Here is a 56,775-nt window from a genome sequence, read left to right as displayed (position 1 = left end):
AGATGGGCATCATCCTGAACATCGTCGTCGGCGTCATCGGTGGCCTCATCGGCGGATACCTGCTGAAGGTCTTCGGCGTCGACGTCGAAGGTGGCGGACTGATCTTCAGCTTCATCACCTGCATCCTCGGCGCAGTCATCCTGCTGTTCCTGGTCAAGCTCGTGACAGGTCGCAGCCGCGTCTGATCGACTCGCAGCTCCCGACTGCCGGGGCACCTCACGTACGCTGTGAGGGCCTCGGCAGTCGTGCTTTCACGCCTCGATTGCTTCCGGCATCACGACCTGCCGACACCTGTCCGACGAAAAGTTAGAGGAGACCGTGGCACGCCGTCCCGCCCCGATTGATCAACCGCCCCGCACCGGAGCGGCTCACATCGTCGACCTGGTCCGTGAAACGGTTCCACCGCTCCACCCCGCAGGCCTGCCGTTCGTCGGTGGTCCGCTCGCCGTCGCCGTTCTCGGCCGCCGATCCAAGTGGGTTCGCAACGCCGGCCTCGTCGCCGCCGGAGCCTGCGCCACCTTCTTCCGCCACCCGTCGCGGGTGCCACCGAACCGCCCCGGCGTCGTCGTCGCTCCCGCCGACGGCCTGGTCACCCTCGTCGACACCGCCGTCCCACCCGCCGAGCTCGATCTGGGCTCGCAGCCGGTTCCGCGCGTGAGCATCTTCCTCTCGGTTCTCGACGTGCACGTCCAGCGCGTTCCCGTCGCCGGTCGAGTGGTGGAGGTCGTGCATCGCCGAGGCCAGTTCAAGTCCGCAGACCTTGCCGAGGCCAGCGAGGTCAACGAGCGCAACAGCATGCACATCAGGACCGACTCCGGTCAGGACGTCGCCGTCGTGCAGATCGCCGGTCTCATTGCTCGACGCATCATCAACAACGCCAAGGTGGGCGACGCCCTGTCGATCGGCGACACGTACGGCCTGATCCGATTCGGTTCCCGCGTCGACACCTACTTCCCCGCGGGCACCACACTGCTGGTCGAACGCGGTCAACGCGCCGTCGGCGCCGAGACGGTCCTCGCCGAGCTTCCACAGTAGAAACCGACATGATCACCAGACGCGCCAAGCCGCCTGCTGCCATTCGTCTGCTCCCATCCGTCGTCACGATTCTCGCGCTGTGCTCGGGCCTGTCCGCGGTCAAGTTCGCCCTCGACGGGCAGCTCGGCACTGCGCTCGCCATGATCGGTGCCGCTGCGATACTCGACGCGTTGGACGGCCGCATCGCTCGACTGCTCGACGCCACCAGCAAGATCGGTGCCGAACTGGACTCGCTGTCCGACGCCATCTCGTTCGGTGTGGCCCCGGCTCTGGTGCTGTACGTGACACTGCTCGAGGGCAGCAGCGGCGGCTGGATCGTCGCACTGGTCTACGCCGTGAGCATCGTGCTCCGTCTCGCGCGCTTCAACACTCTGCTCGACGAGGACGACACTCCTGCCTACGCCCGCGAGTACTTCACCGGAGTTCCTGCTCCCGCCGGAGCTCTCATCGCCATGGCACCGATCGCGGCCTTCGAGCAATTCGGCGACGGTTGGTGGGCCTCGTTCTACGTCGTCGCCGGGTGGTCGATCCTCACCGCCGGTCTGATCGTCAGCCGCATCCCCACGTTGGCGCTCAAGACGGTCTCGGTGCCGCCGCGGCTCGCCGCGATCCTACTGGTGCTCGTCGCGCTGCTCGCCGCCGCGCTCATCACCTTCCCGCTGATCCTGCTGATGGGCTTGGTGCTGGCCTACCTGGTGCACATCCCGTTCGCGGTGCGCTCGCAACGCTGGACTGCCGCGCGCCCGTACACCTGGGACGCCAAGCCGGCCGAGCGCCGCGCAGAGCGTCGGGCCATCCGACGCGCACCGGGCAACAATCGCCGGTCGCAGGCTCGTCTGGGACTGCGTCGACCTCGCAGCTAGTGTCTCGCCGCTACTGCAGGGAGTGGAGCCTGCGGAATGACCCCAGTAGGTTGGGTGTGTGACCGAATCTCGCTCGACGACGCCTGAGCTCGTTCTCACCGCCCGCCTCAACACCTCGGCCGCCGATGCCCGACGCGGCGTCGTGCGCCTGCATCCGGAAGTTCTCGCGGCGCTGGGCCTGCGAGAGTGGGATGCCGTGTCGCTCATCGGTTCTCGTCGCACGGCCGCCGTCGTCGCGGCGGCACCCGACGGATCACCCCAGGGCACCGCACTTCTGGACGACGTCACGCTCTCCAACACCGGCCTTCGCGAAAATGCTTCTGTCGCAGTCGGACCCGTCACCGTCTACGGAGCCAGAACCGTCGCGGTGACAGGCTCCGCGCTCGCCACCGGTTCCATCTCCGACGCCACCCTGCGCCAAGCGTTGCTGGGCAAGGTGCTGACGGTGGGCGACACGGTCTCGCTCCTCCCCCGCGATCTCGGACCCGGCACCTCGACCACATCGGCGACGCAGGCGCTGTCGAGAACGTTCGGGGTTGCGTGGACGACCGAGCTGTTGACGGTCTCGGCCGTCGACCCGTCGGGTGGGCCGGTGAGTGTGCAGCCCAATTCGGCGGTCGGGTGGGGCTCGGGCACCGTCACCGCTGCACAGCCGCAGGCCGCGTCGCGTCCCGCGCCGAAGTCCGCAGCACCACCGGTGAGCGCGGCGGATCTGGTGGGAGTGAGCGTCCAACAGTCGAAACTCACCGAGTGGCTACGGCTGGCGTTGGACGAGTCGGAGTTGTTGGCGACGCTGGGCGCATCGCCGCATCTGGGAGTGTTGATCACCGGACCGGGCGGGGTCGGTAAGGCGACGTTGGCGCGCGCGGTCATCGGAGAACGCGCATGCGTCGTGCTGGACGGACCGTCGATCGGCGCGCTCGAGGCCTCGGCTCGGGTCGATCGGGTCACCGCGGCGGTCGACAAACTCGCCGGCTCCGGGGTTCTGCTGATCACCGACGTCGACGCGTTGCTGCCGTCCGTTCCCGAGCCGGCGTCCACGTTCGTCCTGGACGTACTGCGCCGGGCCGTCGACACTCCCGGTCTTGCCCTGATCGCGACGACGGCTCATCCGGAGGCAACAGATCCCCGGCTGCGCGGTCAGGACCTGTGCGATCGGGAGCTCACCATCACCCTGCCCGACGCGTCGGGCCGCAAGGGATTGTTGGAGCATCTGCTACGCAAGGTTCCGCAGGGCGACGTCGATCTGACCGAGATAGCTTCACGGACACCGGGTTTCGTGGTCGCCGATCTGGCCGCACTGACGCGGGAGGCGGCACTGCGGGCGGCGGCTCGCGCATCGAACGATTCGGCCGCGGCCTCGTTGACGCAGGACGATCTGGTGGGCGCTCTTCAGGTGATCCGTCCACTCTCGCGATCGGGTAGCGAAGAACTGGCCATCGGCAGTCTCACGCTCGACGACGTCGGCGACATGGTGGAGACCAAGCAGGCACTCACCGAGGCGGTGCTGTGGCCGCTGCGTCACCCGGATTCGTTCGCGCGCTTGGGAATCGAGCCGCCGCGAGGAGTTCTGCTGTATGGCCCTCCCGGCTGCGGCAAGACGTTCCTCGTGCGGGCGCTGGCCAGTTCCGGGCAGCTCAGCGTGCACTCGGTCAAGGGCGCGGAGCTGATGGACAAGTGGGTGGGATCCTCGGAAAAGGCTGTGCGAGAACTGTTTCAGCGTGCACGCGATTCCGCTCCCTCGCTGATCTTCCTGGACGAGGTGGACGCGCTCGTACCCCGACGCGGCCAGAGCTCGGATTCCGGCGTCGGCGACCGGGTGGTCGCGGCGCTGCTGACCGAGCTCGACGGCGTCGAACCGTTGCGCGACGTCGTCGTGCTCGGGGCGACCAACCGACCCGATCTGATCGATCCCGCCCTGTTGCGCCCCGGCCGCCTCGAGCGCCTGGTGTTCGTGCCGCCGCCGGATTCCGATGCCCGCGTTGACATCCTGAAGGCGTCGGGCAAATCGATCCCGCTCGCCGAGGACGTGGATCTGGAGTCGCTGGCGCGCGATCTCGACGGCTACTCCGCGGCCGACTGCGCGGCCTTGCTGCGTGAGGCCGCGTTGACGGCGATGCGTCGGTCGATGGATGCGGCCGACGTCACCGCCGCCGATGTCGCCGCTGCTCGGGCGACGGTGAAGCCGTCACTCGATCCCGAGCAGGTGGCGCATCTGCGGGCCTACGGGTCGTGAACGGAAACTCGTAGCAGGCTACGAAGTTCTGCTCACCTGCGGCGAAGCCGCTCTCACTTCCAGCGGCCGAGGATCTCCTCTGCCCGCTTGGCCAACTCCATCTGGAAGATCGGTCCGAAGCTGATGCGACCGACACCGAGGGATGCGAAGTGCGACAGATCGCCTTCGGCCGGGTTGGCGATGGCGTTGATGGGCAGCGGGAGTTCCTCGGCGAGACGCTTGTAGTCGGCGTCGTTGTGGAATCCGACGGGGTAGAGCGAATCGGCTCCGGCCGCGGCAGCCAGCTTCAGACGCGCGATGGCGCGGTCGACGCGGTCGCTCTCGTCGCCGATCGCCTTGACGAACAGGTCGGTGCGGGCGTTGATGACCACGTGTACGTCGGTGGCGTCGGACGCCGCGCGCAGTGCTCCGACGAAGTCGGCGTGCTCCTGCGCTTCGCGCAGGCGTCCGCCTTCGCTGTGCACGGTGTCCTCGATGTTGAGTCCGACGGCTCCGACGGAGATGAGGCCGTCGATCAGTCGCTTGGGGTCCTCGCCGTAGCCGGCTTCGATGTCGACCGACAGCGGCACGTCGACGGCGGCGGAGATCTGCGAGATGCGGGCGAGCAGTTCGTCGAAGGTCATGCCTTCGTTGTCGGGCTTGCCGATGGAGTCGGCGACGGGGTGGCTTCCGACGGTCAGCGCGGTGAAGCCTGCGGACACGGCCAGATTGGCGGACCAGGCGTCCCACACGGTCGGCAGTACGACCGGGTTTCCGGGCTTGTGCAGCTCGAGCAGGGTGGTGGCTTTCTGGGACAGGTTCGTCATCGGGACTCCTCAACGGTGGCCGGTGGAGAACGTTCGTTCTCTCGGTTCCCAACGTACCCGCTTCAGTCGATCAAATCGAGCGCTCTCATCCGGTCGAACACCATCAGTGATCCCGGAGCGACGTCCGGCATCGCTGCGTACTCGTCACGGGTGAAGTACCTGATCTCTGCGATCTCGCTGGTCGGCGTCGGCTCGTCGGCCAGATCGGCGAGGAAACACGTGAGCTCGAGTGGGGTGCCCGCCGGGTGCCCCCATGCCTGACACTCGAACACCCCGAGCAGCCGGGCACCCGTCACCGACGCGTCGAGCTCTTCTCTGATCTCCCGATGGAGGGCTTGCTCGGGTGTCTCGCCGGGGTCGATCTTTCCGCCCGCCATGTAGAACGCGGATTTGCCGGCCGATCGCGTCTGGATCATTCGGCGATTCCGGACGTACGCCAGCCCGGCGGTCCGAATGATCCTCGATCCGCTCACGACAACGCGCTCCCCTCGACCGGAGTCACCGCGACCGTTATGTACCGCTTGGCACGCGTCCGACCACGCAAAGTAAAGTGGACATCGACAACTCACGGCTGCCGTTCGGCAACCGGTTCGTACTTCTCAAAGCCTCACATCGAATTTCACACGGACTTCGCACACCCTACTCATCGCCGCCCTACGACCACCGCTCGGTTTGACCGCCGATGCGACCGAGACGACGGAGTGACTTTTGCTCGCCATTCTTCTTGCGCACGCCGCCGCCGCGCTGCTCGCGCCGCTGCTGGTCCGGTGGTGGGGTCGCAATGCCTTTTTCCCCCTCGCGCTCGTACCCCTGCTCAGCCTGATCTGGGTGTTCGGCAACTGGGGAACCGAACAGAAGCTCGACATCGAATGGGTCCCGGGCCTGTCGATGAACATCGACATGCGATTCGATTCGCTCGCCGCCATCATGTCGCTGCTGGTCCTCGGAATCGGTGCCCTGATTCTGCTCTACTGTGCGCGCTACTTCGAGGACGACGAACCTCGGCTCGGGCTGTTCGCCGCCGAGATGGTCGCGTTCTCCGGTGCGATGTTCGGCCTCATCACCAGCGACAACATGCTGGTGCTCTACATCTTCTGGGAAATCACGACGGTCCTGTCGTTCCTGCTCGTCGGTCACTACGCCGAGCGTGCCTCGAGCAGACGCGCAGCCACTCAGGCGCTGCTCGTCACCACCGCGGGTGGCCTGGCGATGCTGGTGGGCATCATCATCCTCGGCCAGGTCTCCGGTACCTACAACCTCTCCGAGCTGGTCGCGAACGCGCCGGGCGGATGGTTGCCCGGTGTCGCGATCGTGCTGGTCCTGATCGGTGCACTGAGCAAGTCGGCCATCGTGCCACTGCACTTCTGGCTGCCAGGAGCCATGGCCGCACCGACCCCGGTGAGCGGCTACCTCCATGCCGCCGCGATGGTCAAAGCAGGCATCTACCTCGTGGCACGCCTGGCCCCCGGGTTCGCCGATTCCGGCCCGTGGCGCGCCACCGTGATCAGCCTCGGACTGCTGTCGATGATCCTGGCCGGTTGGCGAGCGCTGCGGGCATTCGACCTCAAGCTGATCCTCGCGTTCGGAACCGTCAGTCAGCTCGGCTTTCTCATGGTGTTGGTCGGCATCGGTTCGGAGAAGGCGATGCTCGCCGGCCTGACGATGGTGATCGCACACGCGATGTTCAAAGCGGCGCTGTTCATGGTCGTGGGCATCGTCGATCACACCACCGGTACCCGCGACATCCGCAAGCTCGCCCACCTGGGCAAGAAGGCTCCCTGGCTCGCCGCGATAGCGGCGCTGGCCGCGGCCAGCATGGCCGGACTCCCGCCGATGCTCGGGTTCGTCGGCAAGGAGACTGCGTTGTCGGCCGTGATCAGCACGCCGACGCTCGATCCCGTCGTCGCGGCCGTCGTCGTCGCGGGCCTGGTGATCGGCTCGATTCTCACGGTCACCTACAGCATCCGATTCGTCTGGGGCGCATTCGCACGCAAGCAGCTCAAGCGTCCGAGTCCGTCGGTCAGGGCGATGCATGCACCGTCCGCACTGTTCCTGGCTGCACCTGCTTTCCTGGCGGTTCTCGGCGTGATCGCCGGATTCGGATCCTCGATCGTCGACCGCATCGTCAGTCCCTACGCCCGCACCCTCCCGTCGTACGGCCAGGAGCCCTACCACCTGGCCCTCTGGCACGGATTCAACCTTCCGCTCGCGCTGACGGTCGTCGTCGTCACCGGCGGTGTCGGGCTGTTCATCGCCCACCGGGTCGTCAACCGGCTCAAGTTCGAGCATCCCCCGCTCGGCAATGCAGACCGCATCTACGACAACGTGCTCAAGTACATGGATGCCCTGTCCATCCGCCTGACCGGCACCACCCAGCGCGGTTCGCTCCCCCTCACCCAAGGCACGATCCTGCTGACTCTGGTGCTGCTGCCGATGATCGTGTTGCTCGTCGGCCAGGACTCCGGCCTGGACTACACCCTGTGGAACACCCCGTTGCAGCTGGTCATCGGCGTGATCATGATCGCCGGTGGCCTCGGGGCCACGGTGATGCGCAACCGCCTGGCCAGCGTCATCCTCGTCGGTCTCACCGGCTACGGCTGCGGCGTCATCTTCGCCATTCACGGCGCACCGGATCTGGCGCTGACCCAGTTCCTCGTCGAGACTCTCACCCTCGTGGTCTTCGTGTTGGTGCTGCGCAAGCTGCCGGCCGAGGTCGACGATCGGGGCTCGGCCGGTTCGCGCGGCCCCCGCGCCGTGCTGGCCGTCGCCGTCGGAGCGACCGTCAGTGTGCTGGGCGCATTCGCGATGAACGCCCGAAACACCGCCCCGGTGTCGCTGCTCCTGCCGGACGCCGCCTACGACCTGGGCGACGGCAAGAACGTCATCAACGTCATCCTCGTAGACATCCGCGCCTGGGACACCCTCGGCGAGATCTGCGTTCTGCTCGTCGCGGCGACGGGCGTGGCCAGCCTGGTCTTCCGCAACCGCCGGTTCGGCAGCGCTCCGCGGGTGTCCGACGCCCCCGCATCGTCCTCGGATGCGAATTTCGCCGCGGAGACGACGTGGTTGCTCGGCGGCGATCTGATCGATCCGCGACATCGCTCGTTGATTCTCGAGGTCACGACGCGATTGATCTTCCCGACGATCATGGTGCTCTCGATCTACTTCTTCTTCTCCGGCCACAACGCCCCCGGCGGCGGTTTCGCCGGTGGCCTCACCGCCGGACTCGCGCTGGTGCTGCGGTACCTGGCGGGTGGGCGCTACGAGCTCGGCGAGGCAGTGCCGATCGACGCCGGAAAGATCCTCGGTCTCGGGTTGATCTTCGCGGCCGGTACCGCGGTGGCGTCGATGTTCCTCGGAGCGCCTGCGTTGTCCTCGGCGACGTTGGAGGTGACGTTGCCGATTCTCGGCGACATCAAATTGGTCACCGCATTGTTCTTCGACCTCGGTGTGTATCTCATCGTGGTCGGGTTGGTACTCGACGTGCTCCGTAGCCTCGGTGCCCGTCTCGACGCGCAGGTGGAAATGCAGAGCCAAGGCCGAGTGAGCGCCCCATGACCGCAGATCTCGGAATGCTGATCATCACCGGTGTTCTCGTCGCATCGGGTGTGTATCTACTGCTCGAACGCAGCATCACCAAGATGCTGCTCGGGCTGCTGTTGTTCGGCAACGGCGTCAATCTGCTGTTGCTGACCGTCGGCGGGCCCGCGGGGGCACCACCCATCGTGGGTCGCGACAACGCCGTCAATCAGGAGATGGCCGATCCTCTGGCCCAGGCTGTGATCCTGACGGCGATCGTCATCACGATGGGTATCGCCGCGTTCGTCCTGGCGCTGGCGTATCGGTCGTTCACTCTCAACACCAAGGACGACGTGGAGAACGACCCCGAGGACACCAAGGTCTCCCGGCGTCGCTCGATGGCCGAGGCCCCCGACCGCGACCGCTCGGACGACCCGGTGACGGGCGAGCCGAGCTTCGGCGGCGACGCGTTCGACTCGAAGGGCAACCCGATTCCGATCGAACAACTCGTCAATCGCGAGGACCTCGAATGCTACGAGGACCTGCACGACGGTGATTTCGACAACGACGACGACGATCCGCAGGTGCGCGGGCTCGACGGAATCGACACAGCCGAGAAGGACGACAGCAGGCCACAGAAGAAGGGAGACGACCAGTGACGATCTCCCCAGGAGTGATCGACGTTCTGACTCCGCTGCCGGTACTGATTCCGATGTTGGCGGCGGCGCTGACTCTGGTGCTGGGTCGACGTCCTCGCGCTCAGCGTTTCATCACCCTCGTCGCGCTGACCGCTGTGGTCGCCATCTCGTCGGTGATGCTCTACCTCGCCGATCGCGACGGCACCAGCGCACTGCAGGTCGGCGGCTGGGACTCCCCGCTCGGCATCTCCCTCGTGGTGGACCGCCTGTCGGCGATGATGCTCGTCGTCTCGTCGATAGTCCTGCTGGCCGTCATGGTCTACTCGATCGGTCAGGGCATCCGTGACGGCAGCGAGAACCAGCCCGTCTCGATCTTCCTGCCGACCTACCTCGCGTTGACCGCAGGTGTCTGCAACGCGTTCCTCGCAGGGGACCTGTTCAATCTGTTCGTCGGCTTCGAGGTGTTGCTCGCGGCGTCGTTCGTGTTGCTGACCCTCGGCGCGAGTGCGGACCGGGTACGCGCGGGCGTGTCGTACGTGATGGTGTCGATGGTGTCCTCGCTGATCTTCCTGATCGGCATCGCGCTGGTGTACGGCGCAACCGGAACGCTGAACCTGGCCCACATCGCGGTACGGATGGACGACATCAACCCAGGAACGAGGACCGCGATCTTCGCCGTCCTGCTGGTCGCGTTCGGCATCAAGGCCGCGGTGTTCCCACTCTCGACGTGGCTGCCCGACTCCTACCCCACCGCCCCGGCACCGGTCACCGCCGTGTTCGCCGGCCTGCTGACGAAAGTCGGTGTGTACGCGATCATTCGCGCCCACACCCTGCTGTTCCCCGACGGCTCGCTCGACAACGTACTGATGGTCTGTGGCCTGCTGACGATGCTCGTCGGCATCCTCGGTTCCATAGCACAGAGCGACATCAAACGACTGCTCTCGTTCACCCTCGTCAGTCATATCGGCTACATGATCTTCGGCGTCGCGCTGTCGACGCAATCGGGACTGTCCGGCTCGATCTACTACGTCGCCCACCACATTCTGGTGCAGACGACACTGTTCCTCGTCGTCGGTCTCATCGAGCGTCAGGCCGGCTCGTCGTCTCTTCGACGCCTCGGTGGTCTGGCTGCGGCCAGCCCGGTGCTGGCGATCGTGTTCCTGGTGCCGGCCCTCAATCTCGGTGGCATTCCGCCGTTCTCGGGCTTCATCGGCAAGGTCGCACTGCTGCAGGCCGGTAGCGAGCAGGGCAGCGTGTTGGCCTGGTTGCTCGTCGCGGGCGGAACGGTCACCAGCTTGCTGACGCTGTACGTCGTCGCCCGTGTCTGGACCAAGGCTTTCTGGCGTGCTCGCGCCGACGCCCCCGAGGGCGACCTGGCGGACAACAGCCCGTCCGCGCTGCTCGACGACTCCTCGGACATCGCGTTCGGTGATCGCGAGGACGTGGGCCGGATGCCGGCCTTCATGCTGATCCCGACGATCGGGCTCGTTGCCGTCGGCTTGGCCATGACGGTGTTCGCGGGCCCCATCATCGACATCAGTGATCGCGCCGCGGCCGACCTTCGTGATCGATCGGTGTACATCGATGCGGTGCGCGGAGCGGAATTCGTCGGAGATCAGGCCGCCGAGCAGGCTCGCGGAGACGAGGAAGGCACTCGATGAAGATGAACCGCTCCCTTCTGCTACGCGTGTGGACTCTCGCGTGGTTGACCGCCATCTGGGTTCTGTTGTGGGGCAACGTCTCTGCCGCGAACATCCTCGGTGGCATCGCGGTGGGACTGCTCATCATGGTGCTGCTGCCGTTGCCACGCGTTCCCGTCGAGGGCCGCATCCACGTGTTCTCACTCGTCAAGCTGGCCGTCGTATTTCTCTACTACGCAATGGAATCGAGCTTCAGCGTGGCCTGGCTGGCCATCCGGCCCAAGGCTCCACCGGTCACCGGGGTGCTGCGCTGCCGTATCGCGATCAAGTCCGATCTGGTGCTCACCCTGTTCGTCGACGCGATGAATCTCGTGCCCGGCACCATGGTGCTCGAAATCGACCGGACCAGACGCCTGCTCTACGTGCACGTGTTGGACATGGGCACCCAGAAGGCCGTCGACGGTTTCTACGCCTACGTACGAAACATGGAGAAGCTCTTCATCGCCGCGTTCGAGCGAGACTCCGACTGGAAGCCGAGCCCGTTGCACTTCCAGGAGTACCAGCAGTACCACGGAGTGCTCGGCGACGATCCGATCCCGGTCGATTCGGACGCGCCTCGGGACGATAAGAAGACCGACGACAAGAGGAAGGGGGACTGGTCGTGACCGTCGTACTGGCGATTGCCGGAGCCCTCCTGATCGGTGCCGCGATTCTCACCGCGTACCGATTGCTCGACGGACCGAGCACGCTCGACCGTCTCGTCGCGATGGACACGATCCTCGCCGTCTCGATGTGCGGTCTCGGCGTGTGGGCCGTGTACAGCCGCGACACCACCCTCGTACCGGCCATCGTCGCGCTGTCACTGGTCAGCTTCGTCGGGTCGGTCAGCATCGCACGATTCAGGGTGAGGGACGAATGAACAACACTGTGAGGGACGAATGAGCACCGTAGCCCAGGTCATTTCTTCCGTCTTCATCCTGTTCGGAGCCCTGCTCGCCTTCACCGCGGCGGTGGGCATCGTGCGCTTTCCCGACACCCTCTCGCGGATGCACGCGGCCACCAAGCCACAGGTGGTCGGGCTGATCATGGTTCTGATCGGGGCCATCATCAGCCTGCGCGGCAACGTAGACATCTGGATGCTGGTGCTGGTGGGCATCTTCACCCTGGTCACCGCTCCGGTCATCGCGCACACGGTCGGCCGCGTCGCCTACCGCGAACAGCGCGGCCGCGACGGACTGCTGATCGTCAACGAGATGGAACCGAACGAATCGGACCAGTAGGCGAGCGGATCAGGATCGGAGGTCGGTGACCAACGATTCGACGACGGCTCGCAGGTCGCCGCCCGATTGCGCGGCCACCGCCCGCTGACGTTGGTACGACGCCCCCCGCCGGGGAATGTCGGCCACTGCTGCCAGTTCGTCGACGCAGTTCAGTCGGACGGCCGTCGGCGTCAGCTTCTCTAGCAGATCGTGCAGATCGTCGGTGACCAGCCGTTCGTTGCTGTCGGAGTCGAGGATGATCTCGGCATCGAGGCCGTACCGCGCGGCCCGCCACTTGTTCTCCTGGACGTGCCACGGCGGTATCGACGGCAGGGTCTTCCCCGCTTCGAGACGTTCGTCGAGATGGACGATGAGGCAGTGTGTCAACGCGACGAGAGCCGCGAGCTCCCGCTTCGTCGACGCCCCGTCGCACACCCGAACCTCGATCGTGCCCCACTTGGGAGCAGGACGGATGTCCCAGTGCATGCCGCCGAGTTGCTCGATGACGCCGGTCTTGAGCTGATCGCGGACGAATCCCTCGAACTGCGACCAGTCCTCGAACTGGAACGGCAGACCGGCCGTCGGCAGCTGCTGGAACATCAACGCCCGATTGCTGGCGTAGCCGGTGTCGTTGCCCGCCCAGATCGGCGAGGACGCCGACAGCGCCAGCAGGTGCGGGTACTGCAGCAGCAGCGAGTTGAGAATGGGAAAGACCTTGTCGGGAGACGACACACCCACGTGCACGTGCACACCCCAGATCAGCATCTGCCGACCCCACCACTGGGTACGAGCGATCAACTCGTCGTAGCTCGGAGAACTGGTGAGCTGCTGGGTGGACCACTCGGCGAACGGATGAGTGCCCGCCGAGAACAGATCGATTCCCAATGGGTCCGCGGCGCGCCGCACCAATTCCAGCGAGCCGCCGAGGTCCTCCATGGCCTCCCCGACGTTCTCGCACACTCCGGTGACGAGTTCGACGGTGTTGCGCAGCAGTTCCTTGGTCACCCGCGGGGTGTCCCCGGCGAGATCGCGGACGCCGTCCATGACCGCCTCGGCGGAGTTGACCAGGTCCCGCGTGTTCTTGTCGACCAGCGCGATCTCCCACTCGACGCCGAGCGTCGGGCGCGGTGAACTCGCGAAGTCGATCCGGGGAGCGTTCAAACTACTGCAGTACCGCGCATGCCGCCCGCGAGCCGGCGTCGCCGGTCATCAGAGTCGTCATGTCCGGCACAGCGGCACCGTCGGGCAGGGTGTATCGCGGCGGGATGTTGGCGAAGTTGTCGGCACCCTCGTGCACGATCACCGAGGTTCCGGCACCGTCCGCACGCAGATCGTCGAGTGTGATCGCGTCGGTGGTGGTGACGAGCATTCCGGTGCCGTCCTCGCCGACCTGGATGGACGTCAGATCACCGCTGGCCGGGTGCTCCGTGCGGCCGTCGACCTGCAGGTGACCACCAGCGGACAGGAACGCGCCCGGATCTCCACCGGTCGGTGCCACGGAGTTCGGCTCGCAGGCGGCGACGGCATGGACGTGGAAGCCGTGGAAGCCGGGGGTCATGCCCTCGACCTCGGCGGTGACGGTGAGCTTGTCGCCCTCGGCCGCGAACGAGACCGTGCCCACCTCGGCACCGCCGGCGTCGCGCAGTGTGCCCTCGATGGTGTCGCCGGAGCCCGACTCGGCCGGGCCGTCACCCGCCACGGCTTCTGCCGACGGATCGGCCTCGCCGGTCCAGACCGGAGGGACGGTTCCGGGGACATCGGACGGAACCTCGCCGTTGCTGCAGGCGGAGAGCCCGAGCGCCGCGATCGCGAGGACCGGGGCCACGTAACGCAACGATCGGGTCGCAGCAGTGCGTCGCTTGAACATGTCCATCGGAAATCGCTCCTCTTTCAGGCAGTTTCGCCGGGCTCGGAAATGATAACGTGCCGACCGATTCAGCCGAATCGGGCACGGAAGTCGATGCTGTGCAACTGGCCGCTGCAGGACTACTGAGTCACGATGACGACGACGCCTGCCGTGGATTCGAGTGAGGTCGGCTTGGGTTCGGCCGGGACTCCGAGCTGCGTGGCGATCGTCTGCGCGGCCTGTTCCTCGCCTGCGGCGGTGCCGTAGTACACCGCGGTCTGAGCGAACTGGGCTTCGCTGAAGTTGCCGGTCTCGGCGACGGTCCATCCCTCGGCGGTCAACGTACTTGCGGTGCCTGCCGCGAGACCGGAGATGTTGGAGTTGTTCAGAACCCGCACCTCGACGTCGGCGGGGGTGCCCGAGGTGGTGGTGGTCGGCGCGCTGCTGGTCGTCGCGTCACCTGCCGGTACCTGAGCCGCCGGAGCCTGTGCGGTGGGTGCTACCGCAGCCGGTGCACTCGTCGTCTCGGCGGCGGGCTCGGCGGCCGAGTTGTCGGAATCGGAACCCGTCAGCGACAACGCGCCGATCGCCGCGAACAGAATCGCGAGCGAGATCAACACCATGGCCAGGGCACGGAGTGGTGGCCCGGTCTGTTCCGGGTTCGGGCTGCTCACGTAGTCGACCCTAGCCGACCGCCGACGGCGACCCAGCACACGGAACTCGAGGACCTGCTCAGACGTCGAACCCGAGTCGACGTGCCGCACGAGCCTTCTGCCGACTCGCACGCAACCGGCGCAGGCGCTTGACCAGCATCGGATCAGCGGCAAGTGCCTCGGGACGATCGACCAACGCGTTCAGGATCTGGTAGTAGCGGGTTGCCGACATGGAGAAGAGTTCCTTGATGGCCTCTTCCTTCGCCCCGGCGTACTTCCACCACTGCCGCTCGAAGGACAGGATGTCGTGCTCTCGTCGACTCAGTCCGTCCGCACCGACCTCGTTCGGATCCTGTGAGCCGTCCGAACTTCCCGGTTGCTGAGACTGGTTCGAGTCACGCGCTGCTGCGCCGTCCATCCCACTCCTCGACTTCTCGACTTCCTCGGGTCTGCAGGATCACCCACCCGGAGAAATCTGCTTCCCCCAGCACTGCCGGCACCCAAAGGAGCACCGACCGAATTACACGGTTGTACTTCGGGGATCATTCAACCACGTTCGACGGCTCGAGCACGGCTCCCGCGAGGTACCGGCGCGTGGCGTGTTCCATGTGCTCGACCACATGCAGCAGGCACTCGGGTCGTTCCGCAGGCTCCACTCCCGCCCACTATCCTTGTCGACCATGGCAATTCTTCCCATCCGGATCGTCGGCGATCCGGTGCTGCACACCGCAACCGCACCCGTCACCGAGTCACCCGCCGAGCTGGCCGAGCTGATCGCCGACATGTACGAGACGTTGGCCGCCGCGAACGGCGTCGGTCTCGCCGCGAATCAGGTGGGCGTCGGCAAGCGTCTGTTCATCTACGACTGCCCCGATCAAGGCGAGGACGGCAAGATCTTCCGCCGCCGCGGCGAGGTCGTCAACCCGGTGCTCGAGACGTCGGAGATTCCGGAGACGATGCCCGATCCCGATGACGACGACGAGGGCTGTCTGTCCGTCCCCGGCGAGCAGCACCCCACCGGGCGCGCCGAGTGGGCCAGGGTGACCGGTACGGACGCCAAGGGCGATCCCGTCGACATCGAGGGCCGCGGCTTCTTCGCTCGTATGCTCCAGCACGAGGTGGGTCATCTCGACGGTTTCCTCTACACCGACGTGCTCATCGGACGGCATGCGCGGGCGGCCAAGAAGGCCATCAAGCGCGCCGGGTGGGGCGTGCCCGGACTGAGCTGGACACCCGGCACGGTGGACGACCCGTTCGGCCACGACGACGAGGACGACGACTGACCGTCCCGGTGGGTACGCGGGTGATGCTTCGCTATCGGTTGCCACCCGGCCACACCCACCCGATGACGGACGTGATCGGTGAACTGGTGTCCAGCGACGCCGGCGCGGTCTCGGTGCGCGGCCGGGACGGCACACTGGTTCAAGTTGCCGCCGACCGAGTCGTGGCATTGAAACCCCTGGCGCCCAAGCCGATTCGAACCTCGGAGATCCGTTCGCTCGAAGCCGCCGCTGCCGACGGCTGGCCGGGCGTCGAGCGGGAATGGATCGACGGCTGGCAACTGCGTTTCGGTCACGGGTTCACCGGCCGCGCCAATTCGGCCGTGCCGCTCGAGCCCGGAGCGTCGACGACACCAGAGACGCTGGCGCGCATCACAGCCCGATACGCCGCTCGCGGATTACCGCCGACGCTCGCCCTTCCCGATCGCCTCGGCACTCCCCCGGCGGGTTGGTCGACGTACAACGAAAGCGCCGTCATGGCGGCAGACATCTCCGATCTCGTTCTACGCGAGGGTGACTCGGCGATCACCGTCACCTCGGAACCGTCACGACAGTGGTTGGATCGCTTGTACTACCAGGGCCGCGCGGCTCCCGCGGGCGCAGCGGAGGTGGTCTCGGCGGTTCGGGGCGGAACCCTTGGTTTCGGGATGATCGGCCCGCGCTCGTCGTCGGCAGCCGCGGTCGGTCGCGCCGCGGTGACCACCGCCCCGGACGGTCGCTGCTGGGTGGGACTGACCTCGCTCTGGGTCTCCCCCGAGCATCGGCGCAACGGGCTCGGCACCCTGATGTGCGGAGAACTGGTGCGCTGGGGACGCGAGCGCGGCGCGACGCACGCGTACCTGCAGGTGGCGGACGAGAACACCCGAGCCGTTGCCCTGTACCGAGACCTCGGCTTCGCCGACCATCATCGCTATCGCTATGCCCGGCCCGAGAACGCGATGGGTCCGAACCCTGTCGGGGGCGTTCGATAGGGTTCCTCTCCGTGCGCTTGGCTACCTGGAATGTGAACTCCGTCCGCTCTCGTCAGGATCGAATCGTCGATTGGCTGCAGCGATCCGATGTCGATGTCCTGGCGATGCAGGAAACCAAGTGCAAGGACGCACAGTTTCCCTACGAGCGGTTCACCGACATCGGGTACGAGGTGGCCCACGTCGGGTTGAGTCAGTGGAACGGCGTCGCGATCGCATCCCGCGTCGGCCTGGACGATGTCCAGGTCGGCTTCGACGATCAGCCCGGGTTCAGCAAGGATCCCGAGATCGACCCCGCTCAGGAGGCGCGCGCCATCGGGGCCACGTGCGACGGGGTGCGCGTGTGGAGCCTGTACGTGCCGAACGGCCGCGAACTCGCCGATCCGCACTACACCTACAAGCTCGAGTGGCTCGCCGCGCTGAAGGCCGACGCGCAGGCGTGGGTGGCGGCCGATCCGCAGGCACAGATCGCACTCGTGGGTGACTGGAACATCGCGCCAACCGACGACGACGTCTGGGATCCGGCTCTGTTCGAGGGCAAGACCCATACCTCACAGGCCGAGCGCGACGCCTTCACCGCGTTCGGCGACGCCGGCTTCACCGAGGTGACGCGGCAGTTCACCCCCGAGCCCAGGACGTACACGTACTGGGACTACACGCAGTTGCGGTTCCCCAAGAAGCAGGGTCTGCGCATCGACATGGCGTTGACCTCCCCGGCTCTGGCGGCTCGAGTGACCGGTGCGTCGATCGACCGCGAGGAACGCAAGGGCAAGGGGGCCAGCGATCACGCTCCGGTGATCGTGGAGATCGGCTGAGGCCGAGCCCGGTGGACTATTCGGCGATCAGATCCAGGAATTCCTCGTGCTGCGCCAGATAGCGCCGGACGTAGGTGCAGATCGGGACGATGCGCCACTGTCGATCGCGGGCCGTGTTGAGCGAGGCTCGCACCAGCACTCCCGCCCACCCGCGGTCGCCGTATTCCTCTTTGACGACGGTGTGCATGAGTGCGACGACCGGGCCGACGCCGTCGTCGTCACCCTCACCGAAGCGGTACCCGAGAATGCCGACGAGTTCGTCGTCGACGAAGAGATCGAACCTGTAGTGATCGACGTCGTCCTCGATGCGAACGACGGGTCGATCGACCGAGGGAACCGCGTCGACTCGTCGAGGAAGTATGTGACTCATGTCACTTATGAGACCAGTGTTGTCCATGTGGCGCGAGGCGAGTGCCTCGATCGTCGCCGAGTCGTGCCCTGAATGTGACCGGTCCTACCGTGACCGGTCGACAACTCGGGAAAGAAACGTCAGAGCGCGACGAGCATGTCGTTGTACTCCGGGTTGGCCGCGGCGAAGCGCTGCACGTACGTGCAGACGGGCTTGACCTTCCAGCCGTAGGACCGAGCACTGTCGAGCGCGCGGCGCACCAGAATGCCGGCCAGTCCTTGATGACCGAAGTCCTCGGTGACGACCGTGTGCATGAACGACACGACGTGAGTGCGCGTCGCGCGCGAGCCGTTTCCCTCGACCTCGTAGAAGCCGACGATCCCGACGAGATCGCCGTTGAGTCGAAGCTCGAACCGGTTCTGGTCTTTGTTGATCGAGACATCAGCGCTAGGAGAACTTGCCAGCATGGGACGCCTCCTTCGCTGTGTGTGGAGTGATGAACGAGTGAAACCGATGTGACGTGCACCACTATTAAACATGCGCACGGTGGGTCTGTCACCTTTTCTACCAACAAACCTTCGGATGCGTAGGTTCGTCCGCCGAACACGACAACAATGCTGGTACGGATCATAAGTGACCCTGTTCGACGTTGTGATACAACAACATTCAAGGCCAACCCATATTTTCGCCATCTGCTCGGCAATCCGTGTCGACGGCAGCGACCCCCCGTCTCTCCGCCCGCCGGTACTGTCTTCTCTCGTGAAGTTCCTACCGCTCACGCCCAACGGCGAGACTCCCGTCCGCGCGCTGACCATCGCCGGAACCGACTCCGGCGGCGGAGCCGGAATCCAGGCGGACAGTCGAACGATGGCCTTGCTGGGTGTCCACGCCTGCGTCGCCGTCGCTGCGGTCACGGTCCAGAACACCGTCGGCGTGACGGGCTTCCACGAGATTCCGCCGGACGTCGTCGCTGCACAGGTTCGCTCCGTCGTCTCCGACATCGGGGTCGGCGCAGCGAAGACCGGAATGCTGGCCTCCACCGCGATCATCGAAGCTGTCACGGCCGTGTGCACCGAGGTGGGTATCGGCCGAGATCAGCCCGTTCCCCTGGTCGTCGATCCGGTGTGCGCGTCGATGCACGGTGACCCACTGCTGCACGCGGAAGCCCTCGACGCCATCCGCCACACCCTCTTCCCCATCGCCTCGCTGGTCACCCCCAACCTCGACGAGGTTCGGCTCATCACCGGCATCGACGTGGTCGACGACTCGAGCGCGCACCGCGCCGCGGAGGCCCTGCACGGGTTGGGCGCGCAGTGGGCCCTGGTCAAGGGCGGTCACCTGCGGACGTCGACGCACAGCACCGACCTGCTGTTCGACGGCGACACCTTCCTCGAGTTCACCAGCGAGCGCATCGACACCGGCAACGATCACGGCGGCGGCGATACCCTCGCCGCATCGATCGCGTCGGCGCTGGCACACGGCTATTCCATGCCCGACGCGGTCGCGTTCGGCAAGGAGTGGGTCACCCGCTGTCTGGCCGCGTCCTACGATCTGGGCGCGGGCCACGGACCGGTGTCACCGCTGTGGCGACTGCACGAGTCGGAGGATGCGTAGGTCGTCGGGTGCGCCCTTGATCTTCGGAGCGAAGAAGCTGCGGCGATAGGGCTTGGAGACCACATGCAAGGCGTCGAGCACCTCCGGCGGGACCGCCTCGAGGGCCGACGCGGAGATCATCACGTTGCCGTTGCCGCCGGTCTGCATCACCCGGGCGGCGACGGTGACGTCGACGCCCAGCCAGTCCGATCCCACCTGACGCGGGCTGCCGGTGTGGATGCCGACGCGCATCGTCGGGGTGTAGCCGTCGACGTCGACGCCCTTCAGTGCCTCTCGGGCCGCGAAGACCGCGTCGACTGCTTTGCCCGCGTCGGCGAACACCGCCATGATGCCGTCGCCCAGCCTCTTGACGACGTGGCCGCCGCGGAATGCGACCTCGGGTTCGACGGCCTTGGAGACCTTGCGCAGCAACGTCAGGGTCGCGGTGTCGCCGGCCCGGAGCGACCAGGACGAGAACCCGACGAGGTCGGTGAACACGATGGTGACATCGTGCTCACCGCGGCCTCGGCCTGCGCGTTCGAGGATCGCCTGCCACAGCTGCAGCGCCCCGAGACCCACTTCGCGAGACGCGCCGGGTTCGTCGTCGAGTCCGTTCGCAGCCAGGAACCTGTCGGCGACGCGGGCGACGGCCAGGGCTCGGCCCGGACCGTCGATCGACAGGGGATCGCCGAACGTGGGGTCACCCGGTAGTGCGCGGCGCACACGCCGAACCGCCCCGACCACCGCGGGCGCTCGGTTGGTGGTGCGGACCCACTCCACGACCGAGGAGACGACTGCGTTCACAGCATCGAGCGTAACCCACGGTTACACATACTTTCCCTCACCCTTCGGCGCGCGCGGCCTCGCGCTCGGCACCCACCGGAACCCCGTTGGGGCCCTCCACCGACTGCGCGTAGACGCCGATGCCGTAGGCCACGGCCGCACCGTTCTTCGCCAGTGCGGCGCGGTCGACGTTCGCCAGGGTGTCCTGGTCGGTGTGGTAGTTCTCGTCGAACGTCTGATCCGCGGTGCCGCCCCACTTCTCGGCCTGCGCTGCGGTCTTGTTCTCGTCCGCTCCGCTGAACACGCCGCCGGCGGGGATGCCGACCTCGATGAACGGCCCGTAGTCCGAGCGACCGTCGAAATCGGTCCCGTCGACGGCTACACCCTCCTCGGCCAGTCGCTCGACGAAAGTGCGCTCGATGGCGTCGGATCCGGCCGGTCCGGCGGGCTCACCCACCTGGTCGGAGTCGTCTCCGTCGTAGGCGAGGTATCCGGCGTTGTGCGAGCCGATCATGTCGAAGTTCAAGTACAGCGCGATGTTTCGCTTGTCCTCGTCGGACAGGCCCTCGACGTACTTGGTGGAACCGACGAGTCCGTTCTCCTCGGCACCCCAGAACGCGAAACGCACCGCGTTGGTGATCTCGGGGGCGCTGCCCATCTGCAGTGCGGTCTCGAGGACTGCCGCCGTTCCGGTTCCGTTGTCGTTGATGCCGGGGCCCTCCGGGACGCTGTCGAGATGGGCACCGGTGACCACGACGTTCTCGGTCGAACCGGTGGTGGTCTGCGCAATGATGTTGCGACTGGTGGTCGTTTCGGTTTCGGTGACGAGTGTCAGCGTCACCTCGGGTGCGGCGAGAACGGCCGCGCCGTCCTCCTGGCTGACTCCGCCGGTCGGGATCCGCGCGGTGTCGGCGTCGCCGAGCGTGCCCGAATCGAGCGGTCCCGGTTCGTTGTTGACGATGATAGCGGCGGCCGCTCCCAGTTCTGCTGCAACGGTTTGCTTCACGCCGAACGGGCACACTCCGCGCGGCACCACCGCGACGGCTCCGGCCAGGTCGAGGCCGGTGTAATCGGCTGCCTCGCAACCGTCCGCACCGGCGGGAGCGCCGACGACGCGTGCGGTGATCCCCTCGGCGGTGGTGGTCGGCGAGTAACTGAGTGCGAACACCCGAATCTCGGTGCCCGCGAGCGACAGGGTTTGGGTCTGCGCCTCGAAGGTCTCGAATTCGAATTCCGGGGTGGTGACCTCGAATCCTGCCGATTCGAGTTGCGAGACAACATAATCGACACTGGCGTCGTAGCCGGCGGTGCCTGCGGCTCTGTTTCCGTCGTGGTCGGCGGCGATTGATTCCAACTGTTCGAGGTGCCCCACCAAGGCCTCCTCGGTGACCGCGGCAGACAGGCCGGGCCCGTCGGGTGTCGCGAAAACTCTGGCCGGTTCCTCGTCCGAGGTGGACGAGCAACCGGCCAGAATCAAGACAGTGACAGCGCTACCTGCAAGTAGGGAAATCCGCATAGCGGACACCCTACCGGCGAGTGGCGTCAGGCGTCCCGACGATTGACGACGAACACCGCTGCCCCGAAGATCACCGCGGTGAACGCGACGAAGTAGATCAGTCCGCCGATCGGGCCCCAGTGGAAGTCGATTCCGCCGTCGGAGCCGAGGAAGTGATTGGCATTGAGGAACGGTAGGAACGGCTGGATCTTCGCCCCGACGTTCGGAATGAGGCCGACGAGATTCTCGATCAGCAGCGGCCACAGCAGCAGGATCGCGATCGCACCGGCCGACTGTCGAACGAGAGCGCCGACGCCGATCGCGAGAACGACCTGCAGGAACGCCAGAATGGCGGTGCCGTACAGAACGCGCCACGTACCGTCCACGTCGAATCCGAGCAACACGCCCGCCTGTTCGCCGGCCAGAGCCTTGGCGATGACGAGCCCGAGCACCGCAAGAGCGAACGACAGGACAGCGCCGTATACGCCCACCAACAGCGCCTTAGCGCCCAGAACCGATCCCCTGTTGGTCACCGCCTGGAACGTGGTGCGGATGATTCCGAACCGGTATTCGCTGGTCACGGTCAACGCCGCCAGGATCATCAGCACCATGGCACCGAACGTGCCGACTCCGACTCCGACGACATCGGCGGCGGTCGTGGGCGGAATACCCTCGGGCGCGTCGAGGCTCAGGGCCGACTTCGCAGCCCAACCCAGAATGGCCGCGAACCCGAGACCGAGCACCACGATGATCGCGCTGCACCACCAGGGCGACTTGGTCGAGGTGAACTTGATTCTCTCTGCTGCCAAGACGCCCATCAGAGTGCACCGCCCATCGCTTGCTGAGTGTTGGGAGTGTCGGCTCCCGCGCCGTGATACTGCACTGTGTCTCCGGTGAGTTTCATGAATGCTTCCTCGAGCGAGCCTCGCTGGGAGGCCAACTCGTGCAATGTGATTCCGGCTCGGCCGGCAATGTCGCCGATCGCGTCGGTGGTCGAGTTCAGCACCACGAGCGAGGGCTGAAGTTCGTCGGTCCTGTCCGGCTCGCGCACGGTCAGACCGGCCGTGGTCAGCGCCTGCCGCAGACCGTCGAGCTGCGGGCTGCGGACGCGCACCGACGCCTCGGAGGCGTGGTCGATGAATTCCTGCACCGACGAATCGGAGATCAGCTTGCCACGTCCGATGACGATGAGATGTTCGGCCGTCTGCGCCATCTCCGAGAGCAGGTGGCTCGAGACCAGGACCGTGCGGCCCTCGGCTGCCAAGCGCTGCATGAACTTTCGGATCCAGACGATGCCCTCGGGATCGAGTCCGTTGACCGGCTCGTCGAACAGCAACACCTTGGGGTCACCGAGCAACGCGCCGGCGAGTCCGAGCCGCTGCGACATGCCGAGCGAGAACCCGCCCGCATTCTTCTTCGCGACCTCCGACAGTCCCACCAGACGCAGCACCTCGTCGACACGCGACTTGGGGATGCCGTTGGAGGCCGCCATCCACTCGAGATGTGCACGCGCCGAACGGTTCGGGTGCACCCACTTGGCGTCGAGCAGAGCGCCGACGGTACGCAGTGGCTGCTTGAGCTGGCTGTAGTTCTTGCCCTCGATGGTCGCCGTTCCCTTGGTGGGGCGGTCGAGGCCGAGGATCATCCGCATGGTCGTCGACTTGCCTGCGCCGTTGGGGCCCAGGAAGCCGGTCACGATGCCGGGTCTGATGGTGAAGGTGAGGTTGTCGACCGCCGTCACCGCGCCGTATTGCTTGGTCAGTCCTGTCACTTCGATCATGTGTACAACTGTCCCCCATCGACAGCGTCCGCACATCGACCCACAGTCGCCGATTGCATCATCCTTTCGGATGACACACACCCTGAGACAGTCGGTCACACGGGCGCGGGGTCACAGGGGCCGCGGAGTCACGGGGGCCACACACCCACAGCCGCAAACGCGCGCGCATTCGTCACGTGCGCGCGCAATCGCCCACCTATCCGCCACTAATTCGCGCGCCTTCCGCAAAAGCGCGCGCGTTTGCCGGAAAAGCAGCACCACGAACAAGAGCTACGCCGACGACACAGCAGCCGCTTCGACGAGCCGGAGCCACACACCCGCCGCCGGCAAATGCGCGCGCATTCGTCAGGCGCGCGCGCAATCGCCCACCTATCCGCCACAATTCCGCGCGCCTTCCGCAAACGCGCGCGCGTTTGCCGGAAAAGCAGGACCACAAACAAGAGCTACGCCGATGACACAGCGGTCACATGGGCGAGCTGGCCTGCGCCCAGAATCGTTTCGGAATGCGGCCGGCATGTCGGGCCTGGTATCCCGCCGCCACCGCGTTCCGCATCGCCGACGCCATCAGCGCCGGGTCCTTCGCCCGGGTCACCGCGGTCGCGAGCAGGACCGCGTCGCAGCCGAGTTCCATCGCGAGGGTGGCGTCGCTGGCGGTGCCGATGCCCGCGTCGAGGATCACCGGAACCGATGCGGCGTCGACGATCATCTCGATGTTGTGGGGGTTTGCGATGCCGAGGCCGGTGCCGATGGGTGAGCCGAGCGGCATGACGGCAACGCAGCCGATGTCCTCTAGCCGCTTGGCCAGTACCGGGTCGTCGGTGGTGTACGGGAGAACTTGGAAGCCGTCGTCCACGAGTTGTTCTGCAGCCGTGACCAATTCGATGGCGTCGGGCAGCAGGGTTCGCTCGTCGGCGATCACTTCGAGTTTCACCCAGTCGGTCTCGAGCGCCTCACGGCCCAGTTGCGCGGTGAGCACTGCTTCGGCCGCGCCGCGGCAGCCTGCGGTGTTGGGCAGCGGGGCGATGTTCAACCTGCGCAGCAGATCCAGCACTCCCGTCCCACCGGCGGCGTCGACGCGGCGCATCGCAACGGTGGTCAGTTCGGTTCCCGATGCGACGAGGGCGTCCTCGAGTACGGCGAGATTCGCTGCTCCTCCGGTGCCGGTGATGAGCCGGGAGGTGAAGGTGCGGCCTGCGATGGTCAATCCCGTCATGACCTAACCGCCTTGCACGGCGGTGAGAATGTCGATGTTCCAACCCTTTTCGACGCTGGTGCTGTCCCAGCGGCTCTTGGGCAGCACGGCACCGTCGACGGCGACGGCGATGCCTTTCTCGGGCATGCCCAGGAATTCGAGCAGCCGACGCATGGTCATGTCCTCGGTGAGCAGGTGGTCTTCACCGTTGACGGTGATACCGATCGCGACCTGTGTCATGGTGTCCTCTCGATCTGCGGAAATCTCTGGGGGTCGGCTGCTTTCGCCTCGGGTAGCGTCTCGCCGGACACCAGTGCGGCGACGGCGTCGGCGGTGATGGGGGCGAGCAGGATGCCGTTGCGTCCGTGTCCGGTGGCGGCGATCAACCGGGGAGACAGCCTGCCGATCAGCGGTAACCCGTCCGGGCTCATCGGCCGCAGGCCGGCAGCGGTTTCGTACAGTTCGTACTCGCCGATGCTCGGCATGAGTCGTTCGGCGTCGGCGATGAGGTCTCGCACCCCGGCGACGGTGACCTGGGTGTCTTGGCCGGATTCGTATTGGGTTGCGCCGACGACCAATCCGTCGCCGCGCGGTACCAGGTAGATCGCGCGGCCGTGCACGGTTCCGCGGACGGTGCGCGATGGCGGCGGTGCGGCGCTCGGCCGTCGTCGCAGTCGCAGGATCTCGCCTTTGACCGGCCGGACGGGGAGCGTGGGCCACAGTGCGGCCGACTGTGCCCCGGCGGCCAGGACCACCTGATCGGCGTCGGGCACGGTCTCCACCGGGGTGGTCACCAATTCGACTCCCGCGTCCCGGCAACCCTGCTCGAGCGCGGCGATCAGCGCCCGATTGTCCACCGACAACTCGGTCGGAGCCAGCAGGCCAAGTCGGATGTTCTGCGCCAGTGCAGGTTCGAGCTCACGCAGCTGTGCTCGGCCGAGAATCTCGAGTTCGTGTCCCTGTTCGCCCACCCATTCGGCGATGGTTCGTAGGTCGGCGGCATCGGCCGAGTCGAGGGCAACCGTCACCGATCCGGTTGCGGAGAACACCGATGGTCCGGGGAGGCGTCGGGCGAAGTCCGGCCATCTCGCCAGCGACGCAGCGCCCAGGTGCAGCAGTTCGTGTTCGCCGGGCCAGCCCTCGGACAGCGGTGCCAGCATGCCGCCTGCGACCCAGGATGCGCCCTTGCCGAGCGCGGGATCGTGCACCACCACTCGGTGACCGTCCTGGCTCAGGCGCAGCGCCGTCGACAACCCGATGACGCCTCCGCCGATAACGACGATGTGCACGCGATTCACGTCCTCACTCCCTGCGCCCGCATGATCGGGTTCAGGTATTGACGGTAAGGGCGGCGAACCCACTCTCAGCCCCACGATCCTCGGGACTCCCGCGATTTCTCGGCCACTCCGTCGTCGGTGGCGGCCTCCATGAGAATACAGTTCGCTTTGTGCATCCATCTCAGACCGCCCGCAACCAGACTCCCCGTGAGCGTCTTGCGTCCGCTCGCCTGTACCTGTGTACCGATGCCAGGCGCGACAAGGGCGACCTCGCGCAGTTCGCCGAGGCCGCGTTGTCCGGTGGCGTCGACATCATCCAGCTGCGTGACAAGAATTCCGCAGGCGAGCGCGAGTTCGGGCCCCTCGAGGCCAAGGACGAGCTTGCGGCGCTGGCGATTCTGCTCGCTGCGACCAAGCGGCACGGTGCGCTGTTGGCGGTCAACGACCGTGCGGATCTGGCGTTGGCCTCGGGCGCGGATGTGCTGCACCTCGGTCAGGGTGATCTGCCGGTGCACTACGCGCGGCAGATCCTGGGGCCGGACGTGGTGATCGGCCGCTCGACGCAGAACCGGGCCCAGTCCTCGCTCGCCGCGATCGAGGACGGCGTCGACTACTTCGCCGTCGGGCCGGTGTGGCCGACGCCCACCAAGCCCAACCGCAAGGCTGCGGGGCTCGAGACTCTGCGGGCGACGGCGGACGCGCTGCCGGAACGGCCGTGGTTCGCCATCGGCGGCGTCGACGCGACCAATGTCGATCAGGTTCGGGCCGCCGGTGCCGATCGCATCGTCGTGGTCCGCGCGATCACCGAGGCGCGGGATCCACAGGCCGCAGCCCGCGACTTGGTCCGAGCACTGCGGGCCTAGAGCCAACCCAGTACTGCGGACGGCGTCAGGACCTGCACCGATTCCGGCAGCCGGTCGCGTAGTCCGCGGTCGGCGGTGACGAGCGCGGTCAGGTCTCCGTCGATGTGTGCCTGCTCGGCCAAGGTGTCGTCGCCACTGCCGTCGGCGAGAATCGTGCGGGTGCGGGGGTCGTCCACCACGGCGTCCCTGGCCAGGCCTTCGAGCACGGCGTCGATGCGGGTGAGCCAGCCGTACTGACCGCTGGGCAGTTCGACGGTGCGAGGCAGCGTCTCGGCGAGCGAGGTCAGCAGTGCGCTCGTCGACCCGGTGCGGTCCTTCCACCATCCGTTCGGCCGGGACCCCAGCACGTTGGCGGTGTCGAGCAGCACCCGCAGCGGCACGGTACGCAGCGACGGCCAGCTCGACGCGAAGCCCGGGTGCAAGGGGAGTTCGTCGACGACCGACTCCGGCACCCAGCGCAGCTCGGTGCTCTCCCCGTTGGGCACGGTGGTCAACGGATGATCGGTGTCGGCGACGACGGTGGTGTACGACCAGCCGCTCTCGACACTCGCGGTGACGCGCTCGCTGCGAACACTGACCTGTTCGGCCGTGATACCGGCTTCTTCGTGGGCCTCGCGCACCGCCGCGTGCGCCGTGCTCTCGTGGGAATCGCGGGCTCCGCCGGGCAGTGCCCACGTTCCGCCCTGGTGACTCCACAGGGCACGGTGCTGCAGCAACACCATCGGCTCGCCTGCGTCGGACGGGGCGCGCAGCAACAGGCCGGCGGCACCGTGCCTTCCCCAGTGCCGAGTGCCGTTCTCGCCGATCACCCAGCCGTCGCCGTCACCACGCATGCTCACCACCCTAGGTGAATCACCTGCCTGTAGTGGCTGCAGTACCGTCCGCCTACTTATATGCTCGGGTGCGTGATCGCGGCCGGTATTACCCCCTCCGCTGCCGTCCCCCCGACAACGGCCACACACGTCGGTGTCGCTGCAGGCAAGCCACCGGTTCGCTACACGATGCGCTCGACGCCCGCGCGGTTGGTCGCGATGGGAATCGCGCTGGTGGTGCTCGCGTTGACGGTCGGAAATCTCGCGTCCACGGCCGTGACCGATCGGGTCGACACCCTGGGCACCCTGTTGGTGCGCACCGAGCCCTTCGCGAACTCGGCACAGAATCTGTACGGGGCTCTGTCGGTGGCCGACGCGGCCGCGGCCACCGCGTTCATCGCCGGTGGCCTCGAACCGCCCGAGGTACGCGAGCGCTACTCGCAGGCGCTCGGCGAGGCGTCGTCCGAGCTGATCGCGGCCTCGGCCGGGGTGACCGAGAACGACGCGGCCACCAGCGCGGTGCTCACCCAGATCGCCGCGGGGTTGCCGGTGTACAGCGGTCTGGTCGAGACTTCGCGAGCCAACAACCGCAGCGGAAATCCGGTGGGCGCGGCGTATCTCGGCGAGGCATCGACCATGATGCAGTCGAGTTTGCTGCCGCTGGCCGAGAAGTTGTACACCGAACAGGCGTCGCGAGTCTCGGCCGATCAGGAACGATTCACCAGTCCTCCACTGTTCGCGATCGGCTCGCTGGTGTTCCTGTTGCTGATGACCGGCCTGGCTCAGTGGTATCTGTCGCGGACCACCCGCCGAACGTTGAACGCCGGATTCCTCACTGCCACAGTTGCTGTCGCCGGACTGCTCGGCTGGATGCTGGTGGTGGGACTGATTTCCTCGATTGCCACCGATCGTGCGATCGACCGTGGAGTGTCCCCGTTGAAGTCCTACACGACGGGTTTCATTCTGGCGCAACAGGCCAGAGCGGACGAGACACTCGACCTCGCTCGTCGCGGCGGCGGTCAGGATTACGGAGAATCGTTCGACGCCAACGTCTCTCGGTTCACCGAGATGTTCCAGGGCGACACCACGGTGATCGATGCACTGAACACGTGGTCGGTCTCGCACTCGAGGATCGACTCCGCCCTCGAGGTCGGCGATTTCAACGGCGCGGTCTCCATCGCCACCGGCTCGGGCGAGTCCGATTCGGCGGCCGCGTTCACCGCGCTCGACAGAGTTCTGGTCGACGGAATCGAGAATGCGCGAAGCGAACTGCGGTCCAACATCGACCGATCGGTGTGGGTGCTGTCCGGACTGTCGAACGGCGCCTACGTGCTCACCGTCTTCGCGTCGGTCGCCTTCGGTGTCGGCCTCTTCCCGAGGCTGCGTGAGTACCTGTGAAACGTCTACTCGCCGTTGGCATTCTGGTCACCTCCCTGCTGGTCGGCTGCGCCACGCCGGAAAACGCTCCGCCGCAAGCGGAGACGACGTTCACCGAACCGCCACTACCGGACGGCGCGTCCGTCGCCGCCCGCCCCACCGAGAGCCCCGCCGACGACGAGTGCGCGCGCCCCACTGCCAGCCTGCGCCCGCTGCAGGCAGGCACCGATGCTCCGCCGCCACCACAACCGACCGTCGACGCATTGCGCGCCAAGGGCCGGTTGGTCGTCGGGTTGGACACGGGCAGCAATCTTTTCAGCTTCCGTGATCCGATGACCGGCCAGCTGGTCGGGTTCGATGTCGACATCGCGCGGGAAGTCTCACGAGATCTGTTCGGCGATCCGAATCGATTGGACTTTCGCATCCTCACCTCTGCGCAGCGGCTCGAAGCTCTGCAGGATTCTACGGTGGACATGGTGGTCAAAACCATGACCATCACGTGTGCTCGCCGCAAGGATGTCCAGTTCTCCACCGTGTACTTCCAAGCGCAACACCGTGTTCTGGTGGTGCAGGGATCGGGCATCCGCGGTGTCGAGGATCTGGCAGGCAAGAGAGTGTGCGCAGTGGAGGGCACCACCTCGCTGCGACGCGTTCAACGCGTCCAACCCGCCGCGACGGTGGTGACGGTGCCGATGTGGTCGGATTGCCTTGTGGTGCTGCAGCAACGGCAGGTCGACGCCATCAGCACCGACGACGCGATCCTCGCCGGTCTCGCCGCTCAGGATCCCTACCTCGAGATCGTCGGTGACAGCCTGAGCCCGGAGCCGTACGGGGTGGGGATCAACAAGAACAACGAGGATCTGGTGCGCTTCGTCAACGGGACGTTGGCGCGCATCCGCTCCGACGGCACCTGGAATCGCATCTACGATCGCTGGCTGACGGTGCTCGGTCCCTCCCCCGGTCCGCCCAGCGCGACGTACAGCGATTAGGGGGCCTGGACATGGACGACGAACAGCAGCCCACGGCCCCGGCGGAGCGAACGCAGGCGGTCTCGCGCACCGACGACAGCGAGCGCACCCGGGCGGTGTCGAGAACGCAAGCAGTGTCGGGAACGGACGGCGTCGAGCGTACTCAGGCCGTCTCGCGGTCGACGGTCGGCGATCCGACCCCGACGGCGTCACAGTCCGCTTCCACCCGCTCCAAGACGGGTCGATCGAGATCCGGTCGATCGCGCAGCACCGGCATTCGGCGACGGCTCGGCGGCGGTCTGGTGGACGTGCCTCGCGTCGAACCGATCGATCCTGCCACTGCAGTGATGTCGGATCCGACGGTGCCGCAGCACAAACGGTTCTGTTGGAAGTGCAATGCCAAGGTCGGTCGCAGCGAACCGGGTGAGCCCGACGTGGCGATGGGTATCTGCCCGCACTGCGGCGCCACGTTCGACTTCACCCCACTGCTCGAGCCGGGCGATCGCGTGGTCGGCCAGTACGACGTGCAGGGCTGCATCGCACACGGTGGACTCGGCTGGATCTACCTCGCCATCGACCGCAATGTCAGTGACCGCTGGGTGGTCCTCAAGGGACTGCTGCATTTCGGGGACGAAGAGGCGCACGCGGTCGCGGTCGCGGAGCGACAGTTCCTCGCCGAGGTCGCCCACCCCGGCGTGGTGAAGATCTACAACTTCGTCGAGCAACCCCGCAGCGACGGCTCGACCGTCGGCTTCATCGTGATGGAATACGTCGGCGGCCGTTCGCTGCGCGACATCCTCACCGCCTGCGGTGACGGTGCCCGTCTGCCCGTCGAGCAAGCGTTGGCCTACGTACTCGAAGTGCTTCCGGCACTGGGCTATCTGCATTCGATCGGGCTGGTCTACAACGACCTCAAACCGGAGAACATCATGGTCTCCGACGACCAGATCAAACTCATCGACCTCGGCGCGGTCGCGGGCATCGAGGACTACGGCTACCTGTACGGCACGGTGGGCTATCAGGCACCGGAGATCGTGAAGACGGGACCGACGGTGGCGTCGGACATCTTCACCGTCGGCCGCACACTCGCGGTGTTGACGCTGGACATGCCGTCGAAGAACGGCAAGTACCTGGACGGACTTCCCTCGGCCGAGGAATCCGAAGTGCTACAGCAGTTTCCGTCGTTGCATCGACTGCTGCTGCGCGCGACGCACGAGGACCCCACTCGGCGGTTCCGATCCGCGGACGAGTTGGCCGGGCAGGCCACCGGCGTGCTGCGTGAGATTCTGGCCATCAGGACAGGTGTCGAGCGGCCCGGACTGTCGACGGTGTTCAGCCCGCCCCGTACGACCTTCGGCACCGAGCAGTCGGTGGGACGCACCGACACCTACGTGGACGGTACGGTACGCCACGAACGAATGACGGCCGCCGAAGTGGTTGCTGCGCTTCCGGTTCCACTGGTGGACCCCAACGATCCGAGCGCGCCGTTGCTGGCGGCGGCCGTACACGTCGAACCGAGACAGACCCTGGACTCGCTGCAGCACGCCAAACGCAACGGCATCGAACGCGTCACCGCCGGAGCCGAATCGGGCCGCTCCGCAGGTTCGTCGAGTCCGGTGGAACTGAGCCTCGAGATCACGCTCGCCGAGGTCAAGGCCCACCTGGATCTCGGGAACGTCGTCGATGCAACCGACATCCTGGCGAAGGTGCAGTCGACCGACCACACTGCCGACCCGTGGCGGGTGCAGTGGTACGCGGGCCTGATCGCGCTGCTGCATCACGAATACGATTCTGCCTTCACCCATTTCGACAACGTGCTCGGTGCGATGCCCGGCGAACTCGCGCCCAAGCTCGCTCTCGGAGCCACGTCGGAACTGCTCGGGCATGTGGCCGCGGGCGACAAGGAGGAAGCCGAGAAGTGGCGGGCCCGCGCCGAGGGCCTGTACCGAGCGGTGTGGCGAACCAATCGTGGCATCGTCAGCTCGGCGTTCGGCCTGGCGAGGCAGTTGCAGCGCCGCGGCGATCAGACCGGTGCCATCGCCGCGCTCGATCAGGTGCCGATCAGCTCGCGGCACTACTCCATGGCCCGGATGACCAGCGTGTTGACGTTGCTGATGGATCGCTCGCGAGCCGAGCTGTCCGAGGCCGATTTCCGTTCTGCAGCACGGCGAGTGGCGCTGCTACCCAAAGCCGAGAGCCGGGCGTTGCAGATGCGGACGCTGGTGCTGGCGATGGCCCTGGACTGGATCGTCTCCGGCCACGCCGCCACAGCCGAGCGAGAACCCATTCTCAGCGTCCCGTTCACCGAGGACGGGTTGCGGCGCGGCACCGAGAAGGGCCTTCGCGCACTGGCCCGCAACGCCACCGATCGCGCCCACCGCTTCTCACTGGTGGATTTGGCGAACGCGATCAGACCCCGGTCGCTCTTCTGACTGCAGCGCTGTTCTAGCTGCCTTCTCGGACGAGGTCGTCCGCCGCACGAGCGATCGCCAGCTCCTCGTCGGTCGGCACCACCAACACCGTGACGGCAGACGCGTCGGTCGAGATCACCCGAGCCTGTTTGCTGCGCAGCGCATTACGCTCGGCGTCGATCTCGATGCCGAAGCCCTCGAGATTCGCCAGGGCATCCGCACGCACCGCTGCGGCGTTCTCACCGACACCGGCGGTGAACGTGATGGCGTCGAGCTTGCCCAAGCCGATCATGTACGCGCCGATGTACTTGCGGAGGCGATGAATGTAGACCTCGTACGCCAGACGTGCCGAGGCGTCCCCGTCGTCGATGCGCTGCTGCAGTTGTCTGAAGTCGTTGACCCCGGACAGTCCGATCAGGCCGGAGCGACGGTTGAGCAGGTCGTCGATGTCGTCGACGCTCATGCCTGCACTGCGCCGCAGGTGCATGATCACACCGGGGTCGATATCCCCACTGCGGGTACCCATCACGAGCCCTTCGAGTGGAGTCAGTCCCATCGAGGTGTCGACCGCCTTGCCCCCTGCGACGGCCGAGGCCGAGGCACCGTTGCCCAGATGCAGCACGATCTGGTCGATGTCGGCGAGGTCGCGACCGAGGAACTGCGCCACCTGCTCGGACACGTACCGATGCGAGGTGCCGTGGAAGCCGTAGCGCCGAATGTCGTGCTCGGCAGCGACGGTTGCATCGATGGCGTAGGTCGCGGCGGCGTCGGGCAGGGAATGAAAGAAGGCCGTGTCGAACACGGCCACGTGCGGCACGTTCGGCAGTTGCTTCCTGGCGACCTCGATACCCAGCACGTTCGGCGGATTGTGCAGCGGTGCAAGGTTGCTCAGATCGGAGATCTGTTGCACGACGGAGTCGTCGATGATCGTCGGACGGTAGAAGACCGTCCCGCCGTGGACCACACGGTGCCCGACGGCGGTGACCGATTCCAGTTCGACGCCTGCGTCGGCGAGCATCTCGAAGGCCAGGGCCAGACCGGCACCGTGATCGTCGATGCGCTGGACTCGCTCGACGGTCTCGCCCCGGTGGTCGAGTTCGACGCGTCCGTCGGACTCACCGATGCGCTCGACGAGCCCGCTGGCCACGGACTCCCCCGAGCCGGGGTCGACCAGTTGGAACTTGACCGAGGACGAGCCGGAGTTGACGACGAGGATGCTCACTTGCCCTCCCCATCGGCCGCGGCGATGCCCTGTGCCTGAATCGCGGTGATGGCGACGGTGTTGACGATGTCCTCGACCAGCGCGCCGCGCGAGAGATCGTTGACGGGCTTGCGCAGGCCCTGCAGAACGGGTCCGACGGCGACCGCACCGGCACTGCGCTGGACGGCCTTGTAGGTGTTGTTGCCGGTGTTGAGGTCCGGGAAGATGAACACCGTCGCACGGCCTGCAACGTCGGAGTCGGGCAGCTTCGACGCGGCGACGGACGGTTCGATCGCCGCGTCGTACTGAATCGGACCCTCCACGAGCAGTTCCGGATTACGTTCGCGCACAAGTGCTGTGGCTTGCCGTACCTTGTCGACATCGGCTCCGGAACCGGACTCGCCGGTTGAGTACGACAGCATCGCCACCCGCGGCTCGATACCGAACTGGGCTGCTGTCTGCGCGGAGGACACGGCGATGTCGGCGAGTTGCTCGGCCGTCGGGTCGGGTACGACGGCGCAGTCGCCGTAGGCGAGAACACGATCGGACAGGCACATCAGGAAGATGGACGACACGGTCGACACGCCCTCGGTCGTCTTGATGATCTCGAACGACGGCTTGATGGTGTGCGCGGTGGTGTGCGCGGCACCGGAGACCATACCGTCGGCAATTCCCTTGTGCACCATCATCGTTCCGAAGTACGAGATGTCGGCCATGATCTCGCGGGCACGGTCGATCGTCATGCCCTTGTGTTTGCGCAGCTCGGTGTACTCGGCGGCGAAGTCCTCGGCGTAGTCACAGTTCTTGGGGTCGAGAACCGTTGCACTGTCGAGATCGACGCCCAGTTCCGATGCGCGTCGTCGAATGGGGCCTTCCTCCCCGAGGATCGTCAGGTCCGCGACCTGACGCTGCAGCAGACGTCCGGCAGCCCGGAGGATGCGATCGTCACCGCCCTCCGGAAGCACGATGTGTTTGCGGTCGGCGCGGGCTCGGTGGATCAGCTGGTACTCGAACATCTGCGGGGTCGTGATGGTGGGGATGGCGATGTCGAGCCGCCCCAGAAGGGTTTTCGCGTCGACCCGCTGTTCCATCAGTCCGAGTGCGGTGTCCACCTTGCGCTGCGATCCCACCGCCACGCGGCCGCGCGTCTGCGCTGCAGCGGAGGCGGTATCGAAGGTGCCGAGCTCGGTGGTCAGAATCGGCAATCGGGGTCCGAGTCCTGCCACCAGACGAGCGATCGCCGGATGGGGTTCGATGCCGCCGTTCATGATGATGCCGGCCAGTGAGGGAAAACCCTCCGCCTCATGGGCATTGACGAGAGCGAGCAGTACGTCGGACCGGTCCGCCGGCGCGATGACGACGACGCCCTCGGTGAGGCGTTCGAGGATGTGTTCGGCCGTCATACCACCGACCATGACCCGCAACGCTTCTCGCTGCAGCAGCGACGAGTCACCGGAGTACAGGGAACCGTCCACCGCCTCGAGCAGCTCCGCCATCGTCGGCGCGACGAGCAGCGGGATCTCCGGCAGCGACCACGCAGGCACGCCGACGGACGCCAAGGCGTCGGTCACCGCATCGAGATCGTCCGGCGCGCAACGGTTGGCCACGATCGCAGCCAGGTGGGCATGATGCTGACGCAGCTCGCCCTGGCACAGAGTGGCCAACTGCGCGATCTCGTCGGGCGTGCGACCGGACCCGCGCAGCGCAAGCAGCACGGGGGCGCCGAGATTGACGGCGATGCGGGCATTGAAACCGAGCTCACTCGGGCTGCCGACGTCGGTGTAGTCGCTGCCCACGATCACCACGGCGTCGCACTGAGCGGCCACCTCGTGGTACCGATTGACGATCTCGCTGAGCGCTGCATCCGCATCGGCGTGCACCTGCTCGTACGTGACACCGAGCGACTGCTCGTACGTCAGATCTGCGGTGGTGTGCTCGACGAGCAGCTCGAGGATGTAATCCGGCTCGTCGGTGGAGCGGGCGATGGGACGAAACACCCCGACCCTGGCCGCGGACGCGGCGAGCATCTGCAGCACACCGAGCGCGATGGTCGACTTCCCGGTGTCCCCTTCCGGTGACGCGATGTAGATGCTCGAGGGATACATGTCCGACGCGTCGGTGCCGCTGGGCTCAGCCATGCCCGCCAGCCTAGTAGGGGTCGTTCCGCGGGCTCCACTCCTGCCCAGTGGTTGTGCTGTTGACACCGGGCGCGGTCGGGTTGTCCCATGAACCATGGCCGAATCACCGTTCCCGGATGTGCGCTGGGGCAGCGAAACCTCGTTCATCCGCAAGCCCGCCGTGAAGTTCGCGTCAACGAAGCCCGGTTCGTGGGTCATCAGGAACCTCGCAGGCGTCGACCGGTGGTTGCTGACCAAGTCCGACGGCCGCTTCACCGTCCTCGGCCCCATCGCGGCACCGGTGGTGTTGCTGACCACCACCGGCCGCAAATCCGGCAAACCCAGGACCAGCCCGCTGCTGTACTACCGGGAGGCCGACAAGATCTACGTCGTCGGATCGAATTTCGGTCAGCAGCACCACCCGGCGTGGACGTCGAACCTGCTCGCCGACCCGAAGGCCGTCGTGGCCATCGGCGGCAAGAAGATTCCGGTGACGGCCACCCGCATCACCGGCGACGAGAAGGCACGCATCTACCGCCAGTTCGACGCGATGGTCGAGGTGTACGGCGAATACGAAACCAGGACCGACCGCGACATGCGATTGTTCGCACTCACGGCCGATCGCTGATCTCGTCGGGAGTCAGCCGAGCTTGCGCAGGCGCGGCGCGAGGTCCTTCTCGAACAGTTCGAGGAACCGCTTCTGATCGTGGCCCGGTGCGTGGAACACCAGGTGGTTCAGCCCTGCGTCGGTGTACTGCTTGACCTTCTCCACTGCCTCGTCCGGGTCCGATGCCACGATCCAGCGCTTGGCGACCTGTTCGATCGGCAGCTCGTCGGCGGCCTTCTCCATCTCGATCGGATCGTCGATCGAGTGCTTCTGCTCCGGCGTCAGTGACAGCGGTGCCCAGAAGCGGCAATTCTCCAGCGCCAGTTCGGGATCGGTGTCGTAGCTGATCTTGATCTCGATCATCCTGTCGATCTCACCGGCGTCGCGCTCGGCCTTGCCCGCGCCCTCTTCCACCGCGGGAAGCAGTTTGTCGGTGTAGAGCTCCATGCCCTTGCCCGAGGTGCAGATGAATCCGTCGCCCGCACGCCCTGCATACCGCGCGACGACGGGTCCGCCTGCGGCGATGTAGACCGGGATGCCGCCCTCGGGGACGTCGTAGATCGACGCGCCCTTGGTCGTGTAGTACTCGCCCTCGAAGTCGACCCGGTCGCCGAGCCACAGCTCACGCATCAACCGCACCGACTCACGCAGGCGCGCGAATCGTTCCTTGAACTCCGGCCATTCGCCGGTGAACCCGGTGGCGATCTCGTTCAGCGCCTCACCGGTACCCACACCGAGCATGATGCGTCCGGGATACAGGCAGCCCATGGTCGCGAACGCCTGCGCGATGACCGACGGGTTGTAGCGGAACGTCGGCGTCAGCACCGAGGTGCCGAGCTGAATCGTGTTGGTGCGTTCACCGACGGCCGTCATCCATGCCAGCGAGAACGGCGCATGGCCACCCTCGTGACGCCACGGCTGGAAGTGGTCACTGACCGTCGCCGAATCCATACCGTGCTGCTCGGCCAGCACACCGAGCTCGACCAACTCCCGCGGTCCGAACTGCTCCGCCGATGCCTTGTAACCGAGTTTGAGACCCTGCGCCACGCCGAACTCCTGTCGTTGGTCGTCCTAGTTCTTCGATTGTGCACCCGCGGTGGTCGGCTGAGTACTACTGGATCCCCAGAACCGTGACCACTGCAGCCAGCAAAGCCACCGCACCGATACCGATCGCGAAGATCCACAGGTCTCGAGACTCCGGCATCGGTGCACCGTTCTCGAGAGCATGTCGAACGCGCAGCCACCGCCGTAGGCCGATGATCGGTGCCGCTGCGGCGAGGCCGATGAGAATCAGACCGAGGGTCGTCCGAACCCATCCCGTACTGAAATCGGGAACCAGGTGAACGATCGCGATTCCGCCGGCCAGGAGCCCGAGCGACGTCCTCAGCCAGGCGAGAAAGGTGCGCTCACTGGCGAGCGTGAACCGCTCGTCGGGGCGCGTCACTGCCGTGCGGTCATGCGCTCGCGAATCAGATGGGCAACCGATTCAGGATCGTCGGGGGTGAAGACCGGCGAGATGCGGCGGATGGTGAGCACCACTGCAGTGTCCTTCTTGGGACGCATCACGTCCAGCGGAAGCCACTGGTCGATCCAGGACGCACCCCACAGCCGCCACCGCCCGTTCCAGTTGCCGAGAACAGCGGTATCGACCGCGCGAATCCTGCCGTAGGGCACGAACTTCTTCGTGGCGAAGGGGAAGTAGTAGTACCTCAGGGTGACGTCTGCCTCGTCGAGACGGACCAATCCGTCGTCGTAGATCACATCCCGATTTGTTCGCACAGGTAACGGTATGCCTTCGGGCTCAGAGCGCGCAACAGCGAATTTCGGAACCTATCCCGAGTTCGACGCGGGCGTACGGACCAACGTCAGCTGCGAGGTTCGACGCAACTCGAACCCGATGGACAAGTAGAGCTCGATGGCGCGCACGTTCGCGTCCGACGCATGCAGGAACGGCTCCTCACCGCGGGCGCGAATGCCGTGACCGACCGCGCGAACCAGATCCGTCGCCAGACCCTGTCCGCGGAAGGCCGGGTCGGTGCACACCGCGCTGATCTCCGTCCACCCCGGAGGGTGCATGCGCTCGCCCGCCATCGCGATCAGCGCGCCATCGCGTCGAACACCGAGGTACGTGCCGAGTTCGATGGTGCGGGGCAGGAACGGTCCCGGCTCCGTGCGGCCGACCAGATCGAGCATCTCCGGGACGTCCGCAGCCGTCAGCTCGACCGCCTCGGCGACGGGCCGCGTCTCGAGATGCGTGCCGACCAGCTGCACCAAACCGAATGTCTCCACATGCGACCACCCCTCGGGCAGTGCGCGTTCCGGACCGTTCAGCCCTACGACGGTGCGTGGCCCGAACAGAGCGGCGATATCGTCCCAGTCCTGGGACTCGAGCACGTCGGGGTGCACCAGGAACGGAGACACCTCGGGATCTGCCCGCACGATCCGTCCGCGGCTGACGGAGAACCGCGAGAGCGAGCCCTCGAGGGAACAACGAACGGGGTCGTCGAGAGGATGAGCAGACACGACAGACAGCGTCGCACGAACCGACACACGGCTTTGCGTGCCGTCGGACTCGACACCAATACTTATACCGGTATCGTTGTTCGGCATACGTCGAAAGGCACCACATGATCGAGATCCTCCCTCCCAGCAAGATCCCCCTCGCGCGCGAATCCGGCGCCCTGGTCGCCGGAATACTTCGGACCGTCCGCGAACGCGCCACAGTCGGCACCAATTTGCTCGAGATCGATCAGTGGACCAAGGAGATCATCGAGGGAGCCGGGGCGACGTCCTGCTACGTCGACTACGCGCCGTCGTTCGGGAGCGGGCCCTTCGGTCACTACATCTGCACTTCCGTCAACGACGCTGTGCTGCACGGTCTCCCGCACGATTACTCTCTTGCCGACGGCGATCTGCTCACCCTCGATCTGGCCGTGATACTCGGCGGTGTGGCGGCGGACTCGGCCATCAGTTTCGTCGTCGGCGAGGCACGAGGAGAAGACACCGCGATGATCGAGGCCACCGAACGAGCATTGGCCGCAGGCATCGACGCAGCTCGCCCCGGCAACAAGATCGGCGACATCTCCCATGCCATCGGCACGGTCCTCGGTGCCGCCGGCTATCCGATCAACATGCAGTTCGGCGGCCACGGTATCGGCTCGACGATGCATCAGGACCCGCACGTGTCCAACTCCGGACGGCCGGGCCGTGGCTACGGCCTTCGACCGGGTCTGATGCTGGCACTGGAGCCGTGGATCATGGAGAACACAGACGAGCTGGTCACCGACCCCGATGGGTGGACCTTGAGAAGCTCGACGGGGTGCCGCACCGCGCACAGCGAGCACACCGTGGTCATCACCGACGACGGTGCCGAGATCATGACCCTGCCCAAGCTCTGACCCTCGATCGACTCACCACCGTTTCTCGAAGGTGTTGGAGAACGGGAGCACGTCGTAGGGCGCGAACACCGGGATACGGGTGTAACCGCTTTTCTCGTACAGCCTGACTGCGTCGGGCTGACGGTCTCCGGTTTGCAGGATCAGCCGCGGCAGTCCCTGCTCACGAGCCGCGTTCTCCGAGGCGACCAGCAGCGCCGTCGAGACGCCTGTTCCACGGTGGTCCACGTGGACGAACATTCGTTTGAGCTCGAGGTCGAGCCCGTTCCACCGCAGTGCCGCATGGCCGACCGCCTGCTCGACCCCCTCGGCATCGCGGCGGTAGACGACGAACGTGCGGTGCACCGTGCCCTCGTCGACGGCATTGGCCTGGGTCTTCGCCATCAGGGCAGCGCGATCTGCGTAGCGAGGACCCACCTCGGCGGCCATCTCGGCCCGGAGAGCGTCGGCGTCGGGATGATCCCAGTCGACGGAACGGGTGATGAGGTCGGTGCGAGGGTGGAGTGCGTCGGTCACGCCTGATCGCAACACGCGCGAGATCCTCCGGTCAACCGTTGCAATCACGGTGAGCGCATCCCTGACGAAACCTCACCCCATCGATAATTCTGTGACCGTGAACGAGAACTGTCGCTGCCCACGCTGACCATCCGACCCAGTTCTGCAGCGCACGTTCGTCACAGGAGACAACCAGCCATGAGCACCGAAGCCACAGTCGTCCTCCGCATTTCGGACTCGGGCACGTCGTCCTTGCAGGGATTGACCCGCCCACAACTGCACGCACTCGCCGATGCCCTTCGTGGCGCAGCGAAAAGCTATGCCCCGCATGCGAAGATCCTCACCCGATTCGACGTGCGGGTCAACGAACTCAACGCTCCTCTGGTGATCGACCTGCCGGCTCGCGACGTGATCGTCGGCGGCAAGAGTGTGCGCCTCAGCCACACCGAGTTCGAGATCTTCGCGTATCTCGCACAACGCCCGCGCGTTGTCGTGAATCGGTCGGAGCTCAGCGGTTCCGACGGCGGTCGCAGCGTCGACGTGCACCTGTCGAGGGTGCGAACCAAACTCGGACACTTCGGTCGTTTGATCACCACCGTCCGCGGGGCCGGCTACCGGTTCGACCCGGAGCCGGGCATCCGCGTCATCACCGACCCGACCGTACTGCGGAGCGCGTGACCGTTACTGCGACAGTGCGACGGACCTGCGACGACGATTTCGGCGAACGACAACGAAGACCAGCAGAGCCACGAGGACCACGGCGATGATCGCGCCCAATGCCGTCGCGCCGCGGAAGCCCGGTGCGCTGGTGTCGAGAGTGCGTTCGCCGGCATGAGCGGCATTGCTGGTTCCGAGAACGATGGTGAGTGTCAACAGGTTCGGGATGGCGGTGACGACAGCCAGGATGACCGATCCGATCGCCAGTTGCTTTCCTGCCCTGCCTTTGCGAACCGACCATGCGCTCCAGAAGAACACCAGCGGCGCGAAGGTGCAGACGATGCCGAACAGCAGTCCCCACAAGATGCCCTTGGTGAACGTGCGATCGGCCAGTTCCTCGACCCGCAGACTCCACCAGCGCGGTAAAAAAGCCGCGAGGATGAAATACGCGATCAGCAGAAGCACGATGCCCGCTCCGACGAGGATGGCGCGTCGTTTCCAGTTGGCCGAACTGGTCGACGGTGCGGGCGTGGTCGGATCTGCAGTCATGTCGCAATCGTAGATCGTGCGGAGCGCTACCCCACGCGAGTCGAGACCCGATCGTTAGCTGGACCGCCCGCGAACGAACGACATTAGACTCCTCGGTCATGGTCGCCGACTCCCTGCGCGAATGGCTCATCGACTCGGATCCGGCGCTGCGTTGGCAGGTCGAGCGCGACATCGTGAACGAATCCCCCGCGATATGGGAGGCAACGCGCGCACGAGTGCCGACCGAAGGATTCGGTGCACGGCTATTGGCGCTGCAGGACGCGGACGGCCAATGGGCGGGTGGTGCGTACTTCCCTGCCGGCTTCGACGGTTCGGCCGAACCGGGGCAACCCTGGACCGCAACCACCTGGTCGCTGAACTCGCTGCGCGAATGGGGTGTCGACCCAGCAGTTCTGCAATCGCGTCGCACCGCAGAACTGCTCGCGGAGAACAGCCGGTGGGAGTACGAGAACCTGCCGTACTGGGGCGGCGAGGTGGACTGCTGCATCAATGCGTGGACCCTCGCCAACGGGCTGTGGCTCGGTGCCGACGTCGAGGGCATCGTCGAATGGTTTCTCGAGCACCAACTGCAGGACGGCGGATGGAACTGCGAGTGGGTCGACGGTTCAACCCGATCGTCGTTCCACTCGACGCTGAACTCGTTGAAAGGATTGCTGGAGTACGACAGGGCCACCCGCGCCACGATGGAGACGCGGGCCGCACGACGCACCGGTGAAGAATATCTGTTGACGCGAAAGCTGTTGTACACGTTGTCCACCGGCGAGGCAGTCGGACCCTGGGTGAGTCGCTTCATCCACCCGTTCCGCTGGATGTACAGCGCTCTCAACGCACTCGATTATTTTCGGCACGCGTCTCTGCTCGACGGAACGCCGCCGGATCGCCGTCTGGAGGAGGCAATCGGAGTCGTCCGGGCCGCCCGACAGAGCGACGGAACGTGGTTGCAGGGTCGAACCCTGCCCGGTCGGGTCTGGTTCGAGACCGACGTGCCGGAGGGCGAACGCTCGAAGTGGCTGACCCTGATCGGAACCCGCGTACTGACATGGTGGGATTCATACGACCGCTGAGGGTGCGGGCCAACCCCCGTCCGTATTCAGCCGCGAATACCGAAGTCGACGGCAGCGTGGGTGCAGGCAGGTTGTGATCCCAGACGATCGATGATGGCCGTCAGTCGTCTTCTGAGCCAGGTCATGAACGCGACGCTAGGCTCGCCGCCCGAATAGCGCACCCGTTGCAATCACGCTGATTCGAAGGCCTGGCGCTACCGATCCTGTTCCGTCGACCCCCAAGAAGATCCGGTCTCCCGTTCGAAAGCTGGTCGCACGTCGACCGTGTCGTACACGATCGACAGTGTTGTGATCCGGCCGTCGTCGTCGAGTTCGGCGACATCGACGACGTCGAACGGGGCAGCCACCCCGGAGGGTAGCCGCCAGTCGAAATGGAACCAGAACGTGACGAGCCGCGTTCCTGCCGAGGTGCGCCCCTCTGACACGCCCTTCGACGTCAGCTCCGCGCTGTCGGTATCGATGAACAAAGCGCGATAGAAGTCGGGTGCGGGAGTCGGGCCGTACAACGGCGAATGCACAACGGCACCTGGCGCGAACAGACTCACGATCGCATCGAGGTCGGCGCGATGGAGGGCGTCGAGGTAGCTCTTCACCAGGTCGTCCGTGGCCGAGTTCATGCGCCAACGCTAACCGATCGCAGAACGTCCGCGGCGGCCTTCCACAGAGCGGATCGAACAGCTCCCGCGTCAGGGAATCAGGACGAACTTTCCGCGCGGGTGCGTCGACTGCAGTTCGGCGTGCGCCCTCGCGGCGTCGGAGAGCGGGAAGGTCTTGGCGACCGTCACTTCGATGACTCCCGCGGCGGCCTGCTTCAACAGGGCGGGCGATGCGAGGCGTCGACGCTCCATGCTTGCCGGCCCACCGACGGTCGAGAACCCGTCCGCTTCAGCACGGCCGAAGGCGGCCGTCGTCACCAAACGTGCTCGGTCCGTGAGCACTTCGAGAGAGACATCGATGGCCTCGTCGGTACCCACGGCATCGACGGCTGCATCGATACCGTTCGGGGCAGCCGCACGAACACGATCGAGCAAGCCATCACCGTATTCGACGGGCTCGGCCCCGAATGCACGCAGTGCGTCGTGATTCTGTGCGCGTGCGGTTCCGATGACGGTGGCACCGCGCTCTTTCGCGAGCTGGGCCACGACGGATCCGACGCCGCCTGCGGCCCCGTGCACGAGGACCGTGTCACCGTCTTTCACGGCGACGGATTCGAGTGCGTCGTAGGCCGTTCCGGCTACGGCCAGCACTCCGGCAGCAACGTTCCAGTCCAATGCGGCCGGCTTCGGAAAGACGAACCGTGCGGGAACCAGAATCCTCTCGGCGTAGGTACCGTTTCGGCCCGACACGATCACGGCGTCGCCGACGGCGATGGGTCCGACCGGCCCCTCGACGTCTCCGCCGACCGCAACGACGATGCCCGACGCCTCACTGCCCAACGCGATCGGGAGCTTGGATTCGTCGGTGCCGAACGCGCCGCTGTAGCTCTTGTAGTCGAAGGGATTGACGCCGATCGCCTTCAGCTCGACCAGGACCTCACCGTCGGACGGTTCGGGAACCTCTCGTTCGACGATCTCGATGACGTCCGGCCCGCCGTAGGACGCTGCCACTGCTGCTCGTGTCATGGAACCTCCAACGGTCGATGCGGTGAGTATGTTCCGATCACACCCGTAGTCGCGGCAGTCCCCACTCCTTACCGAGCAGCTCGTACGAACGCAACCGATCCACGTGATCGTAGGTCACCGAGGTGAGCACCAGTTCGTCCGCGCCCGTCGCCTCCTGCAACGCCTCCAACCTGTCCGTCACGGTGGCTGCGGATCCGACGAACTGGGTCTCCACCCGATCGGCGACGAGCCGATACTGCTCGTCGGTCAACGGCGTGGCACCGTCGGGATTCGGATACTCGGCGGCACCGTGTCCACTGCGAATGCTGTACACCCACTGCGGAAACGACGCTGCCAGCCCACGTGCCTGCTCGTCCGATTCCGCGACGACCACATCGGCCGACACCGCCACGTACGGCTCGGACAGATTTGCCGAGGGCACGAAGGATCGGCGATACTCGTCGATCGCGTCGAGCGTCGTGCCCGGGCTGAAGTGATAGCTGGCCGCGAAGGGCAGACCACGCGCACCTGCCTCACGCGCAGTCGGCCCCGCGCTGCTGCCGAAGAGCCACACCGACAAGCCCGCACCCGCACCCGGCCTCGCCGTCAACGGCACACCGTCCCGTTCGTAAGTCCCGGCGAGCAGCGCGGCCAGATCGTCGAGCTGACCGACGAAATCCGGTGCCTGCGCCTCGGGCTGTTGCAGCGCGGCCAGGGACGCCGAGAGCAGTGGGGTCCTACGTGGTGCAGCCTCCGCCGGTGCGGGAGGAAAGAGCCCACTGGGATCGGGCGACGACACACGCTCGGGCATTCCCCGCCCATCGCCTGCGACCGCCTCGGCTCGTCGCTGACCCGACCGACCGACCCCCAGATCGATCCTTCCCGAATACAACGCGTCGACGGTCCCGAACGATTCGACGACAGCTGCGGCCGTGGTGAATCCGAGTTGAACGGCCGCCGATCCGACGCGAATCCTGTTGGTGGCAGCAGCAATCAGGCCGATCAGCACCGCGGGCGACGAACTCGCGACCCCGACAAAGTGGTGCTCGGCCACCCAGTAGCGCTCATAGCCCCACTCCTCGGTCTGGCGTGCAAGGTCGACCGTGTTTCGCAGCGCTTGCTGGACGGTGGACCCCTCGCTGATCGGGGACAGATCGAGAACGGACAATGGAACTCGGGTCATCTCGGGTTCTTCTCCCCTGCCTCGACGGCGATGGTCAGCCTGTTCTCGGTAGGCGCAACCGGGCACGTCGCGTAGTCGGTGAACGCACACGGAAGGTTCGATGCCCGGTTGAAATCGAGAACGACGGTGCCGTCCACCGGTGCGGGCACTGCCAGGATCCGTGCAGCCGGATAGGTGGTCACCCCGCTCGTGGCGTCGGTGAACAGGACCTTCAGACCATTGCCGTTGCCACCGAAGGCAATCAGCTGCGCAGCGGCACCGGCCAACTCGAAGTCGAGAGTGCCCACGGCCGAGTGGTGATGTTCGAGTCCTTCCACCACGGCTCCGGTCGTGACGGTCACCGGAGAGTCGTACGGGGTGAACGTCCCGGTGGCAACGAACTCCTCGTCGGGCTCGTAGGCCGGGATGCCGTCGTACGACTGCAGGGTCTGCGCTTTCGGATCGTGCACCCGCAACGCGACCGAACCGGTCCGACGGATCACCTCGATACGCCGATCTCCGTCCTGCACCAGGATGCCCGGTGCGCCCTCCACCGGATTCAGCGCGGTCACGCCATCGAACCCCTCGACGGTCACCGAATCGGCGTCGGCCCTCCACCGGCCGGGAAGATCCGCGACGGTCTCGAATTCATCGGTCAGCCAATACAACCCGGTCAAGGACACCCAACCGAGGGGATCACCGTAGGACGCCTCTCGCTCGGCATGCCATTGCTTCCAGTCCTGCTCGAAATCGCTCATGATGCTCGCACTCCTTCTCGCTGTTCGTACGGATGCCGCAGACCCAGGTGCTCGCGCAAGGTGGTGCCGGTGTATTCGGTGCGGAAGCTACCGCGGTCCTGCAATTCCGGAATCACTCTGTCGACGAATTCGTCGAGGCCGGCAGGGGTGATGTGCGGGACGAGAATGAAGCCGTCGCTCGCGTTGTTCTGCACGTAACTGTCGATCTCCTCGGCCACGTGCGCAGGGGTTCCGACGAACTGCTGCCGTGTCGTCATCGCGATGATCAGTTCACGAATACTCAGGTTGTCTGCTTCGGCTCGCTCGCGATACTGCTGGGCGATGGTTCTGGGGTCGCCGTGTCTCGCACGGCCACGGGTGATCGACACATCGCCGCTGGGTTCGATGTCGGGCAGTGGCCCGTCGGGATCGTATGCGGACAGGTCCTGTCCCCACACCTGTTCGAGGAACGCGATGGCCGTCCTGCCGCTGACCTGCTGATGCCGGATGTGATCCGCCTTCTCGGCGGCGTCCTGCGCAGAATCTCCGAGCACGAACGTCGCCGCGGGCAGCACCTTCAGGTCGTCGTGATCGCGGCCGTACTTGGCGAGCCGACCCTTCACGTCGGAGTAGAACTTCTGCCCGTCCTCGAGAGTGCCGTGGATGGTGAAGATCGCGTCGGCCTTGGCGGCACCGAATTCTCGACCTTCATCGGAATCGCCCGCCTGCAACAGAACCGGATGTCCCTGCGGACTGCGCGGCAGCGTGAAGCGGCCCTCCACATCGAACTGGGGTCCGGAATGCCGGACCGTTCCGATCTCCGATTCGCGGCCGAAGACTCCACGCTCGCGATCGACGACGAACGCGTCGGACTGCCATGAGTCCCAGAACTTTCGCGCGACGTCGATGATCTCGTTGGCACGCACGTAGCGGTCGGCACGATCGAGGTAGCCGCCCCGCCGAAAATTCTCGCCCGTGAACGCGTCCGAGGACGTCACCATGTTCCACGCCGCTCTACCGTCGGACAGGTGATCCAGCGACGAGAACTGTTTGGCGAGCTCGAACGGCTCGTTGAAGGTCGTGTTGATCGTCCCGGCAAGTCCGAGCCTGCTCGTCACCGACGCAAGCGCGTTGAGGACGGTGAGCGTATCGGGTCGCCCTACTACATCGAGGTCGTGAATCTTGTTGCGGTGCTCACGCAGTCGCAGCCCTTCGGCGAGGAAGAAGAAGTCGAACAGGCCGCGTTCGGCCGATTCGGCGAGGTGTACGAACGAATCGAACTCGATCTGGCTCTTCGACTCCGGATCGGCCCAGACGGTGGTGTTGTTGACGCCCGGGAAATGGGCACCCAGATGAATCTGCTTCTTCGTCACAGGCTCTTCCCTTCGAGTGCATAGCGATTGGCCGGACGTCTCAGGCCGAGACGCTCGCGCAAGGTCGATCCGCTGCGGGTGTCCGTGGCCGGTAGTGCTGCCACTCCGGACGGCAGCGCGAGCGGTACCAGCGTGACTCCGTCCAGGCCGGCCGCCTCGACGGATCCGAGGAGCAGGTGCAAGCCCGCCAGGTCGCCGATATGCGACACGGACTCGGCGACTCTGACGTGCCCCGCCCAGTTGTCGAGCTGAGCGAGTTCTTCAGCGGCAGAATCGGATACCAGGGTCTCCACATCCAACAGAACGAACACGTCGGCCGGGTCACGGCCTTCCGCAACGACGGCCCGTCGAATACGGGCGGCAACAGTGGCCGCATCCTCGACTGTGTCGGCGGCGATGCGGACGATGTCGGCGCGCGCCGCGGCCACCGACACGGACTCCGTGGAGTCCACGCGGATCACGACGAGCGGCTGCCCCTGCGGAGACCTCGGAGTGATGGACGGGCCCTTGACCGAGAAGTTCTCACCCTCGAAGTCGATGTAGTGCAGCTTGTCTCGGTCGATGAACCGCCCCGACTCGACGTCGCGAATCTCGGCGTCGTCCTCCCAGCTGTCCCAGAGCCTGGTGACGACCTCGACTGCCTCATCCGCCTCACGCCACAGACTACTGTTGTCCTGCTCCGCTTTTCGGCCGAACAGCGCTGCCTGCTCGGCTCCCGGACTGACCTCGACCTGCCACCCGGCCCGGCCGTGGGATGCGAAATCCAGGCTCGCGATCTGCTTCGAGATGTGAAACGGCTCGGTGTGCGTGACGGTGATCGTGGGCACCAGCCCGATCTTCTCGGTGAGGGCGGCTGCCCGTGCCGCGACGGCTGCGGCCTCGAGCGTCCGACTGGCGAACGAATCGCCCAGGAAGGCGACATCGACACCTGCTCGATCTGCAGCCTGGAGCTGGTCGATCCAGAATCCTGCTGTGAACACTTCTTCGGCGCGGGAGTCGGGGCGACGCCAGGCCTGGGAATGTGCGCCGGTGCCTTTCAGCTCGATCGCGGTCAGGAACAGCGTGTCAGACACTGGTGCTCGCTTTCTCGTGCGCGCTTCCGGGGATGGCCCCGAGTAGCTCGCGGGTGTAGTCCTGCTGTGGATTGTCGAACAGTGCTGCGGTGTCGCCGTATTCCACGATGACTCCGGATTGCATCACGGCCACGGTGTCGCTGATCTGACGCACCACGGCCAGATCGTGGGAGATGAAGAGGTAGCTCAGACCCAGCTCGGACTGCAGGTCGCCCAGCAGCGTCAGAATCTGCGCCTGCACCGATACGTCGAGGGCCGAGACCGGCTCGTCGAGCACCACCAGCTCCGGCGCGAGGGCCAACGCGCGGGCGATGGCGACGCGCTGACGCTGCCCACCGGAGAGCTCGGCCGGCCGCCGGGCCAGGTAATCGCTGGTGAGTGCCACCTGATCGAGCAGCGTCCTGGCACGCTCGGAACGCTCACGCGAGGTACCGACCTTGAACGCGTCCAACGGTTCTCGCACGATCTCCCCGACGCGCAACTTCGGGTTCAGTGAGGCGTACGGGTTCTGATAGACGATCTGTACACGCCGCCGCAGTTCACGCTTGGCCTTGCCACGCAGACCCGTGATGTCCCTGCCGTCGAACGTGACCGACCCCGACGACGCGGTCTCGAGACCGATCGCGATGCGCGCCAACGTGGATTTGCCGGAACCGGATTCGCCGACGAGCGAGACCGTCCGCCCACGTTCGACGGTCAATGTGGCTCCCTTGACCGCATCGAGGTGGACGCCGCGGCCGATGGTGAAGCGTTTCGAGACGTCGCCGACCGTCAGGATCGGCTCGCCGACCGTGGGGCGCGCGGGTCGTACGGCGGTGTTCAACGAGGGCGCTGCAGCCAACAGCTGACGTGTGTACGCGTGGGTCGGGTTCGCCAGTACCTCTGCAGTGGGGCCGGATTCGACGATCCGTCCTGCGCTCATGACGATGAGGCGGTCGGCTCTGTCCGCAGCCACGCCCAAGTCGTGGGTGATCAGCAGGACCGCGGCACCGGTCTCGGCGATCCTGGTGTCGAGATGGTCCAGGATGTGACGCTGCACGGTGACGTCGAGGGCGCTGGTCGGCTCGTCGGCGATCACCAGTTCCGGGCGGCACGCGAGAGCGATCCCGATCAGTACGCGCTGACGTTGCCCACCGGACAGGTCCTGCGGATACTGCCGCGCCCGCACCTCGGGGTTGTCCAGCCCGGCTTCGGTCAGGATCCGAATCGCCTCGATCTTCGCGGAGCGGCGATCGGCCAGACCGTGCACCCGCAGCACCTCGGCAACCTGGTCGCCGATGCGAACAACCGGGTTCAGCGAGGTGGTCGGATCCTGCGGGACGAGCCCGATGTGGCGGCCGCGCAACCGGTTCAGCGTCTTGTCCGACGCCGTATCGAGCCTTTGCCCGTCGAACGTCACCGATCCGCCCACGATGCGTCCGGAACCCGAGAGCAGGCCGATGAGCGCGTGCGCAGTCGTCGTCTTTCCGGAGCCCGATTCACCGACCACGGCCACCACTTCACCGCGGTCGACAGTGAACCCGATGCCGGAGACGGCGGTCGTCTCACCGTAGTTCACGTGCAGATTCTCTACTTCGAGAATGGGGCTCATCGCGATCGCCTCTCGAGTGCATGCCCGAGGCGGTGCGCGGACACGACGACAGCCACGATCACCAATCCCGGCAATGTGGTCATCCACCATGCGGTGGCCAGGAAGTTGCGGCCCTCGGAAATCAGCGATCCCCACTCCGGGGTGGGCGGAGCAGCACCGAAACCGAGGAAGCTGAGCGCCGACACCGCGAGAACCGCCATACCGAATTCGACTGCAGCGAGAGCGATCACAGGGCCGTACGAGTTTCTGAGGATGTGCCTGCGGAAGACATCGAACCACCGCACACCCGAGGCGTACGCCGCTTCGACGTACAGCGATCTGCGCACCCGCAGTACCTCCGAGCGCATCACTCGGGCGAAGTTGGCGATCAGCGTGACTCCGACGGCGATAGCGACGTTCACGGTGCCGAAGCCCAGTGCGGTCACCAGCGCCAACGAGAGCAACAACGTCGGAATCGACAGCAGGACATCGACGATTCGCATCAGCACCGCGTCCACGATTCCGCCGACGGCGCCCGAGACCAGACCGATGATCGAGCCGACCACCAGTGCGATACCGACCGCCAACAGCGTTGCCGTCAGCGACAGTCCGGAACCGTGGACCACTCGGGTGAAGACGTCACGGCCGATGTTGTCGGTGCCGAACCAGTGCGACGCGCTGGGTGCCTGAAGCTTGTCGGCCGGCGTGCCGACCAGCGGGTCGCCGCTGGCGAACACGGACGGGAACAGCGCGAACCCGAGAGCCGACAACAGCACGATCACGGAGGCACCGAGCCAGATGTGTTTCACCACGTCTCGTAGACCTCGTCGCCGCGTTGGTATCGGTGCTGCTTCGCCTGCCTCGGGACTCGTCGAATGGACGGCAGGTTCACGAATCAGGATGTCAGACATGAGCTTTCTCCGGTTCTGCACTGGCCTGCGCGGGCCGGTATTCGCGCACGATGCGCGGATCGATCAGCGGATAGAGCAGGTCGACTGCGAGATTGACCAGGACGAAGACCAGCGAAGTGAGAACGACGATGCCCTGCACCACCGGAATGTCCTGCGCCAGCACCGACGTCTGGGTCAGACGTCCCACTCCTGCACGCGAGAAGACCGTCTCGACCACTACCGATCCGGCCAGCAGGGTGCCGACCAGGACCCCGGCAATCGTGAAGGCGGGGATCGAGGACAGTCGCAGAACGTGTCGAGTTTGCACCCGCAGGCGTGAGACCCCCTTGGCGCGAGCCACATCGACGAACGGCTGCTTCCACGTGGTGGCCATGCTGGTGGCCAGGACCTGGGCGATGACAGCGCCGGTCGGTAGAGCGAGCGTCACGGCAGGTAGCACCAACGACGCTGCGCCTGCGTCACCGAACGCCGGGAACCAGCGAAGTCGGAACGAGAACAGTTGCAGCAACAGTAGTCCCACCCAGAACGTCGGCACGGCCACCCCGAGCGGTGGGAGGGCGAGCAGCAAATTCTTCAACCAGCCGATACGGGTGTACGTGGCGGCGTAGGCCACCGCGGATCCGAACACGACGGCCAACACCAGCGCTGTCCCCGCCAGACCGAGTGTGCTCGGTACCGCGTCGAGGATGGCCGTCGTCACCGGTTGGCCGGTGGCGATCGACAATCCGAAATCACCCTGCACGGCCCCGACCAGTGAATGCCAATACTGCACCAGCACCGGCTGATCCAGGCCGTAGCGAGCCTGCAGTTCGGCGATGGCCGCAGCGTCCGCCGGCGTGCCCGATCCGGCCGAGTCGACGGCAAGACTGACCGGGTCCGAGGGAAGGAGGAAGAGAACGATGAACGAGATGGTGAAGGCGGCCCACAGCACCGCAAGTGCCTGCAGTACTCGCTGCCCGATGTAGCGGATCACGGCGCTACTGCCCGCTCAGCCAGGTGTCGAAGAACTGCAGGCGGGCCGAGGCCTCGAACTTCAGATCCTGCACCGCCGAAGCCGCGCCGACGGCCTGCGAGAGCTCGATCGTGGGGATCCACAATCCGTTGTCGAGGATCTGTTCCTGCGCGGTTGCGAGAATCTCGTTGCGCGCTGCAACGTCCGTGGCCGAGAGCTGCTCCGTCAACGATGCATCCAGATCCGGAATCGGGCCGCGCGCATTGAGGTTGCGGCCGTCGACTGCGAACGAAGTGCGCAGAATGTCGCCGTCGGCGCGGGTGCTGTTGTAGTACGTGGAGTCGTAGTCCTTGGTGCCTTGCCGCGCCGTCGCCTCCGACGTGGACACCAGCTCGAGCTGTAGGTCGACGCCGACCGCGCGCAACTGCTGCTGGGTCAGCTCCAGGATCGCCTGGTTGCCGGCGAACACGGCCGAGTACATGACCTTGAAACTCAGCTTCTGTCCGTCTTTTTCGCGTATTCCGTCAGCACCGGGAACCCAGCCCGCGGCGTCGAGGAGCGACTTCGACTTCTCGGGATCGTAGGTGACATCTGCGAGTTCGACGTAGCCCGGGGTAGCGCTGGCCAATGTGCTTGTCGCCGTTCGGAAGTCCGGTCCGAGGACCGTGTCGACGAGTTCCTGACGATTGATCGCCGGCACCAGAGCCGTCCGAACGGCGGGGTCCTGCAGCGCACCGCGAGTGACGTTGGGCTGAATGCCGAACGGAACGCCGGGGTTGGATGTCGTGAGGATCCGGCCACCGACCGCCTCGATCTGCGGCGCGTCCTGCGGCAGCGCGTCACTGACCGCGTCGAGCTGGTCGGAGGACAAACTGCCGGTGCGTACACCCGACTCTGGCACGATGGTGAATTCGATGCGGTCAAGGTACGCCTCGCCCTCGTGGCCGAATACCGCAGAGCCCCAGTTGTATCCGGTTCGCTTGGCCAAGGTGACGGAGCGGTCCTGCTGGTAGTCCGCGTAGGTGAACGGTCCCGATCCGATGTTGGTACCCAAGCACCGCGACTCGGCCGACTGCGTCGACGTCGCAGTGGACTGGATTCCCAGCTGAGGTGTCGAACTCGCCTGGAGGAACTGAGCATTGGGTGCCGAGAACTCGATGCGGACCGTGAGCGGATCGACGACCGCGGCACCCTGATATCCGGTCAGGTAGCTGGCGGCCAGTGGTGCCTTGGCGGCACCGAGGGTTCCGGTGATGGCATCGAAATTGTCCTTGACGGCGGTGGCGTCGAGCGGGGTGCCGTCGCTGAACGTCACTCCGTCTTTCAGCTGGAAGGTGAACGACCTCGCGTCGGAACTCACTTCCCAGCTCTCGGCCAACCACGGTTCGATCTCGCCGGTCTCCGGATCTTGATCGGTGAGTGAGTCGACCACCTGTCGGGTGACATAGATCGTCTGATTGGTGCCGGACTGCGCGGGGTCGGAGCAGGTCGGGGCCCCGGACAGGCCGTAGCGCAGCGTGCCGCCCGGCTGGGCCGGGCCGGCATCGGCATTCGAGGTGGTGGCGCTACCGGCGCACCCGGCGAGCAGTGTGGCGGTGGCGGCGATTACTCCGGCCACCAAAAGAACAGGGCGAGTGGACACGTGGGTGTCTCCGGTATCTGGTCGATCGCACACGAACTCCCGCGTCCGAGCCACGTGTGCCCAGGAAGGAGGTCGTGCAGATGGTGAGGTGTGGTGTCGAAAAGTACGGTGCCGAAATGTCAGCTAAGACAGGTCGAACCGTTCAGACGGCACAGATCGACATGAATCCGACGGCAACCGTCGACGAAACCTGAGGCGACTCGGGTGTTCACGTAAATTCCTCCATCGGTCCCGGCGGTAGCACCCTCACCCGACAAGCGGGGGGTTGCTGCGACGTCATAGAGCCAGGTCTCTCGGTCGCTCTGGATGGTCCTACGCCTCCGATACTACGAGAGGGTCGTCGCAGTTGCCAACCGGGGTAGGAATTGCGCACGACGTGGGACTCGGAATGGACGGCGGCCGGAATCACCCCAACAGTCAGACGGCAACGGTCAATTCAGCGTCTTCGCTGCCTATAGGTTCCGAATCGATGCGTTGCTCTGACCTGTTCGATTCGTGATCGCACACGCGTCGCACCCAGTAGCCGATTGTTTCGTCGGCCGCGGCGAACCGATCCAATACATCCACACACAGCCAAGTTGCGACCGAGAAATCCTGCTCCGCAGCATCCAGCCCGATCAGCGTCAACTCGTCGGCCACAGCAAGTAGCGCGTGGTCGACTTCGGAACCTGTCCGTCCGAGCCACGCCAACGCACGCCGCAGCAGCATCCAGTCGGATGCGAACACACGCTCGGTCGCCGATTGTCTGCACAGTTCCGCCGTCGCAGTGAGAGTATCGACGACCGGTATGGACACTGCGCCGTCCAATTCGGCGAGCAGCCCTCTATCGGAGTCGATCAAGTCGGCCATATACCGCCAACCGGTGGGGAGGTCGACGTCCTCGGACCACAATTCCGTCGTGCCGAATTGGAGTCGGGTGACCAATTCTCTCGGCGAACTGCACGAAGCGAAAAAGCGAAACGCGTCGTTCATCTCGATCATCCCCATTGGGTCACACGAAGCTGACGGACACCGGCTCGACACACGAGTGGCGGAGTTACTGACACGCAGCACGATCGTCACCGAAACCAGCGCCGCTGCTGTGGTCGTTACGTCGGCCTTGACCGTTATTGAACGCCGTGACCAGCGCTGGCGCGACTCGGCGTTACGCAGAATCGACAACGTCACACTATCGATCCATCTGTTATGCGCCACATACCGATTCCAGGTTGGCGATTCTGCTCGATCCGACCGTCTCGCAGCGCGCTCTGACGGAGAACGTGTGTTCGAAAGTGTGTCGGTGGGTCGCGATAGATTCTGTGCATGCTTTCGGGGGACGGCGGATCAGGGGTGGACGGCATCGAGACGGTGCCGCCCGCCCCCGAGGTGTCCGATCCCGAACTGTCTGCGCTGGTCGACCGTGTGGAATCCGCGGTCGCGGAGTTGGCCGGGCAGGCGTCGGTGTCGTGGTCGAACGCGGACCGGCGCGCGGTGGTTCAGCGAATGGAAACGGCGACCAGGTCGCTGACGGCGCACTCGTACACCTGGCTCAACGAGCTGATCTCTCAGCACGGGCTCGATGTGTATCCGGGATCGGTGCCGTCGTCGGTGGCGTGGATGCTGCGGATCACCCCGCAAGCAGCCGGAGCTCGGGTGCGTCTGGCTGCCGAATTGGGTGACCGCACCGCCTTCTCCGGTGAAGTGCTGCCGCCGTTGCTGCCGCACACTGCTGCTGCGTTGCGGGCGGGGTTGCTCGATGCCAAGCACGTGCAGATGATCCGCGAGTTCTTCCGCCATCTGCCCCGGGATGTCGATCCGCAGACGCGCGAGCTCGCCGACGAACAACTGGCGGGCTACGCCTCGACCAGGCGACCCGACGATTTCGCACCGTTGGTGGCGCACCTGGATTCGATCCTCAATCCCGACGGCGACCACGACGAAGACGAAGACGAGGACGAAGACGAGGGGAAGCCACCGAAACCACCGAAACGCAGGGATGCGTTCTTCTACCTCGGTGAGCAGGGTGCCGACGGAATGTCGGAAGGAAAATTCTGCGTCGACCCCGAGCTACGGGCCTACCTCGAAGCCTTGTTCTCCAAAGCCGCGAAACCCGGAGTGAACAACCCCGCAGACCCGACATCGGTCGTGCACGACGAGACCGACAGCACTTGCGGCGGCAAGGACAGCACGAGCCCCGGGGCTGCGAGCGACGGTGCGCGTCCTGATCCTGCAGCAGCCGAACCGGATTCGCCCACATCCGGTGGTGTCTGCGATGCCGACACCCCACCGCTACCGGAGCCGGACGACCGTTCGACGAGCGATCAGGGACTGTGGAGCGATGCGGGACTGTGGAACGACGGTTCATTCGACGGCGACGATCCCTGCGACGGTGACGGCCGGTGCGGTGACGGCCTCGACTGTGGTTGCGGCACAGGGCCCGACGACACAGTCGAACCCGACGACACAGCCGATGCCGATACAGACGGCGACGGCGACGGCGACGAAGCGCTGGGTAAGGCTGCAGCACGGGACGCTGCCGCCGCGCGGGATATCCGCACCCAACGCGAACGCCAACACGACGCCCTCAAACTCGCGCTCCGACACACCCTGGCCTGCGGGACACTCGGCACCCACCGCGGCCTACCCGTCACCGCCATCGTCACCATGACCCTCAAAGACCTCGAAGCCGGCTGCGGCTACGCCATGACCGCCACCGGATCACGGGTGTCGATCCGCGACGCGATCCGCATGGCCTCCCACGCCCACCACTACCTGACCATCTTCGACGACCACGGCCGAGCCCTCTACCTCGGCCGCTCGAAACGCATCGCCTCCGCCGACCAACGCATCGTGCTCATCGCCCGCGACCGCGGCTGCAGCTTCCCCTCCTGCACCCGCCCCGCAACCTGGTGCCAAGCCCACCACCTCACCGACTGGAACACCGGCGGCTACACCGACATCGACTCCCTCACCTTCGGCTGCGACATGCACCACGCACTCGTCGGCACCGGACCCGGCAAGTGGGCCACCACCAAAACCGGAGCCCGACATCGCTACCCGGGCCGCACCCTGTGGCACCCACCCACCGGAATGGACCCCACACGCCGAGGCCTGATCAACCACGCCCACCACCCAGAAGAAGTCCTCTACCCACCCGACAACCACAACCACAACCACAACCACAACGACACCGGCGACGAAGAACCACGACAACCCGCGTGACGATCCGTAC

At 65.8% G+C, this 56,775-nt stretch carries 58 protein-coding genes and 2 riboswitches (1 of these 60 cut by a window edge); of the genes, 23 read left to right on the top strand and 35 right to left on the bottom strand.

What is annotated here, in order from left to right; all coding sequences use genetic code 11:
- The 4 genes from CH296_RS14335 to CH296_RS14320 form a co-directional block, all read left to right on the top strand.
- On the top strand, nucleotides 1-185 hold the 3' portion of the coding sequence (locus CH296_RS14335) for a GlsB/YeaQ/YmgE family stress response membrane protein (RefSeq protein ID WP_045198755.1). 85 nt of this gene lie to the left of the window's left edge; only the last 185 of its 270 coding nucleotides appear in the window; its start codon lies beyond the left edge, outside the window; its stop codon occupies nucleotides 183-185.
- 133 nt (nucleotides 186-318) lie between these two features.
- Complete coding sequence (locus CH296_RS14330; RefSeq protein WP_094685065.1) at nucleotides 319-1,035, top strand: phosphatidylserine decarboxylase; 717 nt, start codon at nucleotides 319-321, stop codon at nucleotides 1,033-1,035.
- Between the two features lie 8 nt (nucleotides 1,036-1,043).
- On the top strand, nucleotides 1,044-1,898 hold the full coding sequence (gene pssA / locus CH296_RS14325) for a CDP-diacylglycerol--serine O-phosphatidyltransferase (protein ID WP_094685064.1): 855 nt from the start codon (nucleotides 1,044-1,046) through the stop codon (nucleotides 1,896-1,898).
- 58 nt (nucleotides 1,899-1,956) lie between these two features.
- On the top strand, nucleotides 1,957-4,134 hold the full coding sequence (locus CH296_RS14320; protein ID WP_094685063.1) for an AAA family ATPase: 2,178 nt from the start codon (nucleotides 1,957-1,959) through the stop codon (nucleotides 4,132-4,134).
- Nucleotides 4,135-4,187: 53 nt separating this feature from the next.
- On the opposite strand, the gene CH296_RS14315 is transcribed toward CH296_RS14320, so the two are convergent.
- Nucleotides 4,188-4,940 (bottom strand): isocitrate lyase/phosphoenolpyruvate mutase family protein, encoded by a 753-nt coding sequence (locus tag CH296_RS14315; RefSeq protein WP_045198748.1) that lies wholly within the window; start codon nucleotides 4,938-4,940, stop codon nucleotides 4,188-4,190.
- A gap of 62 nt (nucleotides 4,941-5,002) precedes the next feature.
- Entirely contained in the window at nucleotides 5,003-5,413 is a 411-nt protein-coding gene (locus tag CH296_RS14310) for an NUDIX domain-containing protein (RefSeq protein ID WP_329955499.1), read from the bottom strand.
- Between the two features lie 235 nt (nucleotides 5,414-5,648).
- On the opposite strand from CH296_RS14310, the gene CH296_RS14305 reads away from it, so the two are divergent.
- Genes CH296_RS14305 through mnhG form a run of 6 tightly spaced genes read left to right on the top strand, consistent with a single transcriptional unit; the run spans nucleotide 5,649 to nucleotide 12,017 of the window.
- Nucleotides 5,649-8,498: a Na+/H+ antiporter subunit A gene (locus CH296_RS14305; protein WP_094681947.1), complete on the top strand. Its 2,850-nt coding sequence runs from the start codon at nucleotides 5,649-5,651 to the stop codon at nucleotides 8,496-8,498.
- Entirely contained in the window at nucleotides 8,495-9,118 is a 624-nt protein-coding gene (locus tag CH296_RS14300; protein WP_032393775.1) for a Na(+)/H(+) antiporter subunit C, read from the top strand. Before CH296_RS14305 ends, CH296_RS14300 begins: the two co-directional genes overlap by 4 nt.
- Nucleotides 9,115-10,758 (top strand): Na+/H+ antiporter subunit D, encoded by a 1,644-nt coding sequence (locus CH296_RS14295; RefSeq protein ID WP_032393774.1) that lies wholly within the window; start codon nucleotides 9,115-9,117, stop codon nucleotides 10,756-10,758. Before CH296_RS14300 ends, CH296_RS14295 begins: the two co-directional genes overlap by 4 nt.
- A gap of 2 nt (nucleotides 10,759-10,760) precedes the next feature.
- Complete coding sequence (locus tag CH296_RS14290; protein WP_373453493.1) at nucleotides 10,761-11,402, top strand: Na+/H+ antiporter subunit E; 642 nt, start codon at nucleotides 10,761-10,763, stop codon at nucleotides 11,400-11,402.
- The gene (locus tag CH296_RS14285; protein ID WP_032393772.1) at nucleotides 11,399-11,656 is read left to right on the top strand and encodes a monovalent cation/H+ antiporter complex subunit F; all 258 of its coding nucleotides are present in this window, start codon (nucleotides 11,399-11,401) and stop codon (nucleotides 11,654-11,656) included. The genes CH296_RS14290 and CH296_RS14285 overlap by 4 nt, the downstream gene beginning before the upstream one ends.
- Before the next feature lie 19 nt (nucleotides 11,657-11,675).
- Entirely contained in the window at nucleotides 11,676-12,017 is a 342-nt protein-coding gene (gene mnhG, locus CH296_RS14280; RefSeq protein ID WP_032393771.1) for a monovalent cation/H(+) antiporter subunit G, read from the top strand.
- Nucleotides 12,018-12,026: 9 nt separating this feature from the next.
- Here mnhG and CH296_RS14275 read toward each other — a convergent pair whose 3' ends face one another.
- The 4 genes from CH296_RS14275 to CH296_RS14260 all read right to left on the bottom strand — a co-directional run bounded on the left by CH296_RS14275 (nucleotide 12,027) and on the right by CH296_RS14260 (nucleotide 14,913).
- A complete protein-coding gene (locus CH296_RS14275) occupies nucleotides 12,027-13,157 on the bottom strand; it encodes a glutamate--cysteine ligase (RefSeq protein ID WP_256980452.1) in 1,131 nt (376 codons plus the stop codon).
- Between the two features lies 1 nt (nucleotide 13,158).
- Nucleotides 13,159-13,869 (bottom strand): superoxide dismutase family protein, encoded by a 711-nt coding sequence (locus CH296_RS14270; protein WP_045198742.1) that lies wholly within the window; start codon nucleotides 13,867-13,869, stop codon nucleotides 13,159-13,161.
- Between the two features lie 113 nt (nucleotides 13,870-13,982).
- Nucleotides 13,983-14,516, bottom strand: coding sequence for a LytR C-terminal domain-containing protein (locus CH296_RS14265; protein ID WP_230596606.1), 534 nt, complete (start codon nucleotides 14,514-14,516; stop codon nucleotides 13,983-13,985).
- A 58-nt stretch (nucleotides 14,517-14,574) separates the two neighbouring features.
- Complete coding sequence (locus tag CH296_RS14260; protein WP_032393769.1) at nucleotides 14,575-14,913, bottom strand: DUF3263 domain-containing protein; 339 nt, start codon at nucleotides 14,911-14,913, stop codon at nucleotides 14,575-14,577.
- Between the two features lie 262 nt (nucleotides 14,914-15,175).
- Between CH296_RS14260 and CH296_RS14255 the strand changes: the two genes are divergently transcribed.
- Genes CH296_RS14255 through CH296_RS14245 form a run of 3 tightly spaced genes read left to right on the top strand, consistent with a single transcriptional unit; the run spans nucleotide 15,176 to nucleotide 17,558 of the window.
- Nucleotides 15,176-15,778 (top strand): peptide deformylase, encoded by a 603-nt coding sequence (locus CH296_RS14255; RefSeq protein ID WP_032393768.1) that lies wholly within the window; start codon nucleotides 15,176-15,178, stop codon nucleotides 15,776-15,778.
- Nucleotides 15,779-15,801: 23 nt separating this feature from the next.
- A complete protein-coding gene (locus CH296_RS14250) occupies nucleotides 15,802-16,746 on the top strand; it encodes a GNAT family N-acetyltransferase (protein ID WP_179277740.1) in 945 nt (314 codons plus the stop codon).
- An 11-nt stretch (nucleotides 16,747-16,757) separates the two neighbouring features.
- A complete protein-coding gene (locus tag CH296_RS14245; RefSeq protein WP_094630914.1) occupies nucleotides 16,758-17,558 on the top strand; it encodes an exodeoxyribonuclease III in 801 nt (266 codons plus the stop codon).
- Between the two features lie 16 nt (nucleotides 17,559-17,574).
- Here the strand turns inward: CH296_RS14245 and CH296_RS14240 are convergent, their stop codons facing one another.
- Together CH296_RS14240 and CH296_RS14235 are read right to left on the bottom strand one after the other, a co-directional pair.
- Nucleotides 17,575-17,928 carry a GNAT family N-acetyltransferase gene (locus CH296_RS14240; RefSeq protein ID WP_032394128.1) on the bottom strand — a complete coding sequence of 118 codons (354 nt, stop codon included), beginning with the start codon at nucleotides 17,926-17,928 and terminating at the stop codon, nucleotides 17,575-17,577.
- A 119-nt stretch (nucleotides 17,929-18,047) separates the two neighbouring features.
- Nucleotides 18,048-18,374 (bottom strand): GNAT family N-acetyltransferase, encoded by a 327-nt coding sequence (locus CH296_RS14235; protein ID WP_032393766.1) that lies wholly within the window; start codon nucleotides 18,372-18,374, stop codon nucleotides 18,048-18,050.
- 292 nt (nucleotides 18,375-18,666) lie between these two features.
- On the opposite strand from CH296_RS14235, the gene thiD reads away from it, so the two are divergent.
- Entirely contained in the window at nucleotides 18,667-19,521 is an 855-nt protein-coding gene (gene thiD / locus CH296_RS14230; RefSeq protein ID WP_032393765.1) for a bifunctional hydroxymethylpyrimidine kinase/phosphomethylpyrimidine kinase, read from the top strand.
- Here thiD and CH296_RS14225 read toward each other — a convergent pair.
- The 7 genes from CH296_RS14225 to thiO form a co-directional block, all read right to left on the bottom strand.
- A complete protein-coding gene (locus tag CH296_RS14225) occupies nucleotides 19,483-20,304 on the bottom strand; it encodes an adenylate/guanylate cyclase domain-containing protein (protein WP_094630915.1) in 822 nt (273 codons plus the stop codon). The genes thiD and CH296_RS14225 overlap by 39 nt on opposite strands.
- A 37-nt stretch (nucleotides 20,305-20,341) precedes the next feature.
- Nucleotides 20,342-21,799, bottom strand: coding sequence for a M28 family peptidase (locus CH296_RS14220; protein WP_094685061.1), 1,458 nt, complete (start codon nucleotides 21,797-21,799; stop codon nucleotides 20,342-20,344).
- A gap of 26 nt (nucleotides 21,800-21,825) precedes the next feature.
- Nucleotides 21,826-22,596: an ABC transporter permease gene (locus CH296_RS14215; protein WP_045198732.1), complete on the bottom strand. Its 771-nt coding sequence runs from the start codon at nucleotides 22,594-22,596 to the stop codon at nucleotides 21,826-21,828.
- The gene (locus CH296_RS14210) at nucleotides 22,596-23,558 is read right to left on the bottom strand and encodes an ABC transporter ATP-binding protein (RefSeq protein ID WP_032393761.1); all 963 of its coding nucleotides are present in this window, start codon (nucleotides 23,556-23,558) and stop codon (nucleotides 22,596-22,598) included. The genes CH296_RS14215 and CH296_RS14210 overlap by 1 nt, the downstream gene beginning before the upstream one ends.
- Nucleotides 23,559-24,021: 463 nt before the next feature.
- Nucleotides 24,022-24,771 carry a thiazole synthase gene (locus CH296_RS14205; protein ID WP_094659484.1) on the bottom strand — a complete coding sequence of 250 codons (750 nt, stop codon included), beginning with the start codon at nucleotides 24,769-24,771 and terminating at the stop codon, nucleotides 24,022-24,024.
- A gap of 3 nt (nucleotides 24,772-24,774) precedes the next feature.
- Nucleotides 24,775-24,990 (bottom strand): sulfur carrier protein ThiS, encoded by a 216-nt coding sequence (gene thiS / locus CH296_RS14200; RefSeq protein WP_094685060.1) that lies wholly within the window; start codon nucleotides 24,988-24,990, stop codon nucleotides 24,775-24,777.
- The gene (gene thiO / locus CH296_RS14195; protein WP_082074071.1) at nucleotides 24,987-26,039 is read right to left on the bottom strand and encodes a glycine oxidase ThiO; all 1,053 of its coding nucleotides are present in this window, start codon (nucleotides 26,037-26,039) and stop codon (nucleotides 24,987-24,989) included. The genes thiS and thiO overlap by 4 nt, the downstream gene beginning before the upstream one ends.
- Nucleotides 26,038-26,151: riboswitch (TPP riboswitch) on the bottom strand. It overlaps the preceding gene by 2 nt.
- Nucleotides 26,152-26,197: 46 nt before the next feature.
- Here thiO and thiE point away from each other — a divergent pair.
- Entirely contained in the window at nucleotides 26,198-26,890 is a 693-nt protein-coding gene (thiE, locus tag CH296_RS14190) for a thiamine phosphate synthase (RefSeq protein WP_094685059.1), read from the top strand.
- On the opposite strand, the gene CH296_RS14185 is transcribed toward thiE, so the two are convergent.
- Complete coding sequence (locus CH296_RS14185; RefSeq protein ID WP_094646878.1) at nucleotides 26,887-27,723, bottom strand: NUDIX hydrolase; 837 nt, start codon at nucleotides 27,721-27,723, stop codon at nucleotides 26,887-26,889. The genes thiE and CH296_RS14185 overlap by 4 nt on opposite strands.
- A gap of 72 nt (nucleotides 27,724-27,795) precedes the next feature.
- Between CH296_RS14185 and CH296_RS14180 the strand changes: the two genes are divergently transcribed.
- Genes CH296_RS14180 through CH296_RS14170 form a run of 3 tightly spaced genes read left to right on the top strand, consistent with a single transcriptional unit; the run spans nucleotide 27,796 to nucleotide 32,479 of the window.
- Nucleotides 27,796-29,100, top strand: coding sequence for a hypothetical protein (locus CH296_RS14180; RefSeq protein ID WP_256980450.1), 1,305 nt, complete (start codon nucleotides 27,796-27,798; stop codon nucleotides 29,098-29,100).
- Nucleotides 29,097-30,068, top strand: a complete 972-nt coding sequence (locus CH296_RS14175) for a glutamate ABC transporter substrate-binding protein (RefSeq protein WP_094685057.1) — start codon at nucleotides 29,097-29,099, stop codon at nucleotides 30,066-30,068. The genes CH296_RS14180 and CH296_RS14175 overlap by 4 nt, the downstream gene beginning before the upstream one ends.
- An 11-nt stretch (nucleotides 30,069-30,079) precedes the next feature.
- Nucleotides 30,080-32,479 carry a serine/threonine-protein kinase gene (locus tag CH296_RS14170; RefSeq protein ID WP_094646799.1) on the top strand — a complete coding sequence of 800 codons (2,400 nt, stop codon included), beginning with the start codon at nucleotides 30,080-30,082 and terminating at the stop codon, nucleotides 32,477-32,479.
- A gap of 13 nt (nucleotides 32,480-32,492) precedes the next feature.
- On the opposite strand, the gene CH296_RS14165 is transcribed toward CH296_RS14170, so the two are convergent.
- Entirely contained in the window at nucleotides 32,493-33,680 is a 1,188-nt protein-coding gene (locus CH296_RS14165) for an acetate kinase (protein ID WP_094630926.1), read from the bottom strand.
- Entirely contained in the window at nucleotides 33,677-35,797 is a 2,121-nt protein-coding gene (gene pta / locus CH296_RS14160) for a phosphate acetyltransferase (RefSeq protein ID WP_179272846.1), read from the bottom strand. The genes CH296_RS14165 and pta overlap by 4 nt, the downstream gene beginning before the upstream one ends.
- Before the next feature lie 94 nt (nucleotides 35,798-35,891).
- Between pta and CH296_RS14155 the strand changes: the two genes are divergently transcribed.
- Nucleotides 35,892-36,404, top strand: a complete 513-nt coding sequence (locus CH296_RS14155) for a nitroreductase/quinone reductase family protein (protein ID WP_032393754.1) — start codon at nucleotides 35,892-35,894, stop codon at nucleotides 36,402-36,404.
- Nucleotides 36,405-36,416: 12 nt separating this feature from the next.
- Here CH296_RS14155 and fgd read toward each other — a convergent pair whose 3' ends face one another.
- The 4 genes from fgd to CH296_RS14135 form a co-directional block, all read right to left on the bottom strand.
- Nucleotides 36,417-37,430 carry a glucose-6-phosphate dehydrogenase (coenzyme-F420) gene (gene fgd, locus CH296_RS14150; protein WP_032380238.1) on the bottom strand — a complete coding sequence of 338 codons (1,014 nt, stop codon included), beginning with the start codon at nucleotides 37,428-37,430 and terminating at the stop codon, nucleotides 36,417-36,419.
- A gap of 64 nt (nucleotides 37,431-37,494) precedes the next feature.
- The gene (locus CH296_RS14145; protein WP_032393753.1) at nucleotides 37,495-37,827 is read right to left on the bottom strand and encodes a YidH family protein; all 333 of its coding nucleotides are present in this window, start codon (nucleotides 37,825-37,827) and stop codon (nucleotides 37,495-37,497) included.
- Nucleotides 37,824-38,144, bottom strand: a complete 321-nt coding sequence (locus CH296_RS14140; protein ID WP_094685056.1) for a hypothetical protein — start codon at nucleotides 38,142-38,144, stop codon at nucleotides 37,824-37,826. The genes CH296_RS14145 and CH296_RS14140 overlap by 4 nt, the downstream gene beginning before the upstream one ends.
- A 69-nt stretch (nucleotides 38,145-38,213) precedes the next feature.
- The gene (locus CH296_RS14135) at nucleotides 38,214-38,906 is read right to left on the bottom strand and encodes a GNAT family N-acetyltransferase (protein ID WP_094685210.1); all 693 of its coding nucleotides are present in this window, start codon (nucleotides 38,904-38,906) and stop codon (nucleotides 38,214-38,216) included.
- A gap of 104 nt (nucleotides 38,907-39,010) precedes the next feature.
- On the opposite strand from CH296_RS14135, the gene map reads away from it, so the two are divergent.
- Nucleotides 39,011-39,781, top strand: coding sequence for a type I methionyl aminopeptidase (gene map / locus CH296_RS14130; RefSeq protein WP_045198715.1), 771 nt, complete (start codon nucleotides 39,011-39,013; stop codon nucleotides 39,779-39,781).
- A 12-nt stretch (nucleotides 39,782-39,793) separates the two neighbouring features.
- Here the strand turns inward: map and CH296_RS14125 are convergent, their stop codons facing one another.
- Nucleotides 39,794-40,207 (bottom strand): GNAT family N-acetyltransferase, encoded by a 414-nt coding sequence (locus tag CH296_RS14125; RefSeq protein WP_082074070.1) that lies wholly within the window; start codon nucleotides 40,205-40,207, stop codon nucleotides 39,794-39,796.
- A gap of 264 nt (nucleotides 40,208-40,471) precedes the next feature.
- On the opposite strand from CH296_RS14125, the gene CH296_RS14120 reads away from it, so the two are divergent.
- Nucleotides 40,472-40,951, top strand: a complete 480-nt coding sequence (locus tag CH296_RS14120) for a winged helix-turn-helix domain-containing protein (protein WP_032393750.1) — start codon at nucleotides 40,472-40,474, stop codon at nucleotides 40,949-40,951.
- Nucleotides 40,952-40,954: 3 nt separating this feature from the next.
- On the opposite strand, the gene CH296_RS14115 is transcribed toward CH296_RS14120, so the two are convergent.
- Nucleotides 40,955-41,479, bottom strand: coding sequence for a hypothetical protein (locus tag CH296_RS14115; protein WP_032393749.1), 525 nt, complete (start codon nucleotides 41,477-41,479; stop codon nucleotides 40,955-40,957).
- 98 nt (nucleotides 41,480-41,577) lie between these two features.
- Here CH296_RS14115 and CH296_RS14110 point away from each other — a divergent pair, with 98 nt between their 5' ends.
- Complete coding sequence (locus tag CH296_RS14110) at nucleotides 41,578-42,543, top strand: squalene cyclase (protein WP_094685055.1); 966 nt, start codon at nucleotides 41,578-41,580, stop codon at nucleotides 42,541-42,543.
- 194 nt (nucleotides 42,544-42,737) lie between these two features.
- Here the strand turns inward: CH296_RS14110 and CH296_RS14105 are convergent, their stop codons facing one another.
- The 11 genes from CH296_RS14105 to CH296_RS14055 form a co-directional block, all read right to left on the bottom strand.
- Nucleotides 42,738-43,160, bottom strand: coding sequence for a nuclear transport factor 2 family protein (locus CH296_RS14105; protein WP_094685054.1), 423 nt, complete (start codon nucleotides 43,158-43,160; stop codon nucleotides 42,738-42,740).
- Between the two features lie 69 nt (nucleotides 43,161-43,229).
- A complete protein-coding gene (locus CH296_RS14100; RefSeq protein WP_032393746.1) occupies nucleotides 43,230-44,165 on the bottom strand; it encodes an NADP-dependent oxidoreductase in 936 nt (311 codons plus the stop codon).
- Nucleotides 44,166-44,202: 37 nt separating this feature from the next.
- A complete protein-coding gene (locus tag CH296_RS14095; protein WP_094685053.1) occupies nucleotides 44,203-45,327 on the bottom strand; it encodes an LLM class flavin-dependent oxidoreductase in 1,125 nt (374 codons plus the stop codon).
- The gene (locus CH296_RS14090; protein ID WP_094630938.1) at nucleotides 45,324-46,064 is read right to left on the bottom strand and encodes a DUF1684 domain-containing protein; all 741 of its coding nucleotides are present in this window, start codon (nucleotides 46,062-46,064) and stop codon (nucleotides 45,324-45,326) included. The genes CH296_RS14095 and CH296_RS14090 overlap by 4 nt, the downstream gene beginning before the upstream one ends.
- On the bottom strand, nucleotides 46,061-47,416 hold the full coding sequence (locus tag CH296_RS14085) for an NtaA/DmoA family FMN-dependent monooxygenase (protein WP_094646795.1): 1,356 nt from the start codon (nucleotides 47,414-47,416) through the stop codon (nucleotides 46,061-46,063). Before CH296_RS14085 ends, CH296_RS14090 begins: the two co-directional genes overlap by 4 nt.
- Nucleotides 47,413-48,489, bottom strand: coding sequence for an LLM class flavin-dependent oxidoreductase (locus CH296_RS14080; protein WP_094630942.1), 1,077 nt, complete (start codon nucleotides 48,487-48,489; stop codon nucleotides 47,413-47,415). The genes CH296_RS14085 and CH296_RS14080 overlap by 4 nt, the downstream gene beginning before the upstream one ends.
- Entirely contained in the window at nucleotides 48,482-50,080 is a 1,599-nt protein-coding gene (locus CH296_RS14075; RefSeq protein WP_094685052.1) for an ABC transporter ATP-binding protein, read from the bottom strand. Before CH296_RS14075 ends, CH296_RS14080 begins: the two co-directional genes overlap by 8 nt.
- Nucleotides 50,077-50,970, bottom strand: a complete 894-nt coding sequence (locus CH296_RS14070) for an ABC transporter permease (protein WP_094685051.1) — start codon at nucleotides 50,968-50,970, stop codon at nucleotides 50,077-50,079. The genes CH296_RS14075 and CH296_RS14070 overlap by 4 nt, the downstream gene beginning before the upstream one ends.
- Nucleotides 50,963-51,943, bottom strand: coding sequence for an ABC transporter permease (locus tag CH296_RS14065; protein WP_094630946.1), 981 nt, complete (start codon nucleotides 51,941-51,943; stop codon nucleotides 50,963-50,965). Before CH296_RS14065 ends, CH296_RS14070 begins: the two co-directional genes overlap by 8 nt.
- Nucleotides 51,944-51,947: 4 nt before the next feature.
- A complete protein-coding gene (locus CH296_RS14060) occupies nucleotides 51,948-53,564 on the bottom strand; it encodes an ABC transporter substrate-binding protein (RefSeq protein ID WP_094685050.1) in 1,617 nt (538 codons plus the stop codon).
- Between the two features lie 219 nt (nucleotides 53,565-53,783).
- A riboswitch (SAM riboswitch) is annotated at nucleotides 53,784-53,877 on the bottom strand.
- 104 nt (nucleotides 53,878-53,981) lie between these two features.
- Nucleotides 53,982-54,545: a hypothetical protein gene (locus CH296_RS14055; protein ID WP_143546363.1), complete on the bottom strand. Its 564-nt coding sequence runs from the start codon at nucleotides 54,543-54,545 to the stop codon at nucleotides 53,982-53,984.
- A gap of 321 nt (nucleotides 54,546-54,866) precedes the next feature.
- Here CH296_RS14055 and CH296_RS14050 point away from each other — a divergent pair, with 321 nt between their 5' ends.
- Nucleotides 54,867-56,765, top strand: a complete 1,899-nt coding sequence (locus tag CH296_RS14050; RefSeq protein WP_094685048.1) for an HNH endonuclease signature motif containing protein — start codon at nucleotides 54,867-54,869, stop codon at nucleotides 56,763-56,765.
- Nucleotides 56,766-56,775 lie beyond the last annotated feature (10 nt).

This window comes from Rhodococcus sp. 14-2496-1d (assembly GCF_002259365.1).
Classification (GTDB): Bacteria; Actinomycetota; Actinomycetes; order Mycobacteriales; family Mycobacteriaceae; genus Rhodococcoides.
The sequence above is the reverse complement of the archived record's forward strand: the minus strand, read 5'-3'. Positions and strand labels throughout refer to the sequence as shown.

Bases quoted from the DNA above. Each gene is read 5' to 3' on its own strand.
- pssA (WP_094685064.1), top strand. From the start codon at position 1,044: ATGATCACCAGACGCGCCAAGCCGCCTGCTGCCATTCGTCTGCTCCCA.
- CH296_RS14315 (WP_045198748.1), bottom strand. From the start codon at position 4,940: ATGACGAACCTGTCCCAGAAAGCCACCACCCTGCTCGAGCTGCACAAG.
- CH296_RS14300 (WP_032393775.1), top strand. From the start codon at position 8,495: ATGACCGCAGATCTCGGAATGCTGATCATCACCGGTGTTCTCGTCGCA.
- CH296_RS14290 (WP_373453493.1), top strand. From the start codon at position 10,761: ATGAACCGCTCCCTTCTGCTACGCGTGTGGACTCTCGCGTGGTTGACC.
- mnhG (WP_032393771.1), top strand. From the start codon at position 11,676: ATGAGCACCGTAGCCCAGGTCATTTCTTCCGTCTTCATCCTGTTCGGA.
- CH296_RS14270 (WP_045198742.1), bottom strand. From the start codon at position 13,869: ATGGACATGTTCAAGCGACGCACTGCTGCGACCCGATCGTTGCGTTAC.
- CH296_RS14260 (WP_032393769.1), bottom strand. From the start codon at position 14,913: ATGGACGGCGCAGCAGCGCGTGACTCGAACCAGTCTCAGCAACCGGGA.
- CH296_RS14255 (WP_032393768.1), top strand. From the start codon at position 15,176: ATGGCAATTCTTCCCATCCGGATCGTCGGCGATCCGGTGCTGCACACC.
- CH296_RS14250 (WP_179277740.1), top strand. From the start codon at position 15,802: ATGCTTCGCTATCGGTTGCCACCCGGCCACACCCACCCGATGACGGAC.
- CH296_RS14240 (WP_032394128.1), bottom strand. From the start codon at position 17,928: ATGAGTCACATACTTCCTCGACGAGTCGACGCGGTTCCCTCGGTCGAT.
- CH296_RS14235 (WP_032393766.1), bottom strand. From the start codon at position 18,374: ATGCTGGCAAGTTCTCCTAGCGCTGATGTCTCGATCAACAAAGACCAG.
- CH296_RS14220 (WP_094685061.1), bottom strand. From the start codon at position 21,799: ATGCGGATTTCCCTACTTGCAGGTAGCGCTGTCACTGTCTTGATTCTG.
- CH296_RS14215 (WP_045198732.1), bottom strand. From the start codon at position 22,596: ATGGGCGTCTTGGCAGCAGAGAGAATCAAGTTCACCTCGACCAAGTCG.
- CH296_RS14210 (WP_032393761.1), bottom strand. From the start codon at position 23,558: ATGATCGAAGTGACAGGACTGACCAAGCAATACGGCGCGGTGACGGCG.
- CH296_RS14205 (WP_094659484.1), bottom strand. From the start codon at position 24,771: ATGACGGGATTGACCATCGCAGGCCGCACCTTCACCTCCCGGCTCATC.
- thiS (WP_094685060.1), bottom strand. From the start codon at position 24,990: ATGACACAGGTCGCGATCGGTATCACCGTCAACGGTGAAGACCACCTG.
- CH296_RS14185 (WP_094646878.1), bottom strand. From the start codon at position 27,723: ATGCGTGGTGACGGCGACGGCTGGGTGATCGGCGAGAACGGCACTCGG.
- CH296_RS14170 (WP_094646799.1), top strand. From the start codon at position 30,080: ATGGACGACGAACAGCAGCCCACGGCCCCGGCGGAGCGAACGCAGGCG.
- pta (WP_179272846.1), bottom strand. From the start codon at position 35,797: ATGGCTGAGCCCAGCGGCACCGACGCGTCGGACATGTATCCCTCGAGC.
- CH296_RS14155 (WP_032393754.1), top strand. From the start codon at position 35,892: ATGGCCGAATCACCGTTCCCGGATGTGCGCTGGGGCAGCGAAACCTCG.
- map (WP_045198715.1), top strand. From the start codon at position 39,011: ATGATCGAGATCCTCCCTCCCAGCAAGATCCCCCTCGCGCGCGAATCC.
- CH296_RS14125 (WP_082074070.1), bottom strand. From the start codon at position 40,207: ATGGCCGCCGAGGTGGGTCCTCGCTACGCAGATCGCGCTGCCCTGATG.
- CH296_RS14120 (WP_032393750.1), top strand. From the start codon at position 40,472: ATGAGCACCGAAGCCACAGTCGTCCTCCGCATTTCGGACTCGGGCACG.
- CH296_RS14115 (WP_032393749.1), bottom strand. From the start codon at position 41,479: ATGACTGCAGATCCGACCACGCCCGCACCGTCGACCAGTTCGGCCAAC.
- CH296_RS14110 (WP_094685055.1), top strand. From the start codon at position 41,578: ATGGTCGCCGACTCCCTGCGCGAATGGCTCATCGACTCGGATCCGGCG.
- CH296_RS14105 (WP_094685054.1), bottom strand. From the start codon at position 43,160: ATGAACTCGGCCACGGACGACCTGGTGAAGAGCTACCTCGACGCCCTC.
- CH296_RS14100 (WP_032393746.1), bottom strand. From the start codon at position 44,165: ATGACACGAGCAGCAGTGGCAGCGTCCTACGGCGGGCCGGACGTCATC.
- CH296_RS14095 (WP_094685053.1), bottom strand. From the start codon at position 45,327: ATGACCCGAGTTCCATTGTCCGTTCTCGATCTGTCCCCGATCAGCGAG.
- CH296_RS14090 (WP_094630938.1), bottom strand. From the start codon at position 46,064: ATGAGCGATTTCGAGCAGGACTGGAAGCAATGGCATGCCGAGCGAGAG.
- CH296_RS14075 (WP_094685052.1), bottom strand. From the start codon at position 50,080: ATGAGCCCCATTCTCGAAGTAGAGAATCTGCACGTGAACTACGGTGAG.
- CH296_RS14070 (WP_094685051.1), bottom strand. From the start codon at position 50,970: ATGTCTGACATCCTGATTCGTGAACCTGCCGTCCATTCGACGAGTCCC.
- CH296_RS14055 (WP_143546363.1), bottom strand. From the start codon at position 54,545: ATGATCGAGATGAACGACGCGTTTCGCTTTTTCGCTTCGTGCAGTTCG.
- CH296_RS14050 (WP_094685048.1), top strand. From the start codon at position 54,867: ATGCTTTCGGGGGACGGCGGATCAGGGGTGGACGGCATCGAGACGGTG.